55 protein-coding genes, 1 tRNA gene and 1 pseudogene (2 of these 57 running past the window's edge) are annotated in these 56,215 nt (G+C 63.4%); 25 read left to right on the forward strand and 32 right to left on the reverse strand.

Annotated elements, in window-relative coordinates:
• Nucleotides 1-286, forward strand: partial view of a DUF2278 family protein gene (locus BJ6T_RS25245; protein ID WP_014495330.1) — the final stretch only. The gene continues 737 nt to the left of window position 1, outside the view; 286 of the gene's 1,023 nt are visible here — the last part of the coding sequence; the start codon falls outside the window, past its left edge; it ends in the stop codon at nt 284-286.
• A gap of 79 nt (nt 287-365) precedes the next feature.
• On the opposite strand, the gene hflX is transcribed toward BJ6T_RS25245, so the two are convergent.
• From hflX to BJ6T_RS25265, 4 genes are all read right to left on the reverse strand, one after another.
• The gene (gene hflX, locus BJ6T_RS25250) at nt 366-1,745 is read right to left on the reverse strand and encodes a GTPase HflX (protein ID WP_014495331.1); all 1,380 of its coding nucleotides are present in this window, start codon (nt 1,743-1,745) and stop codon (nt 366-368) included.
• Between the two features lie 11 nt (nt 1,746-1,756).
• Nucleotides 1,757-2,005, reverse strand: a complete 249-nt coding sequence (gene hfq / locus BJ6T_RS25255) for an RNA chaperone Hfq (protein ID WP_007591126.1) — start codon at nt 2,003-2,005, stop codon at nt 1,757-1,759.
• Between the two features lie 248 nt (nt 2,006-2,253).
• Nucleotides 2,254-3,624, reverse strand: a complete 1,371-nt coding sequence (gene ntrX / locus BJ6T_RS25260; RefSeq protein WP_014495332.1) for a nitrogen assimilation response regulator NtrX — start codon at nt 3,622-3,624, stop codon at nt 2,254-2,256.
• A 17-nt stretch (nt 3,625-3,641) separates the two neighbouring features.
• The gene (locus tag BJ6T_RS25265) at nt 3,642-6,029 is read right to left on the reverse strand and encodes a sensor histidine kinase (protein WP_028169522.1); all 2,388 of its coding nucleotides are present in this window, start codon (nt 6,027-6,029) and stop codon (nt 3,642-3,644) included.
• 45 nt (nt 6,030-6,074) lie between these two features.
• On the opposite strand from BJ6T_RS25265, the gene BJ6T_RS25270 reads away from it, so the two are divergent.
• On the forward strand, nt 6,075-6,359 hold the full coding sequence (locus tag BJ6T_RS25270) for a hypothetical protein (protein ID WP_014495334.1): 285 nt from the start codon (nt 6,075-6,077) through the stop codon (nt 6,357-6,359).
• Nucleotides 6,360-6,526: 167 nt separating this feature from the next.
• Here the strand turns inward: BJ6T_RS25270 and ntrC are convergent, their stop codons facing one another.
• From ntrC to dusB, 3 genes are read right to left on the reverse strand one after another with little or no spacing between them, the layout of a single operon-like run.
• Nucleotides 6,527-7,969 (reverse strand): nitrogen regulation protein NR(I), encoded by a 1,443-nt coding sequence (gene ntrC, locus BJ6T_RS25275; protein WP_014495335.1) that lies wholly within the window; start codon nt 7,967-7,969, stop codon nt 6,527-6,529.
• A 9-nt stretch (nt 7,970-7,978) separates the two neighbouring features.
• On the reverse strand, nt 7,979-9,154 hold the full coding sequence (locus BJ6T_RS25280; RefSeq protein WP_014495336.1) for a two-component system sensor histidine kinase NtrB: 1,176 nt from the start codon (nt 9,152-9,154) through the stop codon (nt 7,979-7,981).
• Complete coding sequence (dusB, locus tag BJ6T_RS25285) at nt 9,151-10,152, reverse strand: tRNA dihydrouridine synthase DusB (RefSeq protein ID WP_014495337.1); 1,002 nt, start codon at nt 10,150-10,152, stop codon at nt 9,151-9,153. Before dusB ends, BJ6T_RS25280 begins: the two co-directional genes overlap by 4 nt.
• A 282-nt stretch (nt 10,153-10,434) precedes the next feature.
• Here dusB and BJ6T_RS25290 point away from each other — a divergent pair, with 282 nt between their 5' ends.
• Both BJ6T_RS25290 and BJ6T_RS25295 read left to right on the forward strand, forming a co-directional pair.
• Nucleotides 10,435-11,616, forward strand: coding sequence for a bifunctional 2-C-methyl-D-erythritol 4-phosphate cytidylyltransferase/2-C-methyl-D-erythritol 2,4-cyclodiphosphate synthase (locus BJ6T_RS25290; protein WP_014495338.1), 1,182 nt, complete (start codon nt 10,435-10,437; stop codon nt 11,614-11,616).
• 3 nt (nt 11,617-11,619) lie between these two features.
• Nucleotides 11,620-12,231: a CinA family protein gene (locus BJ6T_RS25295; RefSeq protein ID WP_014495339.1), complete on the forward strand. Its 612-nt coding sequence runs from the start codon at nt 11,620-11,622 to the stop codon at nt 12,229-12,231.
• A gap of 109 nt (nt 12,232-12,340) precedes the next feature.
• On the opposite strand, the gene BJ6T_RS25300 is transcribed toward BJ6T_RS25295, so the two are convergent.
• A complete protein-coding gene (locus BJ6T_RS25300; protein ID WP_014495340.1) occupies nt 12,341-12,520 on the reverse strand; it encodes a hypothetical protein in 180 nt (59 codons plus the stop codon).
• A 466-nt stretch (nt 12,521-12,986) separates the two neighbouring features.
• Here BJ6T_RS25300 and BJ6T_RS25305 point away from each other — a divergent pair, with 466 nt between their 5' ends.
• From BJ6T_RS25305 to BJ6T_RS25330, 6 genes are read left to right on the forward strand one after another with little or no spacing between them, the layout of a single operon-like run.
• On the forward strand, nt 12,987-13,694 hold the full coding sequence (locus tag BJ6T_RS25305; RefSeq protein ID WP_014495341.1) for a c-type cytochrome: 708 nt from the start codon (nt 12,987-12,989) through the stop codon (nt 13,692-13,694).
• Between the two features lie 8 nt (nt 13,695-13,702).
• Nucleotides 13,703-14,959, forward strand: a complete 1,257-nt coding sequence (locus tag BJ6T_RS25310) for a cytochrome c (protein WP_141378498.1) — start codon at nt 13,703-13,705, stop codon at nt 14,957-14,959.
• Nucleotides 14,960-14,977: 18 nt separating this feature from the next.
• Nucleotides 14,978-15,154, forward strand: a complete 177-nt coding sequence (locus tag BJ6T_RS47420) for a hypothetical protein (protein ID WP_014495343.1) — start codon at nt 14,978-14,980, stop codon at nt 15,152-15,154.
• On the forward strand, nt 15,151-15,714 hold the full coding sequence (locus BJ6T_RS25320; protein WP_014495344.1) for a cupredoxin domain-containing protein: 564 nt from the start codon (nt 15,151-15,153) through the stop codon (nt 15,712-15,714). The genes BJ6T_RS47420 and BJ6T_RS25320 overlap by 4 nt, the downstream gene beginning before the upstream one ends.
• On the forward strand, nt 15,701-17,323 hold the full coding sequence (locus BJ6T_RS25325; RefSeq protein ID WP_014495345.1) for a b(o/a)3-type cytochrome-c oxidase subunit 1: 1,623 nt from the start codon (nt 15,701-15,703) through the stop codon (nt 17,321-17,323). Before BJ6T_RS25320 ends, BJ6T_RS25325 begins: the two co-directional genes overlap by 14 nt.
• Nucleotides 17,323-18,138, forward strand: coding sequence for a c-type cytochrome (locus BJ6T_RS25330; RefSeq protein ID WP_014495346.1), 816 nt, complete (start codon nt 17,323-17,325; stop codon nt 18,136-18,138). Before BJ6T_RS25325 ends, BJ6T_RS25330 begins: the two co-directional genes overlap by 1 nt.
• Before the next feature lie 111 nt (nt 18,139-18,249).
• On the opposite strand, the gene BJ6T_RS25335 is transcribed toward BJ6T_RS25330, so the two are convergent.
• Nucleotides 18,250-18,720, reverse strand: coding sequence for a type II toxin-antitoxin system RatA family toxin (locus BJ6T_RS25335; RefSeq protein WP_014495347.1), 471 nt, complete (start codon nt 18,718-18,720; stop codon nt 18,250-18,252).
• 6 nt (nt 18,721-18,726) lie between these two features.
• Complete coding sequence (gene lipA, locus BJ6T_RS25340) at nt 18,727-19,683, reverse strand: lipoyl synthase (RefSeq protein WP_014495348.1); 957 nt, start codon at nt 19,681-19,683, stop codon at nt 18,727-18,729.
• A gap of 130 nt (nt 19,684-19,813) precedes the next feature.
• Here lipA and BJ6T_RS25345 point away from each other — a divergent pair, with 130 nt between their 5' ends.
• Entirely contained in the window at nt 19,814-20,416 is a 603-nt protein-coding gene (locus BJ6T_RS25345; protein ID WP_014495349.1) for a DNA-3-methyladenine glycosylase, read from the forward strand.
• 92 nt (nt 20,417-20,508) lie between these two features.
• Here BJ6T_RS25345 and BJ6T_RS25350 read toward each other — a convergent pair whose 3' ends face one another.
• From BJ6T_RS25350 to BJ6T_RS25430, 19 genes and pseudogenes are all read right to left on the reverse strand, one after another.
• Nucleotides 20,509-23,385 (reverse strand): valine--tRNA ligase, encoded by a 2,877-nt coding sequence (locus tag BJ6T_RS25350; RefSeq protein WP_014495350.1) that lies wholly within the window; start codon nt 23,383-23,385, stop codon nt 20,509-20,511.
• Nucleotides 23,386-23,546: 161 nt separating this feature from the next.
• Entirely contained in the window at nt 23,547-24,308 is a 762-nt protein-coding gene (locus BJ6T_RS25355) for a PopZ family protein (protein ID WP_028169523.1), read from the reverse strand.
• Between the two features lie 307 nt (nt 24,309-24,615).
• Nucleotides 24,616-26,007, reverse strand: a complete 1,392-nt coding sequence (locus BJ6T_RS25360; protein ID WP_014495352.1) for a TolC family outer membrane protein — start codon at nt 26,005-26,007, stop codon at nt 24,616-24,618.
• 217 nt (nt 26,008-26,224) lie between these two features.
• Nucleotides 26,225-26,881, reverse strand: a complete 657-nt coding sequence (locus BJ6T_RS25365) for a protein-L-isoaspartate O-methyltransferase family protein (protein ID WP_028169524.1) — start codon at nt 26,879-26,881, stop codon at nt 26,225-26,227.
• 138 nt (nt 26,882-27,019) lie between these two features.
• A complete protein-coding gene (locus BJ6T_RS25370; RefSeq protein WP_014495354.1) occupies nt 27,020-27,199 on the reverse strand; it encodes a hypothetical protein in 180 nt (59 codons plus the stop codon).
• 408 nt (nt 27,200-27,607) lie between these two features.
• Nucleotides 27,608-29,041 carry a DUF1254 domain-containing protein gene (locus BJ6T_RS25375; RefSeq protein ID WP_014495355.1) on the reverse strand — a complete coding sequence of 478 codons (1,434 nt, stop codon included), beginning with the start codon at nt 29,039-29,041 and terminating at the stop codon, nt 27,608-27,610.
• An 18-nt stretch (nt 29,042-29,059) separates the two neighbouring features.
• Nucleotides 29,060-30,079: a DUF1214 domain-containing protein gene (locus BJ6T_RS25380; RefSeq protein WP_014495356.1), complete on the reverse strand. Its 1,020-nt coding sequence runs from the start codon at nt 30,077-30,079 to the stop codon at nt 29,060-29,062.
• Nucleotides 30,080-30,091: 12 nt separating this feature from the next.
• Nucleotides 30,092-31,033, reverse strand: a complete 942-nt coding sequence (locus BJ6T_RS25385; protein ID WP_014495357.1) for an HlyD family secretion protein — start codon at nt 31,031-31,033, stop codon at nt 30,092-30,094.
• Entirely contained in the window at nt 31,033-31,272 is a 240-nt protein-coding gene (locus BJ6T_RS25390; RefSeq protein ID WP_014495358.1) for a DUF3302 domain-containing protein, read from the reverse strand. Before BJ6T_RS25390 ends, BJ6T_RS25385 begins: the two co-directional genes overlap by 1 nt.
• A gap of 33 nt (nt 31,273-31,305) precedes the next feature.
• Nucleotides 31,306-31,776: a hypothetical protein gene (locus BJ6T_RS43890; protein ID WP_225894887.1), complete on the reverse strand. Its 471-nt coding sequence runs from the start codon at nt 31,774-31,776 to the stop codon at nt 31,306-31,308.
• A gap of 211 nt (nt 31,777-31,987) precedes the next feature.
• Nucleotides 31,988-33,672: pseudogene (locus BJ6T_RS25395) on the reverse strand (arylsulfatase).
• A 91-nt stretch (nt 33,673-33,763) separates the two neighbouring features.
• On the reverse strand, nt 33,764-35,131 hold the full coding sequence (locus BJ6T_RS25400; RefSeq protein ID WP_202556977.1) for a BatD family protein: 1,368 nt from the start codon (nt 35,129-35,131) through the stop codon (nt 33,764-33,766).
• Between the two features lie 23 nt (nt 35,132-35,154).
• Nucleotides 35,155-36,168 (reverse strand): tetratricopeptide repeat protein, encoded by a 1,014-nt coding sequence (locus tag BJ6T_RS25405; RefSeq protein WP_014495362.1) that lies wholly within the window; start codon nt 36,166-36,168, stop codon nt 35,155-35,157.
• The gene (locus tag BJ6T_RS43895; RefSeq protein ID WP_052334726.1) at nt 36,168-36,677 is read right to left on the reverse strand and encodes a VWA domain-containing protein; all 510 of its coding nucleotides are present in this window, start codon (nt 36,675-36,677) and stop codon (nt 36,168-36,170) included. The genes BJ6T_RS25405 and BJ6T_RS43895 overlap by 1 nt, the downstream gene beginning before the upstream one ends.
• Nucleotides 36,670-38,151, reverse strand: a complete 1,482-nt coding sequence (locus tag BJ6T_RS43900; RefSeq protein WP_014495364.1) for a DUF4381 family protein — start codon at nt 38,149-38,151, stop codon at nt 36,670-36,672. Before BJ6T_RS43900 ends, BJ6T_RS43895 begins: the two co-directional genes overlap by 8 nt.
• Nucleotides 38,144-39,130, reverse strand: a complete 987-nt coding sequence (locus BJ6T_RS25415) for a DUF58 domain-containing protein (RefSeq protein WP_014495365.1) — start codon at nt 39,128-39,130, stop codon at nt 38,144-38,146. Before BJ6T_RS25415 ends, BJ6T_RS43900 begins: the two co-directional genes overlap by 8 nt.
• 7 nt (nt 39,131-39,137) lie before the next feature.
• Nucleotides 39,138-40,094, reverse strand: a complete 957-nt coding sequence (locus tag BJ6T_RS25420; RefSeq protein WP_014495366.1) for an AAA family ATPase — start codon at nt 40,092-40,094, stop codon at nt 39,138-39,140.
• A gap of 147 nt (nt 40,095-40,241) precedes the next feature.
• Entirely contained in the window at nt 40,242-41,897 is a 1,656-nt protein-coding gene (locus tag BJ6T_RS25425) for an arylsulfatase (RefSeq protein ID WP_014495367.1), read from the reverse strand.
• Between the two features lie 10 nt (nt 41,898-41,907).
• Nucleotides 41,908-42,918: a formylglycine-generating enzyme family protein gene (locus BJ6T_RS25430; RefSeq protein WP_014495368.1), complete on the reverse strand. Its 1,011-nt coding sequence runs from the start codon at nt 42,916-42,918 to the stop codon at nt 41,908-41,910.
• A 509-nt stretch (nt 42,919-43,427) separates the two neighbouring features.
• On the opposite strand from BJ6T_RS25430, the gene BJ6T_RS25435 reads away from it, so the two are divergent.
• Nucleotides 43,428-44,420 (forward strand): helix-turn-helix domain-containing protein, encoded by a 993-nt coding sequence (locus BJ6T_RS25435; RefSeq protein WP_014495369.1) that lies wholly within the window; start codon nt 43,428-43,430, stop codon nt 44,418-44,420.
• Nucleotides 44,421-44,560: 140 nt separating this feature from the next.
• On the opposite strand, the gene BJ6T_RS25440 is transcribed toward BJ6T_RS25435, so the two are convergent.
• Nucleotides 44,561-44,641, reverse strand: a tRNA-Asn gene (locus BJ6T_RS25440).
• A 137-nt stretch (nt 44,642-44,778) separates the two neighbouring features.
• On the opposite strand from BJ6T_RS25440, the gene BJ6T_RS25445 reads away from it, so the two are divergent.
• From BJ6T_RS25445 to BJ6T_RS25470, 6 genes are all read left to right on the forward strand, one after another.
• On the forward strand, nt 44,779-46,020 hold the full coding sequence (locus BJ6T_RS25445; protein ID WP_014495370.1) for a tyrosine-type recombinase/integrase: 1,242 nt from the start codon (nt 44,779-44,781) through the stop codon (nt 46,018-46,020).
• Nucleotides 46,017-46,487: a hypothetical protein gene (locus tag BJ6T_RS25450; RefSeq protein ID WP_014495371.1), complete on the forward strand. Its 471-nt coding sequence runs from the start codon at nt 46,017-46,019 to the stop codon at nt 46,485-46,487. Before BJ6T_RS25445 ends, BJ6T_RS25450 begins: the two co-directional genes overlap by 4 nt.
• A 148-nt stretch (nt 46,488-46,635) precedes the next feature.
• Nucleotides 46,636-46,836: a helix-turn-helix domain-containing protein gene (locus BJ6T_RS25455; protein ID WP_014495372.1), complete on the forward strand. Its 201-nt coding sequence runs from the start codon at nt 46,636-46,638 to the stop codon at nt 46,834-46,836.
• A 194-nt stretch (nt 46,837-47,030) separates the two neighbouring features.
• Nucleotides 47,031-47,531: a RusA family crossover junction endodeoxyribonuclease gene (locus tag BJ6T_RS25460; protein WP_014495374.1), complete on the forward strand. Its 501-nt coding sequence runs from the start codon at nt 47,031-47,033 to the stop codon at nt 47,529-47,531.
• The gene (locus BJ6T_RS25465; RefSeq protein ID WP_014495375.1) at nt 47,528-47,749 is read left to right on the forward strand and encodes a hypothetical protein; all 222 of its coding nucleotides are present in this window, start codon (nt 47,528-47,530) and stop codon (nt 47,747-47,749) included. The genes BJ6T_RS25460 and BJ6T_RS25465 overlap by 4 nt, the downstream gene beginning before the upstream one ends.
• Complete coding sequence (locus tag BJ6T_RS25470) at nt 47,746-48,891, forward strand: AAA family ATPase (RefSeq protein ID WP_014495376.1); 1,146 nt, start codon at nt 47,746-47,748, stop codon at nt 48,889-48,891. The genes BJ6T_RS25465 and BJ6T_RS25470 overlap by 4 nt, the downstream gene beginning before the upstream one ends.
• Nucleotides 48,892-49,788: 897 nt before the next feature.
• Here the strand turns inward: BJ6T_RS25470 and BJ6T_RS25480 are convergent.
• On the reverse strand, nt 49,789-50,163 hold the full coding sequence (locus BJ6T_RS25480) for a hypothetical protein (protein WP_014495378.1): 375 nt from the start codon (nt 50,161-50,163) through the stop codon (nt 49,789-49,791).
• Between the two features lie 441 nt (nt 50,164-50,604).
• Between BJ6T_RS25480 and BJ6T_RS25485 the strand changes: the two genes are divergently transcribed.
• From BJ6T_RS25485 to BJ6T_RS25515, 7 genes are all read left to right on the forward strand, one after another.
• Nucleotides 50,605-50,826, forward strand: a complete 222-nt coding sequence (locus BJ6T_RS25485) for a hypothetical protein (protein ID WP_014495379.1) — start codon at nt 50,605-50,607, stop codon at nt 50,824-50,826.
• Nucleotides 50,826-51,866: a hypothetical protein gene (locus tag BJ6T_RS42670; protein WP_014495380.1), complete on the forward strand. Its 1,041-nt coding sequence runs from the start codon at nt 50,826-50,828 to the stop codon at nt 51,864-51,866. The genes BJ6T_RS25485 and BJ6T_RS42670 overlap by 1 nt, the downstream gene beginning before the upstream one ends.
• A gap of 10 nt (nt 51,867-51,876) precedes the next feature.
• The gene (locus BJ6T_RS25495; protein ID WP_014495381.1) at nt 51,877-52,086 is read left to right on the forward strand and encodes a hypothetical protein; all 210 of its coding nucleotides are present in this window, start codon (nt 51,877-51,879) and stop codon (nt 52,084-52,086) included.
• Nucleotides 52,087-52,108: 22 nt separating this feature from the next.
• Nucleotides 52,109-52,885 (forward strand): hypothetical protein, encoded by a 777-nt coding sequence (locus BJ6T_RS25500; RefSeq protein ID WP_014495382.1) that lies wholly within the window; start codon nt 52,109-52,111, stop codon nt 52,883-52,885.
• On the forward strand, nt 52,885-53,277 hold the full coding sequence (locus tag BJ6T_RS48545) for a hypothetical protein (protein WP_014495383.1): 393 nt from the start codon (nt 52,885-52,887) through the stop codon (nt 53,275-53,277). The genes BJ6T_RS25500 and BJ6T_RS48545 overlap by 1 nt, the downstream gene beginning before the upstream one ends.
• The gene (locus tag BJ6T_RS25510) at nt 53,213-54,649 is read left to right on the forward strand and encodes a terminase large subunit domain-containing protein (protein ID WP_014495384.1); all 1,437 of its coding nucleotides are present in this window, start codon (nt 53,213-53,215) and stop codon (nt 54,647-54,649) included. Before BJ6T_RS48545 ends, BJ6T_RS25510 begins: the two co-directional genes overlap by 65 nt.
• A 126-nt stretch (nt 54,650-54,775) precedes the next feature.
• Nucleotides 54,776-55,660 (forward strand): hypothetical protein, encoded by an 885-nt coding sequence (locus BJ6T_RS25515; protein WP_014495385.1) that lies wholly within the window; start codon nt 54,776-54,778, stop codon nt 55,658-55,660.
• Between the two features lie 339 nt (nt 55,661-55,999).
• On the opposite strand, the gene BJ6T_RS25525 is transcribed toward BJ6T_RS25515, so the two are convergent.
• Nucleotides 56,000-56,215, reverse strand: partial view of a hypothetical protein gene (locus BJ6T_RS25525; protein WP_014495387.1) — the end only. It continues 420 nt past the right edge of the window; only the last 216 of its 636 coding nucleotides appear in the window; its start codon lies off the right edge, out of view; it ends in the stop codon at nt 56,000-56,002.

Here is a 56,215-nt window from a genome sequence, read left to right on the forward strand (position 1 = left end):
CAACGCCTTGAAGACGCCCGAGCGGGAAGTCGTCACGCTGCTCAATACGGCCGATCGCGACATCGATCTCACCGGCTGGATGCTGGCCGACAAGCAGAAGAACAAGATGGTCCTGTCAGGGAAGATCGCGGCCGGGGGCACGCTCGCCGTCGTCGTGCAGAAGCCGATGGAATTGTCGAACCAGGGCGGTATCATTTCGCTGCTGGACGAGCGTGGCATCAAGGTCCACGGCGTCGCCTATACCAAGGCGCAAGCGAAAAATCCGGGCCTGACCATTCCTTTCTAGCGTTACGCGTCTCAACCCGGAAACGCGGATATGGTCGATATCGCACGCAGGCCGGTCGGGGCGCACCGCGCCCTTCGGATCACGCCACGCGCGGCACGGCATCGAACCGGTTCACCACGATATCCCGCTTGGTCTCGTCGACCCGTACGGTCATGTCGAAGCGGCCGTCGTGCAGCTCTTTCGCCAGCACCTCCGCATTTCGATGCAGCCAGCTGATGCCGGCGCCGTCGGCGGCGTCGATGGAGAGATCGAGCGTGGTGCGCTTTGCGGCGAGCCGTTCCTCGATCGCGGCGAGCAGTGCGTCGATCCCCTCGCCTGACACGGCCGAGACCAGCATCGCCGGGTGATCCTCCGGCCGGCGCGCGGCGATATTCAGAAGCTCTTCGCGCTGTTCGGCATCGTAACGGTCGATCTTGTTCCAGACCTCGATGATGCGGCCGGAATCGTCAGGGTTGATGCCGAGCTGGCGCAGCACCGCGTCGACGTCGCTCTGCTGGGCCTCGGCATCCTCGTGCGAGATGTCGCGCACATGCAGGATGACGTTGGCTTCTAGCACCTCTTCCAGCGTGGCGCGGAAGGCCGCGACGAGCTGGGTCGGCAGGTTGGAGATGAAGCCGACGGTGTCGGACAGCATCGCCTTGCCGCCATGCGGCAAGGTGAGCGCGCGCAGGGTCGGATCGAGTGTGGCGAACAGCATGTCGGCGGCCTGAACGTCGGCGCGCGTCAGGCGGTTGAACAGCGTCGACTTGCCGGCATTGGTGTAGCCGACCAGCGCGACGACGCGATACGGCACGCGCTGGCGCCCGGCGCGATGCAGCCGCCGCGTTGCCTGCACCTTCTTCAGCTCGCCCTCGAGTTTCGAGATGCGCTCCTGGATCAGGCGGCGGTCGGCCTCGATCTGCGTCTCGCCGGGACCGCCCATGAAGCCGAAACCGCCGCGCTGGCGTTCCAGATGGGTCCAGGAGCGAACGAGGCGCGAGCGCTGGTAGTTGAGATGCGCAAGCTCGACCTGGAGCGAGCCTTCCCTGGTCTTGGCGCGGCGGCCGAAGATTTCCAGGATGAGGCCGGTGCGGTCGAGCACCTTGGCGTGCAATTCCTTCTCGAGATTGCGCTGCTGGATCGGCGCCAGCGCGCAATCCATGACTACGAGCTCGACGTCGAGGCTCTTGGCCAGCGCGGCGATCTCCTCGACCTTGCCCTTGCCGATATAGGTCGCGGGGCGGATCTGGCTGATCGGCGCGATGATGGCGTCAGCAATGACGAGGTCGATCGCCCGCGCGAGGCCGGCGGCCTCATCGAGCCGGGCCTCCGCGTCACGCTGAACATGGCTTTCCGATTGCGTGTCGGCACCGCCCGCGCGCACACGCAAGTAGGGGCCGATGACAAGCACCCGCCCCGTCTGCTTCGCCCCTGCCGACCGCGGACGGTCGGCCTCCCCGTCGAAATTCCGGGGTTCCAATCAGATCACTCTCAAGCCGGCTGATCCTCGCCGCCTTCGAACAACTGGATCGGAGCGCCCGGCATGATGGTCGAGATCGCATGCTTGTAGACAAGCTGCGAGTGACCGTCGCGCCGAAGCAGCAAACAGAAATTGTCGAACCAGGTCACGATGCCCTGGAGCTTCACTCCGTTGACCAGAAAGATCGTCAGTGGCGTCTTGGTTTTGCGAACGTGATTGAGGAAGGTGTCCTGTAGGTTTTGTGCGCGGTCTGCCGCCATTGTTTTTTTCTCGCTTTGAGTTTCTTTTTATTGCGCCGGTTGTGGCCCTCTTTATGAAATTCGGGGCCTCTTCCGGTTGCTATTCCTCATGAGATCCCCCTCGGAGGAACAGCGGTTCAATTAGAGGACAGGACGGGTTATTAGGCAAGCCGCTTCACGCGGCAGGCCACGCCCAATTGCCCCGAAAAACTACGGAAATCGATGATTTTCCTCGCTAATCCCTGAGGTGCGGCCGCGACGTCGCGGTGTCAGCCGACGCCGAGCGCCTTCAGCTTCCGGTGCAGCGCCGAACGTTCCATGCCAACAAACTCAGCCGTGCGAGAAATATTTCCTGAAAAACGGCTTATCTGTGCAATCAAATAGTCGCGCTCGAACACTTCGCGCGCTTCACGCAGCGGCAGCCCCATGATGTGCTCGCCATTGTTGCTGGTCGGCATCGCCGGCACCATCGAGCCGACATCCTGCGGCAGCATGTCGGCGGTGATGATCACCTCCGGTCCGCCCGCGGCCAGAATCATGACTCTCTCAACGTTGTTGCGGAGCTGGCGCACGTTGCCCGGCCACACATGCGATTGCAGCACCGCCATCGCGTCCTGCCCGATCTGCCGCTTGGGCAGGCCGCTGCCGGCCGAGATCTGCTCCATGAAATAGTCGATCAATTCCGGGATGTCCTCGCGCCGCTCCGAGAGCGCGGGCACGCGGATCGGCACGACCGACAGCCGATGATAGAGGTCTTCGCGGAAATGGCCGGCCGCGATCTCCTCTTCGAGATTTCGCGCGGTGGAGGAGATGATGCGGACGTCGACCTGCACCTTGGCGGTGCCGCCGACGCGCTGGAACGACTGCTCGACCAGCACGCGCAAGATCTTGTTCTGGGTCTCGCGCGGCATGTCCGCGATCTCGTCGATGAACAGCGTGCCGCCATGGGCTTCCTCGAGCGCGCCGGGCTTGCGCGGCTGCTCGCCATTGGACTGTTCTACGCCGAACATCTCGTGCTCCATCCGCTCCGGCGTGATCGCAGCGGCATTGATCACGACGAAGGGACCATCGGCGCGGCCCGAGGCCGTATGCAGCGTGCGCGCGGTCAGCTCCTTGCCGGCGCCGGCCGGGCCGACGATCAGGATGCGGCTGTTGGCCTTGGCCGCGCGGTCGATGGTCTGGCGCAGCTGGTTCATGCTCGGCGAGCGGCCGACGAGCGAGCTTGCGCTCGGCGCGAGCTGCTTCAGCTCCTTGACCTCGCGCTTGAGCCGAGAGTTCTCGAGCGCTCTGTTCGCGACCAGGATCAGCCGGTCGGCCTTGAACGGCTTCTCGATGAAATCGTAGGCGCCGCGCTTGATCGCGGCGACCGCGGTCTCGATGTTGCCGTGGCCGGAGATCATCACGACCGGCAGATCGGCATTGTCCTTCTTGACCTGCTCCAGCAGCTGCAAGCCGTCGAGCTTAGAGCCCTGGAGCCAGATGTCGAGAAACACCAGATGCGGCCTGCGATTGGCGATCTCGGCGAGCGCCGTATCGCTGTCGCGAGCGGTCCGGGTCACGAAGCCCTCGTCTTCGAGAATGCCCGCGACGAGATCGCGAATATCGGCCTCATCATCGACAATCAGAATTTCACTTGCCATGGTTCGCGCCTGTCTTGTCAGATGCCCGTTGAGGCTTCGATCTTCGTTGATTCATTGGTCATTTCAGCCGCCTCTTTGGTTTCGGCGGCCGGCTGTTTTGTTTCGGGGGGCTTGGCGATGTCCGTGACCGCGTTTGCGGCCGACGATGCCTGCACGGTCCCCTCGCTCTTCGCGGGGGCGCCGGAGATCGCAAAACGCATTCGCATCCACGCGCCGCGCTGGCCCTCGCGGAAATCGGAAGCGTCCTTCAGCTCGATACGCCCGCCATGGTCTTCGAGCACGCGGCCGACGATCGCCAGGCCAAGGCCGGTGCCCTTGGCCCGCGTCGTCACATAAGGCTCGAGGAGCCGCGAGCGCGCGACCTTGGGCAGGCCGATGCCGTTGTCGATGACGTCGATCAGCACGTCCTCGCCCTCGCGCGAGACCACGACGTCGATGCGGCCCTTGCCGTAATCCTTGCCGAGTTCCTCCGGCGGGACCTGCTCGATCGCCTCGGTGGCGTTCTTGACGATGTTGGTGACCGCCTGGGAGATCAGCCGCCGGTCGAACTGGGCGCGCAGCGGATCTTCCTTGAATTCGGCCTCGATATCGATCTCGGGATGGGCGACCTTCATCAGGAACACCGCCTGCCGCACGGTGTCGGCGACGTCCTCGCCCTCCATCACCGGCTTCGGCATCCGTGCGAAGCGCGAGAACTCGTCGACCATGCGGCGGATATCGTCGACCTGCCGCACGATGGTGTCGGTGCACTGCTCGAAGATCTGCTTGTCCTTGGTCTCGGTGATGTCCTTGCCGAACTTGCGGCGGATGCGCTCGGCCGAGAGCTGGATCGGCGTCAGAGGATTCTTGATTTCATGCGCGATGCGGCGCGCGACGTCGCCCCAGGCCGAGGTGCGCTGCGCCGAGACCAGCTCGGTGATGTCGTCGAGCGTGATGATGTAGCTGTCGTGCGGCTGGCTGGTCTTCTCGGCGCTGACGCGGACCGACAGGTTGCGCTCGGTGCCGTCGCGCGTGATCGTGATCTGGCCCTGTACCAGGCGCTGGGTCCCTTCCCGCGCCGTCTTCATCATCTCCTCGAGCTCGGGCAGCACGTCGGAGAGCGGATGGCCGAGCGTCTCGGCTTCGGAGTGCCCGATCAGCTTCTCGGCGGAGCGGTTGAGAATGCCGACGCTGCCCGAATTGTCGACGCCGATGATGCCGGCGCTCGCCGAGGACAGCACGGCCTCGATGAAGCGGCGGCGGCTGTCGATGAGATCGCTGGCGTTGACGAGCTCGTCGCGCTGGCTGCGCAATTCCTGCGTCATCTTGTTGAAGGTCTCACCCAGCTGGGCGAGGTCGCCTTCCGACTGATGCACGGGCACCTTCACATGGAGGTCGCCGGTCGAGACCGTGTGGGCCGCGTTCATCAGCCTCCGGATCGGGGCCACCAGCGAGTTGGCGAAGTTGAGGCCGATCAGCACCGAGGCCATCAGGATGGTGAGCGCGATCACCGCGAACATCAGCGCGAAGGCGACCTGGATGCCGAGCCGGCGCGACTCGATCTGGGCGTATTCGGCGACGCTGACCTCGGTCTGCTTGAGCTGGTTGACGACGTTCGGATCGAGCGGCCGCGCGACGTAGAGGAAGGTGTCGCTGAAGGCGCGCAGGCGGATCACGGCGGCGACGAAGCTCGCGTCCGGCAACACCGCGATCTCGGGCTCGGATTCGTTGACGTTGCTGAGGAAGTCCGGCGCCGGCGGCGAATAGGCGAGCCGCATGCCGGTGTCGGCCGATTCCAGGATGTTGGTGTTCTTGTCGATGATCATCGCGCCCGGCAGGTTGCGGGAGCCGGCGCTGGCGGTCAGCAGCTCGCGGAACGAGCGGCGGTCCTGGTCGTAGAGCGGCCGGGCGTGGGCGATGTCATTGGCCATGCCGAGAATGTCGCCGCGGATCAGCTGCGCGTGGTCCTGCATGTAGGCGCGCGCGATCGTCAGCGAATTCTGGATCACCTCCTTGGTCGGGCCGGAGAACAGCCGGTCGAGGCCGCGCTCGATGGTGACGTTGGCGACGACGGCGACCAGCACCGCCGGCAGCACCGCCACGATCGAGAACAGGCTGACGATCTGGACGTGGAGGCGCGCCGCCGCCCGGCCCCGCCGCCGCGCCAGGATCAGCTGCCAGAGCTCGCGGACGATGATGCCGACCAGCAGCAGGATCGTGGCCGCATTGATCAGATAGAACGAGCGGACCACCTCCGGCGTCGTTTCGATCCGCGTGAGACCGGTCAGGACCAGGAAGGTCAGGAGGGCCGATAGCAACGCCATCGCCACGGCAAGGGGCGCCAGCCAGCGCCGCACCGACCAACGTCGGGGCTCCTCCGCTGGAGCCGTGTCGAAGTGTGCGGCCGAGGTGTCTGCGCTGGTCATTCCGGCAATGGTGCTGAAAACGGGGTCCGCGGTGGGCGGATACTGATGTATTCCTACCACATTGTTGCCGAATTGCGACAATTCCGCGGCGCCGCCGCCGCGGCGGACCGGCGCATCCACAGGCCGCTGTTCTGGCAAACCTCGCTTGCGGGAACGGATTCCCGCCCCCGCGGCTTGACCGCCATGGACAGGTTCTTTCTCGCGATGATGGTGTCGGCCGTGCTGCTGCTGATCGTAGCCGCCGACCTCCTGGTCAACGGTCTCGGGGTGCAGCAGCCGCTGGCGAACGTCGCCAGCGCCCAGCCAGCCTCGGCGCGGCTGATCAGATGAGCGCGACGCAGCGCCCTGCGGTTGAATAATAATTCATACGTTCCAACGGAACGTTTCGGCCCGATTCGGACTTTTGCTCACCGCGCCAGCCACAACGGCTAGCGCGATCCGGACAGGCTCAGCTCCGCTTTGGTAGGGGGAGCTGAGCCACCGTCCGGTCGTGAAGACTAGCCCCCGCTCCGATACACCTGGATATCGAGATCCCGGATCTTCTTCCGCAGCGTGTTGCGGTTGAGGCCGAGCAAATCGGCGGCGCGGATCTGGTTGCCGCGGGTGGCGGCGAGCGCGGCCGTGAGCAGCGGCACCTCGATCTCCTTGAGGATGCGATGATAGAGGCCCGGCGGCGGTACGCCGTTCGGGAATCCCTGGAAGTGCGAGGACAGATAGGCCTCCACCGCGCCACCGAGATTGTCGACGCCCTGCTGGACCGCGGCACCGGGGCTGACCGTCGGGGGCGCCAGCTCTCCGTCGATGACGGAGCCCGTGATCACGTCCTGCGGGTAGAGCGCGGCGAGGCGCCGGGCGAGGTTCTCGAGCTCGCGCACGTTGCCGGGCCAGCGGTGCTGCTTCATCCGCTCCAGCGCCAGCGCATCGAGCTTCTTCGGGGGCAAGCCGTCCTTCTCGGCCAGCGAGAAGAAGTGCCGCACGAGGTCCGGCAGGTCTTCGATGCGCTCGCGCAAGGGGGGCAGCCGCAGCGGCACGACGTTGAGGCGGAAGAACAGATCCTCGCGGAACAGGCCCTGCTGGATCAGGACGCGCAGGTCCTTGTTGGACGCCGCGACGATCCGCACGTCGGTCTTGATCGGAGTGCGGCCACCGACGGTAGTGTATTCGCCCTGCTGCAGCACGCGCAGCAGGCGGGTCTGCGCCTCCATGGGCATGTCGCCGATCTCGTCCAGGAACAGCGTGCCGCCCTCGGCCTGCTCGAACCGGCCCGAGGCGCGGGTGTTGGCGCCGGTGAAGGCGCCGCGCTCGTGGCCGAACAGTTCGGACTCGATGAGGTCACGCGGGATCGCCGCCATGTTGACCGCGACGAACGGGCCGTTGCGGCGCTTGCCGTAATCGTGCAGCGCGCGCGCCACCAGCTCCTTGCCGGTACCGGACTCGCCCGTGATCATCACGGTGAGGTCGGTCTGCATCAGACGCGCCAGCACGCGGTAGATTTCCTGCATCGCCGGCGAACGGCCGACCAGCGGGATCGCCTCCATCTCGGCGTCCTCGTCCGGCGTCGAGACCCGTTCCTTCGGCTCGGCCAGCGCGCGGCCGACGATGGCGATCAGCTCCTTCAGGTCGAAGGGCTTTGGCAGATATTCGTACGCCCCGCGTTCGGAGGCGCGGATCGCGGTCATGAACGTGTTCTGCGCGCTCATGACGATGACGGGCAGATTCGGCCGCATCTTCTTGATCCGCGGCAGCAGGTCGAACGCGTTCTCGTCGGGCATCACCACGTCGGTGATGACGAGATCGCCCTCCCCCTGGCTGACCCATCGCCACAGCGTTGCGGCATTGCCGGTGAGCCGGACTTCATAGCCGGCGCGGGATAGTGCCTGATTGAGAACCGTGCGGATGGCGGTGTCGTCATCAGCAACGAGAATGCTACCTGCGGGCATCGTTAATCCTCATTTCGCCCCCTGTGACGCAGACGACGACTTCCCGGCAGAGCCGTCGCGGCTGCTTTGATCGGCATGTTTGACCGATGTGGAATACATCGGCATCAGCACGCGGAAGGTGGTCTTGCGCGGCTGAGACTCGCATTCGATGATGCCCCCGTGATCTCCGATGATCTTTGCGACCAGCGCCAGGCCAAGACCCGAGCCGGTCTGCTTGGTGGTCACGAAGGGATCGAACAGGTTGGGCAGAAGATCGTCCGGCACGCCTGGTCCGTTGTCCTTCACGCAGAACTCAAGCGGCAGCGATACACGGGATTTTTGACCGGGGACTGACAGGCGCACGCCGGGACGGAACGCGGTGGTGAGCTGGATCTCGGCGTCGGGGACGTCGATCAGCGCTTCGGCGGCGTTCTTCACGAGGTTGAGGAACACCTGGACGAGCTGATCCTGGTTCGCCAGGACCGGCGGCAACGAGGGATCATAATCCTCGATGAAGCGGATGTTGCGGGCAAAGCCCGACTGCGCCAGCCGCTTCACATGATCGAGCACGGAATGGATGTTGACGGGACCGCGCACCACGGGACGTTCGTCGCCGAACACCTCCATGCGGTCGACCAGCGTGACGATGCGGTCGGCCTCGTCGCAGATCAGCCGCGTCAGCATGCGGTCCTCGGACGAGGCCTGCTGCTCCAGCAGCTGCGCCGCGCCGCGGATGCCGGAGAGCGGATTCTTGATCTCATGCGCCAGCATGGCGGCCAGCGCGATCACCGAGCGCGCGGCGCTGCGATGGGTGAGCTGGCGGTCCATCTTGTCGGCGATGGATCGCTCCTGGAGCATCACCACGATATGGCCGGGCCGCTCCGTCAGAGGAGCGACATGCAGATCGACCTGGCGGTCGCCGCCCATGCGCGGCGTGCCCAGATCGACCTTGTATTCGTTGACCGGCGAGTTCGACGAACGAACCTGGTCGATCAGCGCCAGCAAGGGGCTGCCGAAAGGCACCAGCTCTTTCAGCGATTGCCGTTTCAGGAACTGCGTCGAGATGTCGAAGAAGGCTTCGGTCGCGATGTTGGCGGCGACGATCTTGCCGTCCGGCCCGATCATGAGCACGGGATTGGGCAGCGCATCTAGGATCGCATCGCTCTCGGACGGAAGCGGCCGGCGATGGTCAGCGGCTGAGCTCATGCAGCAGCGCTCCATGCGAAATCGTCGAAGGCATCTTGCAGCGACTGGTGGACGAGGCGCGGATCCTCGGAGGTGAGGACCTTCTGGCGCCAGGCTTTCAGCTTCTCGGCCGGCGCACGGCTCACATCGGCCGCGACGTCGAGCGCCCAGCCGAGATGCTTGCGTGCGTGCCGGAGGCCGATGCGCAGGCCGTAGAGCGCGCAGACGCCCTCATAGAGCGTGCGGACATAATGCAGCTGGGTCTCGAGCGACGGCGCGGCTTCGACCGCCCCGCCCTTCAGGCGGCGGCCGATCTCGCCGGGTAACCAGGGCTGCCCCTGCGCGCCGCGGCCGATCATCACGGCATCGGCGCCGGAGGCCTCCAACGCCGCGAGCGCCTTCTCGTAAGTGGTGATGTCGCCATTGACGACGAGCGGAACGGAGATCGCTTCGCGCACCGCGCGGATCGCATCCCAATCGGCCTCGCCCTTGTAGAACTGGCAGCGGGTGCGGCCGTGCACGGTGACGAGCTTGATGCCGGCGGCTTCCGCACGCCGCGCCAATTCCGGCGCGTTGCGGGTGTGATCGTCCCAGCCGAGCCGCATCTTCAGGGTCACCGGCACCTTCACCGCGGCGATCGTCGCATCGATCAGGCTGACGGCATGGTCGAGATCGCGCATCAGGGCGGAGCCGGACTGGCCGCCGGTGACGTGCCGGGCCGGACAGCCCATGTTGATGTCGATGATGTCGGCGCCTCCGGCTTCGGCGATCCGGGCCCCCTCGGCCATCCAATGCGCCTCGCAGCCGGCGAGCTGGACCACATGAGGCCCGATCCCGGTCGCTTCGCAGCGCAACCGAGACATCTTGTGGCCGTTCGCGAGCTCATCGCTGGCGGTCATTTCGGACACGACCAGACCAGCCCCAAGCTCGGCGGCAAGCCGGCGGACGGGCGAGTCGGTGACCCCCGACATCGGCGCCAGGAAGACCGGGGTGGCGACCTCGATATCGCCAATTTTCAACGGCTTAGAGCCTGATACTGCCGAGCCGGTCACAGGGGTCTCGTTGCGTAGGCAGGGCCTCATCGCGCCTGCCATGACCTATTTTGCGCACAATTCTTGTGCAGTCAAGCGTCATGCCTACAGTTTAGACAGTTCTGCAAATCTTTCAAGTGCAGTGCAGCAAAATGCTGTTTCCCACAATCCGGGGAAACCCCCTTTTTTTGCGGGCCTGCCGTGCTAGAGGCATGCGGCAATCACCCCTCTCCCCGACTCTCTTCATCACCAACTGAGTATTTGAGTCCTATGGCGAAATCACAGCGCACCGCAGTCGTCCTCGTCGCGGCCGGACGCGGCCTGCGGGCTGGCGCCGGGGGCCCCAAGCAATATCGCGAGATCGGCGGCGTGCCCGTGATCTATCGCGCCATGGAAGCCTTCAGCCGCCACCCCGACGTGTTCGCCGTGCAGCCGGTGGTGAACCCCGACGACAGCGCCATGTTCACGGCAGCGGTCGCAGGTCTCAACCACGAGCCGCCGACCAATGGCGGCGCGACGCGGCAGGCCTCCGTGCTCGCAGGGCTCGAAGCGCTCGCCAAGCATAAGCCCGATATCGTGCTCATCCACGACGCCGCGCGCCCCTTCGTCTCGGCAGGCGTGATCTCGCGCGCAATCGAGGCGGCGAGCCGCACCGGCGCTGCGCTCCCTGTGGTTGCCGTCACCGACACCATCAAGGTCACCGGCGAGAACGGCAATGTCGAGGACACGCCGGACCGCGCAGCCTTGCGAATCGCGCAGACGCCGCAATCCTTTCGTTTCGACGTCATCCTCGAGGCGCATCGTCGCGCGGCGAAGGACGGGCGCAGCGATTTCACCGACGATGCCGCGATTGCCGAATGGGCAGGATTGACGGTCGCAACCTTTGAAGGCGATGTTGCCAATATGAAGCTCACCACTCCCGAGGATTTCGTGCGCGAGGAAGCGCGCCTGGCCAGCCTGCTCGGCGACATCAGGACCGGCACCGGCTATGACGTGCACGCCTTCGGCGAGGGCGACCACGTGATGATCTGTGGCGTGCGGGTGCCGCACACCAAAGGCTTCCTCGCCCATTCCGACGGCGATGTCGGCCTGCATGCGCTGGTCGACGCCATCCTCGGCGCCCTCGCCGACGGCGATATCGGCTCACACTTTCCGCCGAGCGATGCGAAATGGAAGGGGGCTTCCTCCGACCAGTTCCTGAAATACGCCATTGAGCGCGTTGCCCAGCGCGGCGGCCGCGTCGCCAACCTCGAGGTGACGATGATCTGCGAGCGGCCGAAGATCGGCCCCTTGCGCGACACCATGCGCGCCCGCATCGCCGAGATCTCCGGGGTCGACATCTCCCGCGTCGCGGTGAAGGCGACCACCAGCGAGCGGCTTGGCTTCACCGGCCGCGAGGAAGGCATCGCGGCCACCGCGAGCGCCACCATCCGCCTGCCCTGGAGCGTCTAGGTCATGGGCGGCAGCGACGCACGCGCCCTCTCCCGCTCGCTGCTCGATCTGTGCCGGATGCGCAAGCTGACGATTGCCACCGCCGAGTCCTGCACCGGCGGCCTGGTTGCCGGCGCGCTGACCGACATTCCCGGCTCCTCCGACGTGATCGACCGCGGCTTCGTCACTTATTCCAATGACGCCAAGCGCGCGATGTTGGGCGTTGAGGCGAGCACGCTCGCGAATTTCGGCGCCGTCAGCAAGGAGACCGCAACCGCGATGGCGGTCGGCGCGCTGGAGCGGGCCGGCGTCGATCTCGCCGTTGCCATCACCGGTATCGCCGGCCCCGGCGGCGCCACGCCCGGCAAGCCGGTCGGTCTCGTGCATTTTGCGGTTGCCGCGCGCGACGGCCGCATCGTCCACCGCGAGCATCGCTTTGGCGCGATCGGTCGGACCGCCGTGCGCCAGCGCTCGGTGGTCGAGGCATTGCGCATGCTGATGGATCTCGCCCGCGGCCCGAAGGCCCAGCCCAAGCCCCGGCGCGCGACCGCGGCAACCCGCCTGCGGCCTCGCGTGACCCGCTCGCCGCGCCGGCATGCGGTGAAGCGCAGGACGCCGCGGTCACCGCGCGGCTAGAGACACCTCATGCCGCCGCCAGCAGTGCGCTCGCGCGTGGTCGAGCACGCACTGCTGGCGGCGCATGCGCGCCCGGCGCGAGGAGCCGAATCGGTTCCGCGACATCCAATTATTGTTCCTGGCGCTTCGTCCGACAAATGACAGGGAGCTTCTGCTCAATCGCCTTCGCCAGCACCGTGCCGCTGGTCCGGCCGAGCTCTTTCGCTATCAGCGCAATCGGCTTCGTGCCTGCCAGGACCTTCAGCCTGCCAAGGTCTTCTTCGCTCCATGCCTGCTTCCAGCGTGCCATCTCCCCGATCCCGCGACAAAGCGCCCGCGCCCGACTCGGATTGTAGTCGAACCCTTCGCAAAGGGCAGAGCTCGCGGTGCGCCGTTTGCGGCAAGGGGTGTTGCGTCAGCGCGCTGCGTTTTGGCACAAACTGCACTTGTCGCCCGATGTGAAGATGCACTCTGATGGAAGGTCGTCTGCCCGGCCCAAGCGGCAGACCATCCGCGCGCGCGAACGGATTCCACATTGCCGCGCTTCCCGCCTGTGAAGCAAAGCTCGGGCGGAATACGCCGCGAGATCGCAGCGTTTTGTCCAGTTTTTAAAAAGCACGCAATTCTTGTCGAATTCGAGCAGGATCGCAAATGTGCAACCGCGACCAAGCGTCGTCGCTCATGTCCGATCTTGCGCGCGACTGTATTGGCGCAATAATGCGGGCCTACGCTGTGGCCAGGAATCAACCCGGTCCTGCTTTCTGGAGGGCGACGGCGTGTTCGCTCGCGACACTGCACTGGCAATCGCCATTGCTACCTTGGCGGTCATTGATGGTACCGCCGCACAAACGGCCAACCAGCCGCCGGATACGATGGCGGCGCGGGTGGAGGCGTGCACGCCCTGTCACGGCAACAAGGGCGAAGGCACCAGCGACGTCTATTTCCCGCGGCTTGCCGGCAAGCCGGCCGGCTATCTCTACAACCAGCTCCTCGCCTTCCGCAGTGGTCGGCGCAAATACCCGCCGATGAACTATCTGCTGGAGTTTCTGCCTGATCCGTATCTGGAGGCGATGGCCGAATATTTCGCCAGCGAGCATCCGCCGCTGCCGCAGCCCGCGCCGAGCGAAGTCAGCAAGGAAGTCCTGGCGCAGGGCGAGCTGCTGGCGACCAGCGGCGATGCCGGTCGTAACATACCGGCGTGCGTGAGCTGTCACGGCCCGGGCCTCACCGGCATGCAGCCCGGCATTCCCGGTCTGCTGGGCTTGCGCGCCGCTTACGTCAGCGCGCAGCTCGGCGCCTGGCGCTACGGCACGCGAACGGCAAAATCGCCTGACTGCATGCAGCTCGTCGCCGGCCATCTGACGGAAGCAGATGTTACCGCCGTAGCTGCCTGGCTGGCGACGCGGCCGGCGCCCGCCAACCCGGCCCCCGTACCGAAGGGCACCTACGCGCTGCCGTTCGGCTGCGGCAGCCAGCCCAACTGACGAGGCGCATGATGGGCTCAAGACTGTCGATCACGCTGCTATCGATCAAACTCCTGGCCCTCGCCGCGCTCACCACGGCCGCGCAGGCGCAGGACAAGAGCAGCGATGTCATCGCGCGCGGCGAATATCTCGCCCGCGCCGGCGATTGCACGGCCTGCCATACTGCAGCCGAGGGCCGGCTGTTTGCCGGCGGGCGCCCGATGCCGACCCCGTTCGGAACGATCTACACCTCCAACATCACGCCCGATCCGGAGACCGGCATCGGCAAGTGGAGCGCGGACGATTTCTACAGAACAATGCACAACGGCCGCTTCCCGGACGGCGGGCTGATCTATCCGGCGATGCCGTTCGCGTCCTATACGAAGGTCACGCGTGCCGACAGCGACGCGATCTTCGCCTATCTGCGCTCGATTCAGCCGGTCAACCAGAAGAACAAGCCGCACGAGCTGCGCTTTCCCTATGACAACCGCCAGCTCATCCTCGGCTGGCGCACGCTGTTCTTCCGCGAGGGTGAGTTCAAACCCGACCCCACCAAGTCGGCGGAATGGAATCGCGGCGCCTATCTGGTCGAGGGGCTCGGTCATTGCGGCATGTGCCATTCGCCGATCAACGCGCTCGGCGGCACCTCGCAATCGGACGCCTTCAAGGGCGGCCTGATCCCGATGCAGAACTGGTACGCGCCGTCCCTCACCTCCAACCGTGAGGCGGGTCTCGGCGACTGGAGCATCAAGGACATCACCGATCTGCTCCAGACCGGCGTTTCGGCGCGCGGCGTAGTCTATGGCCCGATGGCGGAGGTCGTTCACAACAGCCTGCAATATCTCAACGACGAGGACACCAAGGCGATGGCGGTGTACCTCAAGGGCATCTCAGAGCCCTCGCCGCCACCGCCGCCGAGCTCGGCGCTGCCGACCACCGAGAGCAGCCTGCTGATCAGCCTCGGCAAGACCGTCTACGACAAGAATTGCGCGACCTGTCATGGCACCCAGGGCGAAGGCAAGCCGCCGCACTGGCCGCCGCTCGCCAACAACCAGTCGATCGAGATGCAATCGGCGGTCAATCCGATCCGCATGGTGCTCAATGGCGGCTATCCGCCGGGCACCAAGGGCAATCCGATGCCCTACGGCATGCCGCCTTTCGCCGGCCTGCTCTCGGACAACGAGGTCGCGGCCGTCGTCTCCTACATCCGCACCGCCTGGGGCAATCGCGGTACGCCGGTGTCGGCGCGCGACGCCAACGAGCTGCGCTCGGCACCACTGAACTGAGAGGCGCCAGAGAACATCATGATCAATTCCGATCCGCCGACCAGCCCAGCCGCCGCCGACCAGGCCGTCGAGGAGGTCGTTGCCCGGGGACCGTCAGGGGCGATCGTGCTTGCCGGAATCGCAACAGCCTGCGTGGTCGCGATGTGGCTCGCGTTCTATCTGTTCGTCTTCCTGCCGCGCGGATCACTGCAATGAGCGCAGAGGACACCCATGGCAGCGCCGAAGTCGCCGCCCGCGTCGAGCGGCGCTGGGCCACCGTCGCCGTGATCATCATCGTGATGATGGCGCTGCTGGCGGCGTTCGCCGGCATCCATCGCGCGACCATGCCGCAGCCGCGCGTCGAAACCACCGATCCATCGCGGATTCATCTCTCCGGCGAGTTCGTCGAGAGCAACCTCGGCAGCGTGCTGGAGGCCAATGGCAATGTGACCGTGCGTGCGATCGGCCAGCAATATTCCTTCACGCCGGCCTGCATCGTGGTGCCCGCGGACACGCCGATCACCATGCGCGCCACCAGCGCCGACGTCGTCCACGGCATCCTGATCCAGGGGACCAACATCAACACCATGCTGGTGCCGGGCTATATTTCCGAGCAGCTGATGCGCTTTAGCAGGACCGGCGACTATCTGATGCCCTGCCAGGAGTTTTGCTCCTTCGGCCACGAGGGCATGTGGGGCAAGGTCAAGGTGATCGACAAGACCGAATTCGCCGATCGCGCGAAGGGTGGCGGGAGGCTGAACTGTGTTGGCGAATAGGAAGCTCATCCTCGCCCATTTCTGGCTGGCTTTCGGCGTGTTCGGCATCGCGCTCACGCTCGGCGCCTGGCAGATGTTCATCCGCAGCCCGATCGGCACCTGGCTGTCCAATCCCGAGCTCTATTATCGCTCGCTGACCGCGCACGGCACAGTGATGGGCTACGTCTTTCCCACGCTCGTCGCGATGGGCTTTGGCTATGCCATCAGCGAGTCCGCGCTGGAGCAGCGCCTCGTCGGCGTGCGCTGGGCCTGGACCGGTTTCTGGCTGATCGTCGCGGGCGCGATCATGGCAATGGTCCCGGTCGCGCTCGGCCGCGCCTCGGTGCTCTATACGTTCTATCCGCCGCTGATCGGCAACGTTTTCTACTACCTCGGCGTCGTGCTGGTCGTGGTCGGCTCCTGGATCTGGGTCGCGCTGATGGCGATCAATCTGCGCGTCTGGCGCAAGGCCCATCCCGGCGCACCGGTGCCGCTGGCGATGTTCGCCAATGTCGCGGGCTCCTATCTGTGGGCCTGGACAGCGGTCGGCGCCGCCCTCGAGCTGCTGCTCCAGATCATTCCCGTCGCGGCGGGCCTGAAGGCCACGATCGACGCGGGACTTGCCCGCGTGTTCTTCTCCTGGACGCTGCACGCCATCGTCTATTTCTGGCTGATGCCGACCTACATCGCCTATTACACCATCGTGCCGCGCGCGATCGGCGGCCGGGTCTATTCCGACACCATGGCGCGGATCTCCTTCATCCTGTTCCTGGTGGTGGCGATGCCGATCGGGATGCATCACACCTTCGCCGATCCGATGGTGGGGGCCGGCTTCAAATTCATCCATTCGGCCTTCACGGCGCTGGTCGCGCTCCCGACGCTGTTGACCGTATTCACAATCTGCGCATCGGTCGAGATCGCGGCGCGCCTGCGCGGCGGCCGGGGGATGTTCGGCTGGATGAAGGCCCTGCCCTGGGACAATCCGATGATGCTGGCGCTGGCATTCTCGTTCGTCATGCTCGGCTTCGGCGGCGCCGGCGGCCTCATCAACATGAGCTACCAGCTCGACGCGTCGATCCACAACACGCAATGGATCACCGGCCATTTCCACCTGATCTTCGGCGGCGCCATCGTGATCATGTATTTTGCGATCGCCTATGATCTGTGGCCGCATCTGACCGGGCGCGAACTGATCGACCTCCGCCTGATCCGCACCCAGCTTTGGCTGTGGTTCATCGGCATGATCATCACGACCTTCCCGTGGCACTGGGTCGGCATCCTGGGCATGCCGCGCCGCATGGCCTATTTCGACTTCGGCGATCCCGCGATCGCGCCTCAGGCGCTCTCCGTCACCTTCTCGGCGATCGGCGGCTTCATCCTGCTGGCATCGGGCATCATGTTCATCGTCATCCTGGCACGTGGCATGCGTGCGCCTCGGGCTGACGCCGGTCCCTATCGCTTTGCGCTGGCCGTGCATCAGTCCGCGACCGTGCCGGTCGCGCTCAACACGCACGCGCTGTGGGTGGCGCTGATGATCGTCCTCACCCTCACCAATTACGGCTACCCGATCGTGACGCTGGCGCTGACCGAGGGCACGTCGGTGCCGGCCGTCTATGTGGGAGCGCAGTGATGAGCGCGCGCGACCTCTTCACCTTTCGCAACCGCCATTTCAGGATTGGCGTCGGCGCCACCGCCGCGATCCTGATCGTGACGGCGATCACCGGCTTCATCGTGCTGCCTTTCGCGCAGCCGTGGGTTCAGTTCGCCAATGTCTGGGATGCGATCTGCAGCGCCGCAGGCGTCCCGCAGCGCGCGCCAAGCGTCACGGCGCCCGAACAGCCAAAACGCCTGTCGGAGGTCGTGCTGACCTCGCATACGCTATCGCGTCCGAGCCAGGAAGCGATCGGCCGCGGTGCGACGCTGGCGCAGCGCTGCGCGATCTGCCACGGCCCGACTGGCATCAGCCGCGCGGACTCGCCCAATCTTGCCGGCCAGTACGCTGCCGTCATCTACAAGGAGCTGCACGATTTCCGTTCCGGCGCGCGCACCAATGCCGTGATGTCGCCATTCGCCGTCAATCTGACTGACCAGGAGATCGCCGATCTCTCGAACTATTACGCCTATCTGCCGCGGCCGGCAGCCTATCACCCGACGCCGCAGCTGCCGAAACCCAGCATCGTCATCTACGGCGCGCCGATGCGCGGGATCGCGCCCTGCGGCTCCTGCCATGGCAGCCTCGACAACAAGACCGGCAGTCCGTGGCTCGAAGGCCAGTCCGAAGCTTACATGAAGGCGCAGCTCCAGGCCTTCGCGTCCGGCGAGCGGCGCAACGACATCAGCCAGCAGATGCGCAACATCGCCCGCGCGATGACGCCGCAGGAGATCGAGCAGGCCGCGGCGTATTATGCCTCGCAGCCGCCGGATGTGGTGAAGGCGGTGGATTGAGCCTCGCTGTCATTGCGAGCGCAGCGAAGGAAATCCAGAATCGCTCCGCGCAAAGATCCTGGATTGCTTCGTCGCAAGGGCTCCTCGCAATGACGGCGGAGAGAGTACGCCCTACGACGACGCCAGCTTCGGCCGGCCGTAGATCGCATCCGCCCGTTTCTCGAACGCGATGGAGAAGCGCGCGAATGCGGCATCGAACATCGAGCCCATCAGCATCGCCAGCATGCGGCTCTTGAACTCGTAGGCGAGGAAGAATCCGACGTCGCAGACGCCCTCACCCTTGGGCTCGAACGTCCAGCGGTTCTCGAGGTTGCTGAACGGGCCTTGCAGATATTCGACCAGGATATTCAGATTGGCGCGGTCGAGCGTCACGCGGCTGGTGAAGGACTCCTTGACCAGCTTGAACGACACCGTCATGTCGGCGACCAGCACCTCGGTGCCGTCGGGTTTGGCCATCCGCTGGCGGACCTTGAGCGCGCTGCACAGCGGCACGAACTCCGGGTAGCGCTCGACGTCGGCAACCAGATCAAACATCTCGGACGCGCTGTGATGGACACGGCGCTTGCTCGAAAATTTGGGCATGGCGGTTCAGCGGGCAGTCGCGGCCCGTGCGGCCTTCAGTCTCGCAAAGTCCTCGCCGGCATGATGCGACGAACGGGTGAGCGGGCTCGCCGACACCATCAGGAAACCCTTGGTGTAGGCGACCTTCTCGTAGGACGAAAACTCGTCGGGCGGCACATAGCGCATCACGGCGTGGTGCTTCCGGGTCGGCTGGAGATATTGCCCGATGGTCAGGAAGTCGACGTCGGCGGAGCGCAGATCGTCCATCACCTGCTGCACCTCGTGGCGCTCCTCGCCGAGGCCGACCATGATGCCGGACTTGGTGAAGATGGTGGGATCGAGCTCCTTGACCCGCTGCAACAGCCGGATCGAGTGGAAGTAGCGCGCACCGGGCCGCACCGTGAGGTAACGCGACGGCACGGTCTCGAGATTGTGGTTGAACACGTCGGGCCTCGCCGCGACGACGATCTCTAGCGCCCCCTCCTTGCGCAGGAAGTCCGGCGTCAGGATCTCGATCGTGGTCGAGGGGCACGCGGCCCGGATCGCGCGGATGGTTTCTGCAAAATGCTCGGCGCCGCCATCGGCTAGATCGTCGCGGTCGACGGAGGTGATGACGACGTGGGCCAGCCCCAGCTTGGCGACGGCTTCGGCGACGTTCCCCGGCTCCGCCGCATCCAGCGCATTGGGCATGCCGGTCTTGACATTGCAGAACGCGCAGGCCCGGGTGCAGGTATCCCCCATGATCATGAAGGTCGCGTGCTTCTTGTCCCAGCACTCGCCGATGTTCGGGCAGCCCGCCTCCTCGCACACCGTGTGCAGGCCGTTGGCGCGCACGATGTTGCGGGTGTCGGCATAGCCGCGGGTATTGGGCGCGCGCACGCGGATCCAGTCCGGCTTCGGCGGCGAAGCGGAATCAGGGCGATTCACCTTTTCAGGGTGGCGGGGGCGCAACGGGTTCGAGATGGTGTCGACAATAACGACCATGGGCTGTCCGGTCTGTTCAGGTCCTACCTAGTCGGTCTGGCTGCCTGCCGCAACCCGGCTCGCGCCGCCTCAGGGAACATGGCAGATATGGGCAATATCCTGCTCTGTTCTCTGTCGATTCTCACCTCGAATGGCTCCAACCTCGAAAGCCTCACCACCGCGGCTCGGCAAAGCCCTGAAGCGTGCCTTTTTCGGCCGCAGCGTCCACGAGGTCGCGCCCGATTTGATCGGGGCCACCATGCTGGTCAACGGCGTCGGCGGCCTCATCGTCGAGGTCGAGGCCTATCATCATACCGAGCCGGCGGCGCACTCCTACAATGGCCCGACGCCGCGGAACCAAATCATGTTTGGCCCGCCCGGCTTTGCCTATGTCTACCGCTCCTACGGCATCCACTGGTGCGTGAACTTCGTCTGCGAGGAGGAAGGCTCCGCCAGCGCCGTGCTGATCCGCGCACTGGAACCGACGCATGGCCTGGCGGCGATGCGCCGCCGCCGGCATCTCCAGGAGGTGCACTCGCTGTGCTCGGGCCCCGGCAAGCTGACCGAGGCGCTCGGCATCACCATCGCGCAGAACGCCCTGCCGTTGGACCGGCCGCCGATCGCGCTGCATGCGCGGACAGAGGAGGTCGAGGTGGTGGCCGGCATCCGGATCGGCATCACCAAGGCCGTCGAGCTACCCTGGCGCTATGGCGTCAAGGGCTCGAAGTTTTTGAGCAAGCCGTTCCCGAAGTGATCATCGTCATTCCGGGATGGTCCGAAGGACCAGACCCGGAATCTCGAGATTCCGGGTTCGATGCTCCGCATCGCCCCGGAATGACGATGGGATCACGACGCCTGCTTCAGCCGCTCCAGCGCCTCCAGCAGCTTGGCCTTGCGGGCCAGCGCGGCCTCGCGCTTTTCGCGCTCCTCCTCGACGACCTCTTCGGCCGCGTTGGCGACGAACTTCTCGTTCGCCAGCTTGGACTCGGCGCGCTTGATGTCGGCGTCGGCCTTACCGATCTCCTTGTCGAGGCGCGTGCGCTCGGCGGCGACGTCGATCACGCCCTTCAGCGGCAGCGCGGCCACCTCGCCGCGCACGAGGAGCTGGACCGCACCATCAGGTGCGCGGTCGGCGAAGGAGATGTCGGACAGCCGTGCCATGCGCTTGATGACGTCGGTCCAGCGCGGCGCGCGTTCCTTCGTCTCGGTCGAGGCGCCCGCGAGCACCAGCGCCGTCAGCGTTGCCGGCGGGATGTTCATCTCGGCGCGCACCGAGCGGATCTGCGTGACCAAGTCGATCACCCAGCCGATCTCGGCTTCCGCCTTGGGATCGGTGAAGTCGGCATGGTCGAAGATCGGCATGATCAGGACCGGCGAGATCAACGGATCAGTCGGCCCGGCTGCCGCGGCGAGCATCGCGAGTTGCTCCGGCGTCGGCTCGGACGGCTTCAGCGGCCATTGCGCCAGCGCCAGCAGGCCGTCGCGCTTGGCCGTCACCTCCCACAGCTCTTCGGTGATGAAGGGCATGAAGGGGTGCAGCAGCTTCAGGATCTCGTCGCGCGCCCAGGCGACCATGGCACGGGTTTCGTCCTTGGCGGGGCTGTCCGGACCGAGCAGCACGGGCTTTGCGAGCTCGACATACCAGTCGCAATAGACGTTCCAGACGAAGCGGTAGATCGCACCGGCCGCATCGTTGAAGCGATAGGCTTCGATTGCCTCGGTCACCTCGCGCGTCGTGTGGGCGCTCTCGTGCGCGATCCAGCGGTTCAGCGTCTCCTTGGCCTTCGCCGGCTCGAAACCGTCGGGGACCGCGCAGTGGTTCATCTCCGCGAAGCGCGACGCATTCCAGAGCTTCGTCGCGAAATTCCGGTAACCCTCGACGCGGCTGGTGGCGAGCTTGATGTCGCGTCCCTGCGCCGCCATCGCGGCCAGCGTGAAGCGCAGCGCATCCGCACCGTATTCGTCGATCAGGTTGAGGGGGTCGATGACGTTGCCCTTCGACTTCGACATCTTGGCGCCCTTCTCGTCGCGGACAAGGGCGTGGATGTAGATCGTCGAGAACGGCACTTCCTTCATGAAGTGCTGGCCCATCATCATCATCCGGGCAACCCAGAAGAAGATGATGTCGAAGCCGGTCACCAGCGCGTTGGTGGGGTAATAGCGCTGCACTTCCGGCGCGTCCTCGGGCCAGCCGAGCGTCGAGAACGGCCACAGCGCCGAGGAGAACCAGGTGTCGAGCACGTCCTCGTCACGCGTGATGAAGCCTTCGCGCTTGTTGCGGTCGAGCGCCATCTCACGGCCCTGCTCGGCCGTGATGACCTCCTGCTCGACGTAATAGCCGAGCGCGTGGCTGACGGCCTCCTCCTCGGTCTCGGCGACGAACACCTTGCCATCGGGGCCGTACCAGGCCGGGATCTGATGACCCCACCACAACTGGCGCGAGATGCACCAGGGTTGGATGTTCTCCATCCACTCGAAATAGGTCTTTTCCCAGTTCTTCGGCACGAACGTCGTTTCGCCCGAACGCACCGCCGCGATCGCGGGCTTTGCCAGCGTCTTGGCGTCGACATACCACTGGTCGGTCAGATAGGGCTCGATCACGCTGTTCGAGCGGTCGCCGTGCGGCACCATGTGGGTGTGCGGCTCGATCCGCTCAACGAAGCCGAAGGATTCCAGCCGCTCGACGATGCGCTTGCGCGCCGCGAAGCGGTCGACCTTGTGAAACTCCTCGGCGAATTGCGAAGCGCCTTCCGGCAGGTTACGCAGGTAATCCTCATTGTCGACGAGGTCGAGGCAACCTTCCTTGTCGATGACGCTGATCCGGCCCAGGCCGTGGCGATTGCCGACCTCGAAGTCGTTGAAGTCGTGCGCCGGCGTCACCTTCACCGCGCCCGAGCCCTTGTCCGGATCGGAATATTCGTCGGCGACGATCTTAATCTTGCGACCGACAAGCGGCAGGATCACATTCTTGCCGACCAGCTTCAGATAGCGCTCGTCATCGGGATGCACCGCGACGCCGGTGTCGCCGAGCATGGTCTCGGGCCGCGTGGTGGCGACGACGATGAAGCTCGAGGGATCCTCGGGGCTGAACGTCTTGCCCTCGATCGGATAGCGCAGATACCACAGGCTGCCCTTGACCTCGGTCTGCTGCACTTCGAGGTCGGAGATCGCCGTCAGCAGCTTGGTGTCCCAGTTCACCAGCCGCTTGTCCTTGTAGATCAGGCCGTCGCGATGCAGCTCGACGAACACCTTGATGACGGCCTTCGACAGGCCCTCGTCCATGGTGAAGCGTTCGCGCGACCAGTCGCAGGAGGCGCCGAGGCGCTTGAGCTGGTTGATGATCGTGTCGCCGCTCTCGGCCTTCCACTGCCAGACCCGCTCGAGAAACTTCTCACGGCCCATCTCGCGGCGGCTGGGCTGCTGGCGCTCCATCAGCTGCCGCTCGACCACCATCTGGGTGGCGATGCCGGCGTGGTCGGTGCCGGGCTGCCACAGCACGTCGCGGCCGCGCATGCGCTCGAACCGGCACAGGATGTCCTGAAGGGTGTTGTTGAGGGCGTGGCCCATATGCAGCGAGCCCGTCACGTTCGGCGGCGGGATCACGATGGTAAAGGGCACTGCGTCGCGGCGGTCGGGGCGGCCGGCCCTGAAGGCAAGGCTGTCCTCCCACACGACGGACATGCGGGCTTCGATATCGGCGGGCTGGTAATTTTTCTCGATCATGGGCTGCTAGAAAGCCGCGCGCGGGGGCAAGTCAACGAAAAGGTCCAAAAGAAGGACCAAGAGAAGGTCAATGGAAAGCCCGGCGGCAAAACGGCTTTCCGGCCGGTCGGCAGGTCAAACAGGCGCATAAGCGGGGCTTTATGAGGGCTCGGGAGCCGCCCTCACCTGCCGCCGCGCGAGACCCGCTCGATTTCGGCCTTCACGATGCGTTCAACGAGGCCCGGCAGGTTGTCATCGAGCCAGGATTTCAGCATTGGACGCAGCATCTCCTTGACCAGATCTTCCAGCGTCCGCGCATTGCTGCTGAGCACTGTGTGGGCCAGGGAATTGAAGGCGGATTCGACCGCCGAGACCGTCGATTGCGCCAGGATCGGCTGTTGGGGCGGCAGCGGCGGCGTATCGTAGTCCACCGGCGCATAGGACGATGAGGGCATCGGGCGCAGCGGCGATTCGGCGAATTCCAGATCGTCGCGCGGCTCGACCTTGCGGAAGCTCGGCGGCGGCGGAGGCGGCGTCGGCTCCGGATCCATCGCCATCTCGTCGGTCAATTCGAGTACGTCGGGTTCAGGTTCTGGCTCAGGCGCACGGACCTCCGGCGCAGGCGTAGCCGCATCCAGCCCCGCCAGCAGCGCATCAATATCGTCCTGGTTATTGGATGCGTCCGCCGCAGGTGCGGGTGGCGGCGGCGCTGGAGCCGGCTTCGCAGCCGGCGGCGGCGCGGGTTTCTCGGCAGCAGGTTTTGTGGGTGCGACCTTGGACGGCGGAATGTCGTTCATCGCCTGAGGCTTTGGTGCGGGCGCCGCGGGAGCGGGCTTGGCAGCTTCTGCCGGCGGCGGCTTGGCCTCATCGTCGGCAATGATGCGCCGGATCGAGGCCAGAATCTCCTCCATCGAGGGTTCCGTGACCTTTGCAGGCTGCGTCATCTCCGACTCCACATCATCAACGCCCTCGCATGCGTTGTTTTACACCAAGCACGACAGGATTGGCCGGTTCCGCTACGGACGCCCCGACATTTTCGTCGCGGCAGCCCGACTTGTCCCCAGTTCACGGCTCAACGTGCGGCGGTGCGCCCCTGCCCTCAGTACTCAAGCCTTTACGCACACGACATCAGGTGTCGGGCGAATCGACCCGCATCTTCTTGGCAAGGCTATGTCAGGGATTTTGATGATTGCAAGCAAAGCACCAGTCAGCCTCGGCTGTTTGCGAGGCCGACCGGATGACTACGGGACTTTAGCGTCCGTCAGGCGTGCGCACGCCGGCCCAGCTGTCGCGGACCTGATGGTAGTGAACGCTCGGATCGTAAACCGTGGTCGCGAGGCCGAGAACCTGCGGCGACAGACGGCCGATCGCGGCAAGGACGTTGTACGATGCCACGACGCGGTCGTGCTGTGCGGTCACCAGCGCGACGCGCGCATTGACCAGCGCCTGCTGCGCGTTGAGCACGTCGAGCGTGGTGCGCTGACCGGCCTTGGCTTCCTCGCGCACACCGTTGAGTGCGATCTCGGACGCCGTCACCTGCGCCTGCGCAGACTGCACCTGCGCCTTGCCGGCCTGCAACGTCCCCCAGAACTGCACCACGTTCGCACGAGTCTGGTCGCGGGTCGTCTCGAGGTTGAGACGCTGCTGCGCCAGATTTTCCTTGGACTGACGGATCAGCGAATATGAATTGCCGCCGTCGTAGAGCTGCCAATTGGCCTGCGCGATGGCGGACGCATTGAACGACCTGTATTGAATCAAGGATTGTTCGTTCCCCTGCGTGGCCGCAACCTGCAACGCGATCGTCGGCAGCAGCGCACCTTCGGCGACCTTGACCTGCAGATAATTGACGTCGATGCCGAACATTGCGGCCGTGACGTTGGGATGCTCGATCAGGCCGAGCTCGACCGCCGCGGCGAGGGTTGCGGGCAGGAAACGATCGACCGGCGAGCCGGGCGCGAGGTTCGTCGGCTCGTTGCCGATGATGCGGCGGAAGTTCGCGCGCGTCGTGGTGAGATTCGCTTCGGCCGTGAGGGCCTGCGTCTTGCCGGCCGCCAGTTGCGCTTCCGACTGCGCAACGTCGGTGCGCGTCACTTCGCCGACGTTGAAGCGATCACGCGTCTGCTTCAGGGTCTGCTCGAGCACGCGCACGTTGCTGCGCTGGACTTCGAGCGTAGCCGCATCGCGCAGATAGTCCATGTAGATCGTGGCGCCCTGAAGCAGCACGCTCTGATCCAGGCTGCGCAGCGCTTCGCGGGAGCCGGAAACCTGGCTCTCGGCGGCGCGCGTCCTGTTGCCGGTGATGTTGCCGTTATAGACCGTCTGCGTGACGGTCACACCCACGCTGCGCGGCACGCTGGGCCCGTTGATTGGTGAGTTGCCCGGCGCCGGCGAACTCAGCGTGTCCTGATATTGATAGCCGCCATTCGCCGACAGCGCGACCCTGGGGCGATAGCCCGACAACGCCTGAGGCACGTTCTCGTCGGTCGAGCGCACCTGGGCGCGCTGTGCGTTGAGCTGCGGATTGTTCTGATAGGCCCGCACCAAGGCGGCCTCGATCGTGTCCGCCAAGGCAGGCGTCGGCCCGGCAAGCGCCAGCAGCAGGACCGAAACCGCAGCTCCGGTGAAGAGCTTCACCCCATGCATCCCTTAAATTCCGTTCATTCTAACGCCCCGCTCGTGCCCGCGAGCCAGGATACCGTCTACCGAGTGGAGTCGTTGCCCCTCAGCAACATAGGCCGCCAATTGGCGCAACGGAACCACCTCAAGGTAGTTCCCGGTGGAAACTCTTCACGTGCAGCATCCGGGCCACACTTCTGATTCAGAACGGGATTTTAACGGGCCAAAGCCCTCAATCGGGCCTTCAGAAGACGAAAGCGGCGGCCCGTTCCAACCCGGGAAGGACCGGAGCCGCGGCATCGAACAGCGCCCGATGGCCGAATTCACCGTGGGTATGGGTCACGATCATGGCCCGGGGGGGCGTGGATTGGGCCGACACCCCCACGAGGCGCCCGCCCTCCTTCAGCTGCCCGAGCAGCGCCTCAGGCGTCACCTCGAAGGCGCCGTTGAGGATAATGACGTCATAGGGAGCGGCAGAAGGATCCCCTTCGGTACAGGCCGCGGCCTTGCACGTGACGTTGGCGAGGCTGGCACAAGCATCCTTGGCCTTCGCGGCCAGGGCCGAATCACATTCCGTCGCGGTGACCTGACGGGCGAGCTTGGCCACCAGTGCAGCGAGGTAGCCCGTGGCGCAGCCGACCACCAGCACGTTGTCACCCTCGCCGATTTCGGCGGCCTGGAGCAGCTTGCCGGTGAGCTGCGGCTTGATCAGGAACCGCTTGGCCCCGCCTTCGCTCACGTCGAGATCGAGGTCGAGGTAGGCCAATGCCTGCCTGGCAACCGGCACGAACGCCTCGCGCGGAACCGTGAGCATGGCGTCGAGAATACGGCGATCGGTGACGTCATTGGTGCGCACCTGGCCATCGACCATTTTTAGGCGCGCGGTCGAGAAACCGGACATTTGCGGACCCTGCAATGCGGACGATGCCGCGGACGAAATTTGGCGGCATCTTTGGAACAGGCTCCGCGAAAACGCAACACGTCCGTTGGCCCGGGCTGACCGGGCTACGCACCCCGCGGCGTCAAGCTGGTCGGTGAGCTATTCGATCGTGACCGCAAGGCGGCCGATCAACGCGGCGACTTCGTCGAGCCGGGCCGAATCGTGCGCCTCGACGGCGCGCGCGAGACGGGCCACGCATTCATCATCGCTGAGCTCGGGAACGTCCGCCGGCAGAATCGAGGGGGCCATTTCGGAACGGTCGACCTGGACGTCTTGCATGGGAATCAGCTCCGTAAAAATCCGGCAGTAACAAGCTCGACTTAAATTGGGTCGAATTGGCGTCCCCCTCATGACGCGACCGCGTCCGCACACACAACTGCTTGAGTGCGATTCTGCGCCGGATTTGGGGTGGATCATTGTTGAAATGTCGCCTGAAGTGGTGCGGCAGCGACATTAGAATGTGGACGCAGCGCATTGAAAGTACATTGAAATATGCTCCGAGCGCTCCGCAGGTTACAGCGCCCAGAAGCTGACGCCGGCGGAGTCGGCGAGCGCGGGTTGGCGGTGAACTCGCCGCCGCCAATGTAGTTGCGAGCTCGGCTTTTCGAAGGTGGCCCCGTCATGTCGCGTCTCCCATCCCAGTCACGTCAGCCAGCCGAATGGGTCATGCCCCGACCAATGATAGTGCTATTTCGTGGCGCCTCCGACCGTCGTGGCCACGCGCTCGACGTCGGGTAGTTTCCAGGCCTTGTCGAACAGTTCCTTCTTCGGCCCGTAGAGGCGGAACATCATCTCGAACTTGCGGGCGGGATCGGTCGGGATCCAATTCGCCTCCTGGCCGGCGGGCGGCTTGGGCCCGAGATAGAGATCGACCGAGCCGTCGGCATTCTTCTTCACGTCGGCGTTGTTCGATGCACGGCTGGCGCGGTCGACATTCTTGATCAGCGCGTGCGTGTCGCGGTCATAGGCCGTCAATGACCAGTACTGCTCGACCGGCACGTTCGGCGGAACGTGAAGGCGATAGGTCGCCGCACCGTCGTAGCTCTGGCCGTCTCTGTCCTTGATGTTGATGAGGTAGAACTGGCCGGCGCCGAGCCGCTTGATGCCGACATAGGCATAGGTATAGGTGATCCCCCGCCAGTCGACCGGATAGGCGGTTGGATCGTCGAAGTTGTCGGCGGCGGCCTTGAGCAGGTCGGGATGCGCTGGATATGTCCAATGCGTTCCCTCGAAGAACGGGGGCAGACCGGCGTCGTATCTTGCCGCCGTCAGTGCCTGCGCTTCGCGAATGCCGTCCGCCAGCGCCTGCTTCATTTTCGCGTCCGGCGCGAATGCCTTGCCCTTCTCGATGCCGATTGAACGCAACTGGTCGATCATTGCGCGATCGCGCGTGAGCCATGGCTCGCTCTGCACGGCGCGATCGAGATTGACGAAGAAGCTGTCGTCGTAGCGGATCGTCGAGTCGAACAGGATGTCCTTGACGTCGGTGAAGACGGTCGCCGGCGGATTCGATGCCTGCGAAATGGGATAGATCTTGATCTGCTTGCCGTAGGTGATCGAGTTGGCCACGTCTGCGTCGCCGTGGCTCTTCATGTTGGAGCGGAACAGCACGTAGCTGCCGAACGTGTTGGGCTGAAGCGGCTCGAACCCCGTTGGCACCTGCCCGCCGTACCCGGGCGGCAGCATCAGAAGCTTGACGCCAGCCCCCTTGTCCACTCCGAGCAACCCAGCGTCTTCCAGCGGCTGCTGCCAGGCATTGACGATGTTGGCGTTGAGAGAGCCGCCTGGACCGGCTGGTGGAATTTCGATGGCGATCGGACCGACATCCTTCGTGTTGAGGAACGCCATCAAATAGAGCGTGTCGGGGTTGGGCGTCAGCGTCTGGTTCTTCCAGTCCAGCGGCTTGCCCCAGTAGATCACCTGGTTCACCCTGCCCGGCGTCTTGGTCAGCATCTCCTGGAGCATGAGATCGTAATTGACGATCGGCATGCCCCAGATCACGGCCTCGACGGCGCGGCGCTGGACCTGGCGCGCAGCGAGCTCGTCCAGAGAGCCGGTCTGCGCGTATGTCCCCGTGGCCATCAGCAAGGTGGCAACAAGTCCGGAAAACAGCTGCTTCATGACAGCCTCCATCCGCTCTCAGCTCACCGGCTTCGGCTCGGGGAATTTCCATTTGCCGTTCAGGATTTCGGGGCGTGGCCGGTAGAGCCGGACCGTGTAATTCCATCCCTTCATGATCGGCAGGCAGTTCGGGATCTTGCCGTCGCAGCCGCCGAACTGGACCGTCGTGGAGCCATCGGCCGATTTCGTCGCCGTCAGATTGTTAAGGGAGTAGGCATTGTACGGATTCTTCTCGAAATAGCCCTCCGCGTTGTAGAGGCTGATCGACCAGAAGCCGTCGACCGGCACATTGCCGGGAACGGTGAGCTTGTAGACTGTGTTGCCGTCGCTCTTCTCGGGAGTAACGCTGAGATAGGTAGCGTCCTTGTCGGGATTACCGCCCCATCCCGCGGCGGTTGCGATCAAATGCCTGATCGGATCGACCTGTCCCTTCGCGCCAAATGCATTCTTGAAGCCGGCTGTCGTTGACGACAGCACGAGAAGAGCATCCCGCACTTTCTTCTGGCTGGCCGCATCCCAGTTCGGGATCTCGAATTTGCCAGGGGCCTTCTGGCTCACCTTGATGGCATCCTGAAGGGCGTGAACCTTCTCGACATCCTTGGGATCGTTGGGATCGACCAGGGTCCGCAGCGCCACCAGCACGTAACGGGTGCCGGCCTTGTTCCTGTCCAGCGTATAGCTGCCCGCGCCGTATTCGACCTTACCGACGACATAGTGATCCTCGTTGATCACCTGCATCGACCGGAAACGCTTTCCCGCATCCGGCAATGTGATCGTTGCCGGGCCTGCATCGAGATCAAGGACAAGGGCTGAGTAGAGTGTGTCCCGATTGGACCGGATCACCGCCTGCTTGTCGACCTGTATCGGCTCACGATGGTGAGACAGTCTTCCAGTGCCGCCGGCATCCTTGACGCTGTTGCCGAGATAGAGATCGGACTCCGCCCGCGCAAAATTGTCGACTGTCACCGGTAGCGGTGACTGGGCCTGTGCCGTCGATGTGAGAAGGAGGAACGAAGCCGTCAGCACTGCCCTCTTCATGAATTTCCTCGCCTAGAACGGATTGACGTAATTCAGGATCGCGACCTGCCGCAGGATCACGCGGCGCACGATATGGGTCGGCTTGACGTGGTCGGTGTAAATCGCCGCCGTGCCGGCGCTGCCTGCCGGCAGGCGCTTGACGAAATCGGCATCGTCGAGCCTGACGCGGACGACGAACGGGGCGGCTTCGATCGCACGCGGCGCGACGGCGGTGCCCGATGTCTGCGCCTGCCCGGTGGCAATCGCCTGGAGCACGCTTTCGACCTTGCCGGAAAAGATCCGCCCGGGCGCGAACTTGAAGGTCGCCTCGACCTCCTGCCCCGGAGCAACATAGCGCGCGTCGTTCTGGTTGATCGCGACACCGATGATCGTGTCGGAGGTATCGATGAACGCCATCACCGGCGACAGCGGCAGGTTGGCCACCCGCGCACCCTTGCGCAGCGCGAGGTTGGTGACATAGCCGTCCGCCGGCGCACGCACGACGGTCTTGTCGAGATTCCATTGCGCGGCCTCGAGCTGGCCCGCGAGCTGGTCAACCTCGGACTGCCGTTGCTCGACGTCGAAGCCGCGGCCGGCGTCGCGCTCGAAGAGCTGCGTCATCTGGCCGAGACGCGTCTTGGCGAGCTTGAACTGCGCGTCGATCGCCTTGACCTGCGCGGCATAGGGCGTCGGGTCGATCTTGAACAGCACGTCACCGGACCTCAGTGGCCTGTTGGCGATAACCGGGACATCTGTCACCTCGCCCGCCACGTCAGGCACGATCGAGACCGCGTTGCGCACGACCAGCGCGTCACCCTGTGGCGCGCCCCATCCCATCGGGATCAGCAGCCCGAACAACAGGAGCACCAGAACGATCGCGGGCGAGGCCTTCCAGAACAGGTTGAAGCGCACGATCCCGAAATGCACCAGCAGGAACAGCAGCACGAGATAGATATTGAAGATCGCGACGCCCATCACGCATCTCCCGCCTTGCGCGCGGGCACGTCGAGATAGGCCCAGATCAACGCGATCGGCCACAGCGCGAAGCCGAAGAACAGCGTGATCCAGCCGGCCACAGTCACCGCCTGCGCGTGAGGGTGATTGCGCGACTTTGCGATGTGCCCGGGCAGCCAGCCGGCAATGCAGACAACGCCGATCGCGCTGGCGAGCAGGATCACCAGCACGATCCAGGCGAAGATGTCGTAACCGCTCATGACGGTCGCCTCATCGCTTCAGCAATACACCCCTCATTGGCAATAATCCCAGAAACCCTGCGTGCGGGAGGGATCGGTGTAGTACCAGCACATGCCGGGCGCGGGCGCCGCGCCTGCCCAGGCAGCAGCCGTTGCTGCTGTTACGACACCGATGGCCGCACCGGCCGCGATCGCACCGCCTCTCGGCCAGCCATACCAGCCGGGCCGTGCCCACCCGCCGCGGCCCGCGACCGCGGTGGTGTGGCGAACCGCAACGTTGCCTCGTGGTCCCCTAACGGCCGTGGTGCCGCGATAGGCGCCGCCACGCGGCCCGACCGCGGCTCCGCCGCGGTGAACAACGGCGCCGCCACGCGGGCCAACCGCTGCACCACCACGACGGCCGGCGGCGCGGACTTCGATGAGATCAGGTGATCCAATTGCGTCCAGATGGATTGCCGCGGGTTGAAGCGGCGCCGCCGACACTACTCCAGCTGGCAGAGAAACGCCGGTTACCAGTGTCAGCAAGCAGCTCGTCAACCGAACAGTGCGCATATGCCCAAACATCTCGAACCTCCTGATATTCTTCCTTGTTGATCAAGTTTCTCGTCGCGATCGTTTTCGTCGTTGCGATGCCCCCGTCCTCTCGCGGTCGAACCCGAACCCGCACCACGTTGTGACATGCGCGACGAAGTCGGTGCTTGCTGTCTTCGTCGCGCAGTCGTTCGTGGCGCTCCCGTTACTGTGGCTTCAGGCGCTCGATCTCACCAAGTCGCTTCAAAGCCGCCTGCTGTCGGAGCAAGCCGTAATTGATACCGCTCGCATTCAGCGAGCTGCCTTCCTGGAAGGGGAAGTCGTTGAAGTCGGCGAAGAACTCCTTGATCTTCCCTTGTACGGGCACGATCAGCCACATGTTCTGAGCCAGGAACTGGATGGCTCCTCCGCCTTCCTCCATGCCTCGCTCGTAAGGATCCATGCGCAAGTTTGCGATTAGCGCCCACGAGGGCACCTCGCGGGTTGCGGTCGCAATGTTTCCCTTGGAAGCTATTGCAAAGCTCAACTTCCAATCGTTCCACCTGATGGCATTGAGATTGCCGCCCTGGTCGAAGTAGTAGAGCGCGTCCCGCGGCGGCGTGGTTGTCTCACCCTTGAAAAAGGGCAGGAAGTTATAGCCGTCGAGATGGACCTTGAAGTTCTTCCCGTTGGCGGTGAAACCCGCCTTCATCTTCTCCTTGATGTCCGGAATTCCGGCCGCGGCACACAGCGTCGGGAACCAGTCGATCAGCGAGATAATCTCATTGTATTGCGTGCCCGGCTTAACCACGCCCGGCCAGCGCACCATCATCGGGATGCGCATGCCGCCCTCCCACGTCGTGCCTTTCTCGCCGTGGAAGGGAGTTTGCGCGCCGTCGGGCCACAGTGCCAGTTCGGCGCCGTTATCCGTGGTGTAGAGAACGATGGTGTTGTCGGCGATGCCGAGGTCGTCGAGCTGCTTCAGCAACTCACCGACCATTCCATCGTGCTCCACCATGCCGTCAGCATGGATGCCCTTACCGGTCTTGCCGAGCGATTCCTTCTTCAGGTGCGTGAAGACGTGCATGCGCGTGGAGTTGAACCAGACGAAGAACGGCCGGTTCGCCTTCGCCTGCCGGTCAATGAAGTCCTTCGCGCCGCCGAGGAACTCCTCGTCCACGGTCGGCATGCGCGCGGTGTTGAGCGGGCCCGTGTCCTCGATCTTTCCGTCCGCGGTCGATTTGATCACGCCCCGCGGCCCGAACTGCTTCCGGAAATTGGGATCCTTCGGATAGAAATAGCCTTCCGGCTCCTCTTCCGCATTGAGGTGATAGAGATTGCCGAAGAATTCGTCGAAGCCATGCTTGGTTGGCAGATGTTCGTCGCGGTCGCCGAGATGGTTCTTGCCGAACTGGCCAGTGGCGTAGCCCTGCGTCTTCATCACGTCGGCGATCGTCGGCATCCAATCCTGGATGCCATGGGGATCGCCGGGCATGCCGATGGTGAGGAGGCCGGTCCGGAACGGCTCCTGGCCCAGGATGAACGAGGCGCGGCCGGCCGTGCAGCTTTGCTGGCCGTAGGAGTCGGTGAAGATGGCTCCTTCGCGCGCGATGCGGTCGATGTTGGGCGTGCGATAGCCCATCATACCCATGGTATAGGCGCTGATCTGGGGAATGCCGATGTCGTCGCCGAAGATGACGAGAATGTTGGGCTTGCGGCCTGCCGCGGGCGCTGCAGCCGGCGCCCCGAAGGGGCCGCCTTCTGAGCCTGCGCCAGTGCCTGCGATGTCAGCGCCGCTGTAGCGACGATCGACGATGTACCAAGCAGCACGGCGCGGCGATGAATCGCCGATTGGTCGCCACAGGTGGAATCGGCAACGGCATTATTCTGCTTCTTCGTCTCGTTGGTCATTCGACGCTCCCTGATTTATTCGATCTTGGTTGTCGTGGATGAGGGCGAATCTAGATCGTCCGTTCCGTCTGAGTGACCTCCTGTGTTTTGCTTATCTCGCTGGCTTTCGATACGCGGCGACCTTCGGGGTCCCGAGCGGGTTCAAAGACGGGGGCAGACCTGTCGTGGCCCGGCTTCCGGCGCGTGGGCGCAGCCTGCGGCGGGCGGCGGCCACGCGGTGCAGCAGCCGGCGTGGAGACCAACGAGCCGGATTGTGCCGATTTCCGAACAACTCGCTCTCGATCGCATCAAGCTGGCGGTCGAGTTCCGGATCGCGTGCGACGGCCTTGAAAGCTCCAGCCGTGATTGGAGGCTGCGTCGCGTTGAGATGTGACAGCCATTCAAGCAGCGCGAAATAAGACGCCTTTGCGTCGCGATGGCGGATCGCACGGCGCAGCCGGCTGAAAGCAAACGCCTCCGACTGAAGATAGGCCTGGTGCCGACGATGAAGACTGGCCGAAGCGCGACGTGCCACACGAGGCGCAAACCAAGCGATCCCGGCCGTGGCGGCTACCACAAGCAGGGCCGTCAGCCAGTGGTCGAAGATAAAGTCGACGATGCCATCCCACGTCCACCGTCGAGCTGATTGGTTCGAAGCAGCTGGACCTGCCGCCACCGAGGTCGCAATGCCCTTAAGAGGCACAGCCTCGAGATGAACCTGCTCGACCTTGCCGCTACCGACGTTCCACCAGCCGATATCGATGGACGGCAGCGCATAATCACCTGCCCGCTCCACCATATAAGTTGCGGAATCGACGCGGGTCGACGTCATGACGTCGGAGGGCCCGTCGATCCTGTCCTCGAGCGTCGGCTGCGCCGGATAAAGCTTCAAGCCATCGACGGGAGGGAATTGCTGCGGCGGCAGCAGCATCGCCGGCGTGCCTTCCGCCCGGATCGTGATGGTACGCGTGACGGCATCGCCAGGCTTGAGCGGATCGGACGAACGCTTGATGTCCTGCACGACGGTCAGGCTGTTGGCCGATACGAACGGGTGAAGCGAGCCTGCCGCCTCCGGGATGAAGGCTTCGAACGACACACGTGGCAGCGCGACGGCCACCTCGCGCGTGGCTGGCGGCTCGGCCGCATATTTGATCCTGACGCTCTGGCCGGCGACGGCGTAGGAGCCCGGCTCCTGCGGCGAGATCGCATATTCGAAGCGCACGCCGGCATAAGGCAGGCCATCCCGCTGCTCGCTGGTATTGACGCTCTGCAATTGCCGCGTCACCGCGTTGCGTACCTGAAATTCCGGTAGTTCGGGCGGCGACGTCATGTAGTTCGGCGCGAGGACCAGGACACTCAGCGTGGTCTTCTGCCCGACCACGACCCGCGACGGGTCGATCGTGACCTGCACGATCGGCTCGAGGGCCACCGATTGCTGCGCATACACATCCGGCGACGGGAGCGCGCCGCCAAGCAGCAAGGCGATGAAGCCGATCCAAACTCTCACTGCGGCGCCCTCCCCTGTGTCGGAGCGGTCGCCTGGATCGCAAATTTCAGTTTGAGGAAATCCGCCGGCGAGGTCTGGACCTGACGCATCCAGGCCTCGGCTGCGCCGGCAGTGGTGACGTCCTGCGGCGTGACAGTGATCTTCTTGCCGCCTTTCTGATTGGGATCGACGCGCATCTCGTCGGCCTTCTCATCCGGCGGTGCAGGGTCATCCTGCTCCTGCTTGCGTCGCTTGGCTTCACGCGCATCCAGCGCCGCCTGAACGATGGCACGGTTCGTCTTCGCGGCGGCGTTGCCCGGCTGCGCCTTGAGCACCTCATCATAGGTCTTGAGCGCTTTCTCATAAGCGTGGTTCTGCGCCTGCGCGTTGCCGAGCGCGAATTTTCCCTCGATCGTGTCAACGCGCGAAAATTCCTCAGCAGCGGCGAGAAAATCGTACGCGCGGTATGCCGAGATGCCGCGCCACATCGGATCGGCGAATTTCGTTTTCGCGGCGGCATAGTCGCCACGGTCAAATGCGAGTCGTCCCTGCTGATCCGGCGTCAGCCAAAGATTAGTAAAGCGCGATGGCTCTTCGGCCCTCGAGGCGCTGGCGTGCGTCACGATGAAGAGAGCCAGGATCCACGCCACTGTCGTACCGCGCCGGAACCAGAGCAGACTCAGCAGCGCCAGCGGCGGCAGCAGCCAATAGCCTTCATCCCGCCATTGCGTGCCGAACGCATCGCCCTGGGCGGCCTGGAAGCGCGTCTCGATCCGACGCTCCAGTCGTACGATGTCCGAGCCGTCGATACTGACCCGGATGACGTCCGCGCCGACCGGCAGCGCCGTTGTGTCCGGGCTGACCGCGAGTATGACGAGACCATTGCGGCCGGCCGCTTGCCGGACCGTGGCCGCATCCGCGGTCCCGAGATCGTCCGCGACCAGCAGGACCGTTCCGGGGACTGGTTCGGCCGCCAGCGCGTCGGCCGCCAGTGTGACGGCACTCGCAACGTTCTTGCCGTCCGCCGGCATCACCCCGGCCCAAGCGCGGCCAGAAATGGCTCGATCACGGAGCGGTCGTCGGTCGGCGGCATCACCAGATGCGCGGTTCCCGCAAAGGCCACGAGCCCGGTCCTGGCGCCCGCGCGGGCCGCAAGCAGGTCCCGGATCTTCTGCTTGGCGCGCTCGAGGCGCGAGGGCGCCACATCGGTCTCGTTCATCGACGATCCGACTGCGAGCGCAATCATCAACGGCGCCTTGTCTTCGACGAAGGGCGGAAGCTCGCGGCGCCAGGTCGGACCGGACAGACCGATGATGCCGAGCATCATGCCGGCCGCTACGAGATAGACCGGGTTGACGTAACGTCCTTGTTCCGGCCGCACGATGAGATGCGTCAACAGATGCGGCGCGATCACGCCACCCCATTGCGCGCGCACGTCCTGCCGGCGAAGCAGCACCGCAAACACGACAGCGAGCGGGATCAGCGCGAGCAGCCAGAGCGGGCGCAAGAGATGGAAGGACATCGTTGCCGCGTCACGCATGGCTGACGCTCCGCATCCGGCGCCACTCGCTGCCGAGCAGGAGCCAAAGCCACAACAGCAGACCGATCGCGATGGCCAGGCCGAACGGCCATTGAAACAGCGGCAGCTTCGGCCGCCATGACAGGGTCTGAAGCTTGGCCGGCGCGAGGCGGTCGATGTCGGCATAGATCGCCTGCAGCTGCGCGCCATCCTCGGCGCGGAAGAAGTGCCCACCGGTGGTGTCCGCGACATGCTGCAAGACGGCGAGGTCGACGCGGTTCTCGCCTGAGGCTGCGGGATCGCCGACCCCGATGGTGTAGACCGTGACATCGTTCTGGCGAGCGATGTCGGCGGCGTGCTCGGGCGGCACCCGGCTCGCCGTATCGTTGCCGTCGGTCAGCAGGATCAGGAGCTTCTGCTTCGCAGTGCTGGCTGCAAATGTCTTGATGGCAAGCCCGATTGTATCGCCGATCGCCGTCTGCTGGCCGGCCATGCCGACCCCTGCCTGATCGAGCAATTGCTGCGCCGTCTGGAGGTCTTGCGTGAAGGGCACCTGCACATAGGCCCTGGTGCCGAACAGGATCAGAGCGACACGGTCGCCCTTGCGGCGGGCGATGAAGTCTCTGACCACGCGCTTGACGCCGTCGAGACGGGTGAGCGTCGTGCCGTCCGAGGCCTTGAAATCGCGCTGGTCCATCGATCCCGAGATGTCGATCGCCAGGATCAGATCGCGCGCGGACACCTCGCGCGTCACCGCGTCGCCGACCCATTGCGGCCGGGCCAGCGCCACAACCAGCAGCGTCCAGATGGCCGCAGCCGCGATCATCTGGACGGCGCGGCGTTCGAGCACAACCGCGCCGCGCTGCGGCGTCTGCCCGGTTGCCGCCGCCAACCTGTCGAAGAACGGCACCTGGATCGAGGCCTGCCGCGCCCGGTATGGCGGCAGCAGCCACCACGCCAGGACCGGCAGCGGCAACAGCAGGAGCAGCCATGGCCAGGCGAACTCAAGCATGATGCCCCCGATCCAGCGGCGCACGAGACGAACCAGCGATTGCAGCTCGGCGCCATCAGGCGGAATTTGCTGGTAAGGCCCGCTCGCGAGTAGGCGCCCCACGCCGTGAGAAAACTCCTCGCCGCCATAGCTGCGATCGAGGAAGGCCAGCCATGCCGTACCGACCAGTGGTGCCACTTGCTCGCGCGGAAAGGCCGCGAGCGCCGTTCGCCGCACCAGCAAGGTCAACTTCGACAACAGCTCCGACGGCATCGGGTTGCGCGCCTGCTCGATGCTATGAAGCTCCGCGAGCGCTTCGCGGCGATAGCGGTTGACACGGCGCTGATGCGCCACGCGCCACACGGTAGCGCAGATGGCCGTGAGCAGCAGGGCGATCGCAAGCCTCGCCTCCCAGGTCTGTGGCCAGAGGCTGACCTCGCGCGGCAGCGGAACGTCGATCAGACCGGCCACGGGGTCGGCAGTCACGGATGGAGCCTCAGCCAAGGGCCGCCTCCGCCAGGTTATGCGGGGCCGCGCGGCCACGACCGGCCGGCAGACCACCAAGAAGACGCCGAAGCTGAGCAGCGGTGTCCTCCGCCGCGCTCAGCGGCAGCACGGGAATTCCGAGCTCGCGCGTCCAGTCGAAGATGCTCTTCAGGCGGTCCCGGGTGAGCTGCGATACGCTCTTGCGGACGCTGTCGCGGCCGACATCGAGCCGGATCTGCAACTCGCCATCGGTCACGGTCATGCTGGCCGACGGTGGCAGATCGCTTTGCAGGGGATCATGGACCATCGCAGCGACAACGTCATTGTGCCGCGCCAGCGCGGCGACCATATCGCGCGTTGCAGCGTCCGCGCCGTCGAAATCGCTGATGATGATCACGGCGGCATCGTGCGGTGCCCGCCGCCTTGCATGATCGAGCGCTGTGTTGAGCATCGTCGGCGCGGATACCAGACCGCGCCCGACGCCGAGCGCCTGGTTCTGCGTGACGACGGCCGCGAGGATCTGGAGCACGGTTGCCCGGCTACGACGCGCCCTCACCTCGATAAAGTCTCGATCGTTGAACACGACGGCGCCGACGCGATCGCCGGCGCCGAGCACCCGCCACGCCCCGATCGCTGCGGCCTCGGCCGCCGTCACCGATTTCATCGCATGCCGGCTGCCGAAGAACATCGACAGGCGCTGATCGACCACCAGGATCGTCTGCCGGTCGCGCTCCTCGTTGAAGACCCGGATATGCGGCTTGCGCAGGCGCGCCGTCTCCTTCCAGTCGATCGAGCGGACGTCGTCGCCGGGACGATAATCCCTGATCTCTTCGAAGTTCAGGCCGCGGCCCCGCATGCGGGAGGCAAAGCGGCCGGACAAAAGGCTATGCACGGGCTGGCGCGGCAGGAACGAAACCTTGCGTCCGCGATATTCGAGCGCGATCAGATCGTGAAGACCGACATAGACACCTGGCATATTGGCTGATGTCTCGGTCATGTCGGCCTCAGGCTGCTGCAACCAGCTCGGTGATCTTGTCGATCACCTGATCGGGCGTAACGCCCTGCGACACCGCCTCGTAGCTGAGGATGATCCGGTGGCGCAGGCAGTCGTGGATCACCGCGCGCACGTGGTCGGGCGTCACGAAATCATACTCATCGAACCAGGCACGAGTTCGCGCGCAACGGTCCAGCGCCAGACTGCCGCGCGGGCTGGCGCCGACCTGGATCCATTTGCTCAAGGGCTCGCCATAGCGCCCGGGAAAGCGCGTCGCGTAGATCACGTCGACCATGTACTTCTGAACGAGGTCGGAGACGAAGATGCCGTCGATTTCGCCACGTGCATCCAGGATCGCCTGCTGCGGGATCGGGGGCGGCTCCGAGGTGTGGTCCTTCGGTGCCTGCGCGTTCTCGGCACGATTGAGCCGGATGATCTCGCCTTCGGATGCCTCGTCGGGATAGGTGATGACGACATGCATCAGGAAGCGGTCGAGCTGCGCTTCGGGAAGCGCATAGGTGCCTTCCTGCTCGATCGGGTTCTCGGTCGCGAGCACCATGAACAGATCCGGCATCTTGTAAGTCTTGCCCGCAACCGTGACCTGGCGCTCCTCCATGGCCTCGAGCAGCGCGGACTGCACCTTGGCCGGAGCGCGGTTGATCTCGTCGGCGAGCACAAGATTGGCGAAGATCGGCCCTTTCTGAAACTCAAACTGTCCACCATTGTCGGTCTGGACGTAGATCTCGGCGCCAGTCACGTCCGACGGCAGGAGATCCGGGGTGAATTGCACGCGCGACAAATCGGCGGCGAGATGCTTTGCCAGCGTCTTGACTGCCCGCGTCTTGGCGAGACCGGGCAGGCTCTCGATCAGAAGATTACCGTTGGCAAGGAGGCCAATCAGCATGCTCTCGACCAGATGATCCTGCCCCAGGACGGACTTTCCGATCCGCGACTTCAGTTCAAGCACCGCGTCAAGCGCTGACGAACGCTTCGAACTCTCCGGGCCCGCGGGCCCCCTACTCGTCGTCTCTATCGCCTGCAACTTTCGACACTCCATCGGACGTAGTGCAATCGCGCGGGCCATGATGCACGGCCCGCGGTGACGATCCGGCGATCAGTTCTTGTTTGGGCCCGCCGCGGTGATCTTTTCCATGACATCGCTAACCGTGAAGCTCGCCGCCTTGGCCCGTGGCGGGAAGTCCTTGAAGCTTTCGATGTAGCGCGCGACGATGGCTTGGGCCGGCACGAACATGAAGGCGCGATGGGCTTGCCAATCCCCGTAAGCGATACTATCGGGCCCGCGCTCGAATGGGTCTGCCCGCAAATTGTAGAGATTTGGTCCACGTAGCTTGGTGAAATTCCCTTGCCAGACCCCGAGCGGAGTCTTGGGATTGACCTCGGTGTGCTGCTCCATGAACACGACCTTCCAATCCTTGATGCGGAGTGCCATCAAGTCGCCGTCATCACTCCAGTAAAGAAACTCTTCGCGCGGCGATTTCGGTGCATCGCCCTTCAGGAACGGGAGTAGGTTCATGCCGTCGAGGTGAACCTTGAAGCTCTTGCCGTTGAGCGTGGAGCCCTTCTTCAGGTTTTCGACGAGAGCACCGTCGCCATTCGCGGCCGCGAAAGTCGGAATGAAATCCTCGTGCGAGCAAATATCGTTGACGATGGTGCCAGGCTTGATCACGCCCGGCCAGCGAATGAGGCATGGCACCCGGAAGCCGCCCTCCCAATTCGTCGCCTTCTCGCCTTTAAACGGAGTCGCGCCGCCATCCGGCCATGTGAAGACCTCGGCGCCATTGTCCGTGGTGTAAACCACGATCGTATTGTCGGCGACACCGAGGTCATCGACGAGCTTCAACAACTCACCCACATGTCCATCGTGCTCGACCATGCCGTCCGGGTAGACACCGAGACCCGTCTTGCCTTCTGACTCCTTCTTGAGGTGCGTGAAAATGTGCATTCGTGTCGAGTTGAAGTAGCAGAACCACGGCCTGTTGGCGCGGTGCTGACGGTTGATGAAATCCTTCGCACCCGCCAGGAACTCCTCGTCCACTGTCTCCATGCGTTTGGAGGTGAGCGGCCCGGTGTTCTCGATCTTGCCGTCGCTCGTCGCCTTGAGGACGCCGCGCGGCCCGAACTTCTTCCGGAATTCCGGATCCTTGGGATAGTCGGGGTTCTCCGGCTCCTCTTCCGCATTCAGGTGATAGAGATTGCCGAAGAACTCGTCGAAGCCGTGCGCAGTTGGCAGGTGCTCGTCGCGATCGCCAAGATGGTTCTTGCCGAACTGACCTGTGGCGTAGCCGTAGGTTTTCAGCACGTCCGCCACGCTGGGATCGAGTGGTCCGAGGCCAAGCTCCGCGCCGGGAAGGCCGACCTTCGTAAGTCCGGTTCGGATCGGCGATTGCCCGGTGATGAAGGCGGCCCGTCCCGCGGTACAGCTCTGCTGACCGTACCAATCGGTGAAGACGGCGCCTTCCTTGCCGATGCGGTCGATGTTGGGGGTGCGGTAACCCATGACCCCCATGTTGTAGGCGCTAACATTAAACCAGCCGATATCGTCACCCATGATGAAGAGAATATTCGGCTTGCGCGAGCCGCCTGCGGGCGATGCGGCCGGCGCGGGTGTCGCCTTCTGTGCCTGGGCCAACGCCTCCGAGGTCAGTGCCGCTGCCGCCACGATCGATGAGGTTCCGAGAAGCAGGTTTCGACGATCTATCTTTTTTTGAGCCCCGGACTGGTTGTTCTTGTTTTCGAAGTCGCTACTCATTCGATACTCCCTACGTTGCGGCGCTTCCTTCTTTTTCTCGAGTGTCGATAGGTCCGCGCACCACGCACCTGAAGCCGACGTGGCTGGTCGAGGTATCGACCGGCTCGGCGTGGCGGGCGGCGGGGCGGTAGCGGCGGCAATAGTTCGGCGCGCAGAGATGCGAGCCGCCCTTCAAGACTCTCCGCGGGATGCGGATGTCGGGTTGACATGGATCAAAGCTTGCCTCCTCGCGGCCGCCGCGGGGATTTCTGGGAATGCAGCAAGGCTTTGCGGCATCGGCGGTATGCTTTGACGACCACCAGTCCGAGGTCCACTCCCAGACATTGCCGATCATGTCGTGGAGGCCGTAGCCGTTCGGCGGGAAAGCCATGACCGGCGAGGTACGCTCGAACCCATCCTCGCGGAGATTCTGGACGGGGAAATTGCCCTGCCACGTGTTGGCCATGTGCTTGCCGCCGGGCATCAGGGCATCGCCCCAGGCGAACTCCTCGCCGTCGAGGCCGCCGCGCGCGGCGAATTCCCATTCCGCTTCCGTCGGCAGCTCCTTGCCGGCCCAGCGGGCATAAGCGGCTGCATCGCTATAGGAGACGTGTACGACCGGATGGTCGTCGAGGCCCTTGATGTTGCTGCCAGGGCCGTAAGGATGACGCCAGTTGGCGCCGCGCATGAAGCTCCACCACTGGCTCCAGTCGGCAAGATCGGTAATGCGCGGCAGTGGCGAGAACACCAGCGAGCCGGCGTAGAGCATTTCCTTGAGCGCGCCGGGATAATCCTTGGGATTGGGGACGATCTGCGCTTCGGTGACGTGGCCGGTGGCGTTGACGAATTGCTTGAACTGCCGGTTGGTTACCGGCGTACGGTCAATCCAGAAACCGTCGACGGAGACGCGGTGGCTCGGCGCCTCCTCGGGATAATGATGGTCGGATCCCATACGGAAGGTCCCGCCGGGAATGTAGACCATCTCGCCGGTCTTCACGTCGTCCGGCAACCACTCGCAATGATCCGGATCCGCCCGCAGCATCGTGGAAACTCCGATACGAGTATTCCACCCGGTACTACGGCGCGGACTTCAGCAGGCGTCGACGAAAGCACATTGCCCGGCATTCTGGACGCATTGTCTGGTCCCCTCTTCTTGGCGCCAAGGGGGCGAGATGGGTGTCGTAGACTTGCGTCAGCATCTCTCCCTCTTTTGCGCACATCCTTCGAGCCCGCGGCAACACCATACCGCCATCCCCGCCCCGCGGTCCGCAGAGCTGTCGTCGCCGATATCGCCTAGGTTGAAAATGGTATCCGAAGATTGGATGCCCGTGATGTGCAGTTTGTGCCAAGACGTCGCGCCTATCGGTGAGGCTTAACGACACATGTCGCGAACTCCTCAATCCACAGCGGTATCTGCGCACAGATCGCGTCAAATTCGGCGATGATTTACCTCAAAGCGCGAACTCGGCTTGTCGCACCCACTTCGCGTTGTGGTGGTATTCCGCCGCCGCCTGCCGCAGAATTGTCGCGCTTGAGTAACAGGGTGGAACCATGGGCCAATTGCTTCTGGTTGATTCGCGTAAGCTCGACGGCTTCGAAGGTCTTCACCAGGCCGTTCACGGCTCGCACGTCGATGTCATGCAGCTGGGGCGCGGGCGATTGCGCGGATCGCTGTCCCATGTCGGAATCGGCGATTTCTCGCTCAGCATCGGCACCTTCAGCGTCGGCATGCGTACGCAGCGTGTCTCCAGCGACGACAAGCTGATCATCGGGATGCTGCTCGCGGCCGAAGAGCGGGTCACCCACTGGTCCTTCGACATGCGCCTCAACGACGTGCTCGTGATTCCGCCGCTGCTCGAGCATGACGGAATCTTTCACGGTGCATCCGCTTACGCCGCCCTGCGCTTCGACATCAACGAGGTCGCATCGCTATTCGGCGGCGAAGCGAGGCTGAGCAATCCCGAAACCTGGCGCAGGCGCGACCATTTCCGGGCGGACCCCGATAGCGGCGCGATCGCCGCACATCGTCTGGTCCGGATCATGTCACATCTGCGCACCTACAGGAGCGGCCTGACGCCCTCGACCGCCGATTTCTGGAAGCGATCGATCGTCGAATGCATGGCGGCCAACGTGATGTCGTCGTTACCGCCCGACGACACCGGCTGGTTGCCTTCGGCAAGGCGGCTGATCCGCCGGGTCGAGGAGTATCTCGACGAGGCCGGCACGCGCCCAGTGCATGTCTCGGAGATCTGCGCCGCTCTCGGGGTGTCGCGCCGCACCCTCCATCGCGCGTTCCAGGAGGTGTTCGGCTTGGGCCCGGTCAGCTTCCTCAGACACAAGCGGCTGTGTGCCGTTCATTCCATTCTGCATGAGAGCGTTCCCGGCTCGACGACCGTGGCCGCTGTCGCCATGCAGCAGGGCTTCTACGAGCTTGGGCGGTTCTCGCAGTATTACCATGCGATGTTCGGGGAACGCCCGTCGCAGACCCTGGGAGGACGAACTGTCCCTCGCCTGAGGGTTCAGCCCTCTGGGTATGAATTATAGGCGCCTGCTTCGGCCGCGCTGGGGGACAGCTATGGTCCAACTGATTCCCCATCGACTGGTCGACAGATCAGCTGGGCGCGGCGGTCTTGCGCGATGTTGCGCAATTGCAACACAAGCAAGGCTTTGAATTTGCTGGATTTTGGCTCCCCGGGCTGGATTCGAACCAGCGACCATCCGATTAACAGTCGGATGCGTTCTCCCCTCCCAAGTTGTTGAGCTGACTCGGATTTACCGAGAAACGCAGCAAAAATACTACAATACGAGGCTCAATTGCTACCCACCGCAAACCACCGAACTTCACTTGAATTCACTCCGCTGTGTGTGCATGGTCGTGTGCACGGGATTTGGAGGGCTCAACGTGAAGCAATTGATCAGCAAAACCACCGTGGATGCTCTGCCGGCCGGCGCTCTGCTGGTCGATACCAAGATTGACGGCTTCGTTGCCCGTAAGCTGCCGAGCGGAAAGGTCTCCTACGGCTTCCGGTATCGAAAGAACGGCAAGCAATGGTGGTTGGGGCTGGGTGTTCACGGCCAGAGCGGCACCACGGCCGACACAGCCCGGGCCCAGGCCAAGGTTTTCCAGGGCCAGGTCGCTGGCGGCAAGGATCCTGGCGCCGCCAAGCTGGCCGAGCGAGAGAAGGCCCTTCAGGCGAAGCAGGCCGCTCGGAACACTGTCGACGCGGTGCTTGACCAATTCGTCAAGCGGCACGTCGAAGGCCTTCGGAGCGCCGCCACGGTCAAGCAATGCCTCGATGACTACGTGCGCCCGAAGATCGGCAGCAAATCGATCTACGACCTTAAGCGCCGCGACATCGTGGATATGCTGGACGCAATCGAAGGCAAGGACGGCGAGCTGGCCGTGACCGCGGATCGCGTTCTCGCCTACGTCCGGAAGGCCTTCAACTGGCAGATGGCTCGAGATGATGAATTCACCTCCCCCATCGTCAAAGGAATGGCCCGCACGAAGCCCGCCGAGCGCGCGCGCGATCGCATCTTGGCCGACGATGAAATCCGCAGCCTGTGGAAAGCGCTGGGCAGCACCGAGGCCGGCCCCGAGCCGTTCCGCAAGCTGGTCCGCGTGTTGCTGCTGACGGCGCAGCGTCGGGACGAAATCGGGCTCATGCAGGCGGAGGAAATCGACGGCGACGTGTTTGTCATTCCCGGCGACCGCTACAAAACGGGTGAAATCAATGCCGTGCCATTAACGACCGCCGCCCGCCAATGGATTGGCGACCGCAAGTCCGGTTACATGTTCTCGGCCACTGAGGGCAAAAGGCCCTTCAGCGGGTATAGCAAGGCCAAGAACCAGCTCGATGCCGTGATTGCCAAGCAGCGCAAGGCGGACGAACTGAAGCCAATGGCTGGTTGGCGACTGCATGACCTGCGGCGCACCGCGCGGAGCCTCATGTCCCGCGCCGGCATCAACAGCGACATTGCGGAGCTCGTTCTCGGCCACAAGCTGCCCGGCATCCGCCGCGTCTATGACCGATACAGTTACGCCGCGGAGAAGCGCGACGCGCTGGAGAAGCTTGCGGGACTGATTTCGATCATCCTTAACCCACCGGCGGACAACGTTGTGCAGATGGGGGCGCGGGCATGAGCGATCCGCAGTTAGATTTGATCCGCTACCTGGGTCGTGTTTGTGTCCTGCTCGCCACGCCGACAACTCTGAAAAAAAAGCAACTCGAGTCTGCCCAATCGTACGCCAAGCGTTTGGGCAGCATGTGCGACTACTTTGCAACGCACAACGATGGAAAGGGTGCGCACGGCATGGCCGGTACTATCCGGGCCGAGCTCACGATCCTCATTCACATTTTGGAGGCAGCAAGCAAGCCTGGACGTTTAGGGCGCCCTCCGAAAGGTGCCCCCTCTGTTGACGACCTTCTGGCGCTAGCCGAGTACAACAGTTTCGAGGGGACGCACAAAGAGAAGCTAAGGCATCTGCATGCGAAGGGCCTGATCATTCTCAAGGATGAAGATGAGGATGGTAAGTGGCGACAACATTTCGCTCGCCTCAACGAGAGGGCCGAACGCTTCGCCAATCATGAAAATGGGGTGGACAAATAAGCGGCCGGACTTTCTGTACGAAGACAAAAACTCGGGCTGAATTGTTGTACTAGGTTCAAGATTCACTAGGCGAAATCACGCCGACATATTCGCACCCATCCGAAGCAACGCCGGCCCACACACGGCCGGCCAACTCGATGGGTGAAAGATGGCACCACTTAACGACAGCAAGGCAGCAGCCAAGCGCTTGTGCGTGGCTGAGGGCACGTTGGCGAACTGGCGTATCCAGGGCAAAGGCCCGCGCTTCGTTCGAATCGGCGGCAAGATCTGCTACCGCGACGAAGATATTGACGCCTTCATTGCCGGCGGCCTCCGCCAGTCGACCTCCGAAACCAAGGAGGTTGCATAGATCATGGCTTCTAAAATGGAAAACCCCGCGCAGGCGGCACGGGGTGTTCCGGTAATTGTTCAGGCTGGCGGCTCGAACACTCCGGAATCTAAATCGTCCCTTCGTGAACTGCAAGCGTGCCACCTAACGCGGCGCTGCGCCATCAGCTTCGCCATGGCCTCGATCGTGGCTCCCCTCATCCATGGAGAGCCAGCATGAGCGAGCCAATCACCATCACTCTCGCCGGCGCTCCCCAGGGAAAGGGCCGAGCTCGAGCATTCCTTCGTGGGCGCCACATCAGGCACTACACGCCTGAGAGAACCCGCAGTTATGAGGGTATGATCCGTACCGCGGCCATGGAAGCGCTCGCAGACCGAGAGGCATTTGACGAGCCGATTGAGCTGATCCTGCGGGCGATCTTCCCGGTGCCGGGCTCGTGGTCCAATCGAAAGCGGGCGCAGGCATACACCGGCAGCATCAAGCCCGGCAAAAAGCCGGATCTCGACAACATCGCCAAAGCCTGGAACGACGCGCTCAACGGCGTCGTGTATCGCGATGACAGTTTGATTTGCCGGATGGCGCTGGAGAAGCGTTACGGGCCTCGGGCCCTCGTGGTCGTCACGGTGCAGCCGATGACGACCGTTCCGCATCGAAACGTTCCAGTGCAGAGCGTGCCTTTCAGTGTTCTGGGCGAGAGCAACGGGAGCGGTGAATGAGCCATCCCCTCATGGTCTCGGATCCGAACATCCGAAAGCAACTCCAACTAGCCGGCCTGCGCTACATGTGCACCCGCGCGCGGTGGCTGGAAAGCGAAGCCAAGATCCTGGGCGTTCGCCTGAAAAATGGCACCCTCTCCTCTCGCGAAGTCGACGCCAAGCTAGAGGAATGGGGTGCCCTTGACTTAGTCTATCCAGAACTCATGGGGCGCGAATGAATCTGCACGCCTTCGATCGAGAGTTTGGGCCGACGCCGGATACCTACCCCGAAAGCGCGGATGGGGAGCCTGTCGTGGAGCCGAGCCCGGCGAAGCCTGTCTATGCGGCCATCACTCCCGCCGCGTGGAAAGGCACTGAGCCTGAGCAGCAGAGATGGGTTGCGTCCGCGCGCATCCCAAGCGGTGATTTGACCATCGTGTCTGGCAATGGAGGCAGCGGCAAGACCGAGATATTGGTCCAGTTGCTCGTCTACGTCGCCGCTGGCCTCGGTGATTGGCTCGGCTGCACCGTCGAGACCGGCACCGCGCTGTTTCTGAGCTGCGAGGAGCCGGAACACAATATCCGCGATCGCGTCGAGCGCATCTGTGCGCACAGGTGCATTGACCCGTACAATCTGCCGGACTTGCACATGGTATTCCCCGATCTGGAGAGCACTTGGCTGGTCCACTCCAACAAGGACGGCCGTCTCTCGCGCGCTCCACTGCTTGACTTTCTGGAAGAATGGATAGTCGCGCACCAGCCCCGCTTGGTGGTTGTCGACAACGTGGCCGCGGTGTTCGACGGCGAAGCCATCGCACGCCGGCAGGTCCGCGCATTCCTCGCGATGCTGCGCAAGATCGCCCGGAAGCATGACACCGCCATCGTGCTGCTCGATCACCCCTCAGTGCGCGGCATGGCGGATGGCAGCGGTACGGCCAACTCGGTGGACTGGCGCAACTCGGTGCGTTCGATGCTGCACCTGTCCGATCCTGAGAAGGACGATCCGGACGCTCGCACCCTCACCGTGACCAAATCCAACCGTGGCCGCACCGGTGAGAAGGTGACGCTCCGCTGGGAAGGGCTCACCTTCACCACGGCTTTGGCTGGCGAAAGTTCCTCGTATCGAGCAGCCGCAGACCGCGACGTCGAGGATCTGTTCCTGCGTCTCCTCGACAAGCGCAACGCCCAGGGTCGCCCCGTGCATGCCAAGAATGCCAAGGGCAGCGCGCCGACCGAATTTGCCGACGATCCGGAGGCCGCTGGCGTCAAGGTCAACGCATTCAGGGGGGCCATGGAGCGCCTGCTGTCCGCCGGCAACATCTGTGTTGTCGAAACCGGTTCGGCATCTCGGCGCCGCACTCACCTCGAAAGGAGGGCATGAAGTGGCCTTCCAACCCCCCTACCAACCCAACTTTGACCCTTCCAACCCCCCTACCAACGTGGCTGCCAACAGCCCACCAACAGCTTCCAACCCCCCTACCAACCGCGTGTTTCCAACCCCCCATACCCCCAGTGCGTTGGAAACGCCCACGCTTGGTGGCGCGGGCGACCAACGAAGAGAGACAGTGCCGCTGGCACGATGGCTCGACCAGAAGCGGCAGCTGAGAGAGACGCGCTCAAGACGACGCTCGGTCAGGTCTTGCAAGGGATTAGGCATGACGGAAAGTAGGCCACCAGCGGCCGGGGGAAGCGGCACGGCGGTGTCGGCTGTCTCCCTTCGCGGCGCTGGTCGAATTCAACGCCGCATCTGGAGGGCCTTTGTCGCCCAGCCAGGCGTCGAGCTATCGACGGCTGATCTTGTGAGTTGGTGTTATCCCAGGCTGACCAGCAGGCCGAATCGCACACAATGGCGGGCCATCAGGCGAGCTGCTGAGCGCGTGGCAAGTCGTGTCCGTCGCACGAGGCCTGGAGGCGTCTATTTTCGAGCTTTGGAAGGTGCAACCGATAATCTATCGGATGCTCATCGTTGATTTTTCGACAGAATTTCTCGTCAAAGCGCCATGCACACGCGAGTGCACAAATCGGAGGTTCAAATGCGGTGGTTTTGTCTTTCGCTCGCCTTGCTCCCGGCCGGAGCCGTTGCTCAGCAGCAGCCTAAGGGGGACGTCTTCCCGCCCGTCGTGAATGGCATTGAGTATCGTCTGAAGTACGGACAGCATCCCCGCGAGGGCTGGCAGGACGGCATGCGGTTTGATTTCTCGCGGGAGGAATGCCGGCGGCGCTTACAGGGCGCTCCCGAGCCATCTGTCTGCATGATCCGGCCGGAGCCGACCGCGCTTTAGCTCTTCGGCCGGTGAGCGACCAGAAGCTCCTCAAATGTCATGGTGTTCGGCTCAAGGCTCTTGCCTACAATTGCCTTGGTGAGGGCTCGGCACATTGGGTAGCTCTCCGAGCCTAAGGCGCGAAATTCTTCCACCTCGGCAAACGCCCTCAATACGCGCTCCAGTTCATAGCCCTGCATTGCAAGGTCGATCGCGGTCTCGAGCATAAGCTGTACTCGGCCCTTATCATCCAAGCCCTGCCACTCGCCGTAGTGGGCTCCGATGGGATCGCCCCAGCCTGGGCTTCGAACGATGCCGGAATTGACCTCGGACACTCGCACTTCTCGCTTTTCGTGGTTCGTCCAGATCACAGCTTTTGCGGCGCTTATCATTGTCCCTCCCAAAGATGCCCGTCGGTAGTGGGCTGGATGAAGTTAGAATCCGTTGAGGCGGCGCACCAGCGACCATTCAACAAAAAGGTGGATTCCTCTCGTTCTTCAAAATCATCTTCGCCACTCAGTTTCCGTTTCTAATCACGCGAGATAATCGTAAGCCATTGACAGGACGTATCTTTTTCTTTGTTCGGATTCTCCTTAGGCTTACACTGTTCGCACCAAATCACTCGATGGTGCGAACCAAGATGTCCGAACAAACGTCCGACCACTTCACTGAGCGAGCAGTGTTCAAGTGCTCGCCTGAGCTGCTCGAGGTCATCGACCGCTCGGCGGCAGCCAGCTTCACCACGCGATCGAACTTCCTCCGCGACACGGTCGTAGAGCGACTGCGGAGAGAGGGCGTCATCCCCTCCCCGCGCGCAACCGTGGGGCTGCCTGATGAAGATCATTCACAACAGGCTGTACGACGAGCTCTGCCGTGAGATCGATAGCGGCACCCCCGAGGAGCGGATTGCCCTGCTGCTGCGTGGCATCGCTGACCGCATCCAGGCGGCCAATGCCAACCCGGTGAAGCTGTCCGACGTGTGCTCAATCCTTCGGGAGAACCCGGACAAGCTCGCGCGAACGGTTCTCCGCAAAAATCTGACGGTGGTGCAGTGATGCGGAAAATCTCACGATTGTTCCTCACGGCACTTTTCGCCGCGACACTCAGCGGGCCCACCCTCGCGGCCGGCACTGTTCCGGGCTTCTCGCTCTCCCCTCAATTCGATCTCAGCGGCAAGATTGCTCCCGGCTGCAAGCTTTTCATCATTCAGGCCGGCACTACCAGCACGCCGCAAAATGCCTACCAAGACAGCGGGCTTACTCAGGTTTTGCCGAACCCGTTAACCTGTGATGCTGCGGGCCGGCTCGGGCAGTTCTTTGTTGCTGATGGACTGATCAAAGTCCGCCTTCAGACTGCGGCCGGCGTTCAGATCACCACGCTCGATAATATCCTTGTCATTGGTCCATCGGGTGGCGGCGGTGGAGGCGGCGGCACGATCGATCCGACGACTATCTTTCAGACCGGCGCCTTCATGCAGTTCTATGGCACCGGAACACTAACCGGGTGGGTACGGGCGAACGGCAGAACGATCGGTTCTGCAACCTCTGGCGCGACGGAGCGGGCGAACGCTGACACGCAGGCGCTGTTTGTCTATCTCTGGGGGGCTGACGCCAACCTTGCGGTAAGCGGCGGTCGTGGCGCAAGTGCAGCAGCGGACTATGCCGCAAACAAAACCATTACGTTGCCTGATCTCCGTGGCCGTGCCATCGCGGGCCTCGACGACATGGGCAGCAGCGCGGCAGGGCGGCTGACATCGACGTATTTTGGTGCGAGCGGAACGTGCTTGGGGTGTGCCGGCGGTGCAGAGAGCAGGACGCTGACCCTTGCTCAATTGCCGGCCGGCATCACGTCGAGTGGGAGCAACAGCATTACTGTTGGGGTCGGCGGCACTATCGCCTTTACGCCCAATACCATTCAGAACGGCACTGCTGGTGGTGGTGCGAATGGGGTCTTCCCGTTCTCCAGTAGTAACTGGACCGGCATATCATCGATATCAGGGACCAACAGCATTTCTGTTACGTCGAGCAACACTAGCGGCGCGGCTCATGCCACGGCATCGCCGATGATGCTCGCCACTATCTTCATCAAATTGTGAGGCCACGCCCATGATCACGCTCACCATCACATCCGAGAACGACGAGCCGTTCACAGTTCGGTTTCAAACTAAACCAGCGGCCGGGCAAGATGGCTCGGTGACATGGCAAGATAGCGAGGTTGTCACCGAAGCCGGCAAGTCGCAGGTCTATGGCATCGATGAAAACTTCAGGCTCATCGTCGAAAGCTGCAAGCCCGATCAGCCTGCAGGGCATCAGTAATTCAACGAAAGGATCTGCCTCAATGGCCAGCCGAGAACTTCTGAAACGGACCGCGTTCGCCAAACGTAATCCCGAATGGGACGATAACCTCCGCGGCGCCAATATCGCGATTGCTCATGCGCACAGCATGCTCTCAGCGGGCAAGCTGACGCAGAAGGAATACAAAGATTACGAGGCGCACCTCTGGCACGAGATGCTGGAAAAAGTGCCGATGGATGTTTTCTCCGAGATGCAGGCCGATGGCTCGCTTGAGGACCTGGAGGCGCTAGCCCGCGGTTACGATGACGACCGCGACTCCCATAGCGTCATGGAAAGTCGGAAGGCCGCTGAGCGAAAGGTCAAGGCCGATGCGCTCGAGCTTAAATGGCTTGACGGCACCATTGATGACAAGACCTACGCGCAGCTTTCCCGCGATCACGTGGGGAAGAGCGAGCGCTTGGATGATTTGATCGCTCACGATCACCATGACAGAGCGGCGCACGAGGCCTTCGGCAGAAACTATGACGAAGAGCCCGACCATGAAAACGGGCTTGCGCGCTACCTGAACGAAAAGTACGGCGGCGGAAAGAAGCCGGACGGCAGCAAGGTCGAGCCGCTCACGTTTAAGCGGGACGAACGCACAAGTTGGGAAAAGGCCACCGACAAAGACGGCATCACCGATCTCGACGCGCTGGAGGCGTTCGAGCGCGACGATTCCGATTCCGCAGGCGCTCATCCTGGCGGATACGTCGAGCATGAAACTGTGCTCGATCTCGGATCCTCGTTCACCAACAATCCCAACCGAGACGACGACTCCTGATGGCTGAGCAAGACCCCAAGACCGGCCGCTTTCTGCCCGGCAACAGCGGCAACGGTGGCCGCCATAAGGGCGCGCGCAACAAGCTGCACGCCGATTTCATCCAGGCGCTGTTGGACCACTTCCACATGCGGGGCACGGCGGAAAATGCCGCCAGCCTTCCGCGCGGTCAGGCAGCCATCGAGATCGTCTACCGGGAAAATCCCCGCGATTACCTGAAGCTGATCGCGAGCGTGCTGCCGAAGGAATACACCATCGAGGACAATCGGTATGACGACGTCGGCGACGAAGAGCTCCGGGAAATCATCGACGACTTCCGCCGAAAAGCATTTGAGCGAGAAGGAAGCCAAAGCGCTGGCGAGGGCGCAGGCGGAGCTAAACCGGCGCTTAACTGAGAACCGGCTCAAATACTATCGGCCCTACCCCAAGCAGCGTTCGTTCCACGAGGCCGGGCTTGTCTATCGCGAGCGGCTGTTTCGAGCGGCCAACCAGGTCGGCAAGACCATTGCCGGCGGCTTTGAAGCTGCAATGCATGCGACCGGCCGTTACCCTGACGATTGGAGGGGCAAGGTTTTCGATGAGCCCACCTTCGCCTGGGTTGGCAGTCCGACCGGGGAGACGCTGCGGGACAATCCACAGCGCATCCTGCTTGGTCGTGTCGGACAGCACGGTACGGGCTCGATCCCCAAGGACGCCATCGTGGAGACTGTGCCGGGCGCTGGTGTGTCCGACCTCGTGGGGACGATCATCGTTCGCTGGGGTGGCGGTGGTGACGTCCAGGCCGGCCAGAGCTCGATCGGCTTGAAATCCTATGTCCAAGGTCGCGAGAAGTGGCAGGGCGAAACCCTGCACTGGCTTTGGTTCGACGAAGAGCCCCCGGAGGACATCTATTCGGAAGGTCTGACGCGAACCAACGTCACAGGCGGCCCCGTGTGGCTGACGTTCACCCCTCTGCTTGGCATGTCGGAGGTGGTGCGGCGCTTCCTGCTCGAGAAGTCTCCGGACCGCCACGATACCTCGATGACGATTGAGGAGGCCGAGCACTTCACGCCAGAGCAGCGGCAGAAGATCATCACCAGCTATCCGGTCCATGAACGCGACGCCCGAACCAAGGGTATCCCGATCCTGGGCTCTGGCCGCATCTTCCCGGTGACGGAGGAATCGATCACGGTCGCACCGTTCGAGATCCCGACCCACTGGCACCGGATCGGCGGAATGGACTTCGGCTGGGACCACCCCTTTGCCGCGGTCGAACTCGCCTGGGATGCTGATCAGGACATCGCCTATGTGATCAAGGCGCACCGGCTACGGGAAGCCACTCCCGTGGTGCACGCGGGCGCCATCAGGTCTTGGGGCCCCCTGCCCTGGGCATGGCCCCGAGACGGCCGCCGGGAGACGCTGGAGGGCGCCGGCGTGGCGTTGGCTGAGCAGTACCGCGCGCAGCAACTCAACATGCTGGACGTCCACGCGCAGTTTGAGGACGGCTCTGTCAGCGTCGAGGCCGGCCTAATGGACATGCTGACCCGGATGGAGACCGGCAAGCTGAAAGTCTTCAGCACCCTGCTCGACTGGTTCGAGGAGTTTCGGCTGTACCACCGCAAGGACGGCAAGGTGGTGAAGCTGGGAGACGACCTCCTCTCAGCCACGCGCTACGGGATGATGATGCTTCGCTTTGCCGAGCAGATCTATCGGCGAGACAAGCCGCGGCGCCGGCGTGGCTTCTTCTGGGGCGGCGGGCACGACACGGGCGCCTGGATGAGCGGCTAGAGGGCCTCATGATCTTAGGCGAAAGTACTGGCCGAACTTTCGAGTGAACGCTTTGAATTGGCGTTAATTTCTATTAACCAACGCACTCACCGAATCTGCTATTCTCGGTTGTGTTGGAGATCTGCATTGACCATTGCCGCCTGCTATCTTTCAAGCGAAGGGATTGTACTGGGTGCGGATAGCACCTCGACTTACGTGCTTCCTTCGGGAAATCATTACTTCAATCACGGCCAAAAGATTTTCGAGATTGGCGAGAATTCGACGCTGGCGATCGTTACGTGGGGCTTAGGAGGTTTGTCTGTTGGAAGCCATCGCACGTTGGTCGCTTTGCTCGCTGATGACCTCAAGAAGGCAAAGCCAAAAAGCGTTCGCGAGGTGGCAGACCGCTGGTGCACGCACTTTTGGAAGGCATACAGCACCTCGCTGGATGCAGAGATCAAGGTTTACGACCAACTCTCTAAGTTGCTGCCATTCGATCCCTTCGCACAGCCTCCAGCTCCGAACTCTCGAACGAAAGAGCAGGAAGCACAACTAAAGGGACTGAGAAACAACCTTGCGGTAGGTTTTTGCATTGCCGGGTATGTTGTTCCCGGTCGTAAACCAGAGGCCTTTGAGATGGTCTTTGATCTCGCTGGACAGCCGACGCCTAAAGACATTCCCGCCAATGGGCAGCGATTTTGGGGTGCGCCCAATATGATTGCCCGTCTGCTTCACGGGTATGATCCTGGGCTGAGACAAGCGCTCCTAAGTTCGGGAAAATGGAACGGAACAGAGGCCGAGTTGGACGGTTTGCTAAGAAAGCAGGCGTTAACTCACCTTCCGGCCCCAATGCGGGATGCCATCGATTTTACCTATGCGTGTGTTTTAAGCACCATCAAGGCGCTTAAGTTCTCGAGTTTCGCACAAACCTGTGGCGGCCCGATCGAGATTGCGGTAATCACCGCCGACCGGCCGTTCCGGTGGGTGCGTCACAAGGCTTGGGATGCAGCTATCACGGAGGGAGAACCATAATGCCGGACCAGAGGAAGGTAGATCAGGTGGATCCTCACTATTCAAGCGATATCCGAGCAGAGGCGGTCGCATCTTCCCCTAGCGACCGTAGCGACATTTACGTCGTGCTGGGCGATCAGCATGCCCATGTGGAAGTCCGCGTTGAAAATGAATACTCGTTGGCTGCGTACATGCCGCCGAGCGACTAATTGTCGCTCTCATAGAGTAATGCAATTAAGCCGCCTGGACCGCCCCGGCGGTTTTTTTGTGCACTAGTGTGTCGAAAAACGGAACACTCTACTCGGAGGTGTTCCGATTGAAGAACACCATGGCGCGTGTTTTTCGCGTCGCAGTTCTGCATCAAGACTTCTCAAGAGCATGAAGGCCGTACTCGCGCCATTCTTTCACCAACGACGCAATAGGCGGGACCGACGAGCGGCAAAGCTCTGTCAGCTTGTCACTGAGGCGCCCTACCAACAGGATTAGATCCCGCATCTCGCCGTATTCGATCGATTTCCAGTTCTTGCGATCGAGAAGATGAACCACTCCGAAGTTGCGGAAGTGAATGAGCCTGGA

The organism is Bradyrhizobium japonicum USDA 6 (genome assembly GCF_000284375.1).
Taxonomy (GTDB): Bacteria; Pseudomonadota; Alphaproteobacteria; order Rhizobiales; family Xanthobacteraceae; genus Bradyrhizobium; species Bradyrhizobium japonicum.

Bases quoted from the DNA above. Each gene is read 5' to 3' on its own strand.
- hfq (WP_007591126.1), bottom strand. From the start codon at position 2,005: ATGGCGGCAGACCGCGCACAAAACCTACAGGACACCTTCCTCAATCAC.
- ntrX (WP_014495332.1), bottom strand. From the start codon at position 3,624: ATGGCAAGTGAAATTCTGATTGTCGATGATGAGGCCGATATTCGCGAT.
- BJ6T_RS25265 (WP_028169522.1), bottom strand. From the start codon at position 6,029: ATGACCAGCGCAGACACCTCGGCCGCACACTTCGACACGGCTCCAGCG.
- BJ6T_RS25270 (WP_014495334.1), top strand. From the start codon at position 6,075: ATGTATTCCTACCACATTGTTGCCGAATTGCGACAATTCCGCGGCGCC.
- ntrC (WP_014495335.1), bottom strand. From the start codon at position 7,969: ATGCCCGCAGGTAGCATTCTCGTTGCTGATGACGACACCGCCATCCGC.
- BJ6T_RS25280 (WP_014495336.1), bottom strand. From the start codon at position 9,154: ATGAGCTCAGCCGCTGACCATCGCCGGCCGCTTCCGTCCGAGAGCGAT.
- BJ6T_RS25290 (WP_014495338.1), top strand. From the start codon at position 10,435: ATGGCGAAATCACAGCGCACCGCAGTCGTCCTCGTCGCGGCCGGACGC.
- BJ6T_RS25295 (WP_014495339.1), top strand. From the start codon at position 11,620: ATGGGCGGCAGCGACGCACGCGCCCTCTCCCGCTCGCTGCTCGATCTG.
- BJ6T_RS25300 (WP_014495340.1), bottom strand. From the start codon at position 12,520: ATGGCACGCTGGAAGCAGGCATGGAGCGAAGAAGACCTTGGCAGGCTG.
- BJ6T_RS25310 (WP_141378498.1), top strand. From the start codon at position 13,703: ATGATGGGCTCAAGACTGTCGATCACGCTGCTATCGATCAAACTCCTG.
- BJ6T_RS47420 (WP_014495343.1), top strand. From the start codon at position 14,978: ATGATCAATTCCGATCCGCCGACCAGCCCAGCCGCCGCCGACCAGGCC.
- BJ6T_RS25320 (WP_014495344.1), top strand. From the start codon at position 15,151: ATGAGCGCAGAGGACACCCATGGCAGCGCCGAAGTCGCCGCCCGCGTC.
- BJ6T_RS25330 (WP_014495346.1), top strand. From the start codon at position 17,323: ATGAGCGCGCGCGACCTCTTCACCTTTCGCAACCGCCATTTCAGGATT.
- BJ6T_RS25335 (WP_014495347.1), bottom strand. From the start codon at position 18,720: ATGCCCAAATTTTCGAGCAAGCGCCGTGTCCATCACAGCGCGTCCGAG.
- lipA (WP_014495348.1), bottom strand. From the start codon at position 19,683: ATGGTCGTTATTGTCGACACCATCTCGAACCCGTTGCGCCCCCGCCAC.
- BJ6T_RS25345 (WP_014495349.1), top strand. From the start codon at position 19,814: ATGGCTCCAACCTCGAAAGCCTCACCACCGCGGCTCGGCAAAGCCCTG.
- BJ6T_RS25350 (WP_014495350.1), bottom strand. From the start codon at position 23,385: ATGATCGAGAAAAATTACCAGCCCGCCGATATCGAAGCCCGCATGTCC.
- BJ6T_RS25355 (WP_028169523.1), bottom strand. From the start codon at position 24,308: ATGACGCAGCCTGCAAAGGTCACGGAACCCTCGATGGAGGAGATTCTG.
- BJ6T_RS25360 (WP_014495352.1), bottom strand. From the start codon at position 26,007: ATGCATGGGGTGAAGCTCTTCACCGGAGCTGCGGTTTCGGTCCTGCTG.
- BJ6T_RS25365 (WP_028169524.1), bottom strand. From the start codon at position 26,881: ATGTCCGGTTTCTCGACCGCGCGCCTAAAAATGGTCGATGGCCAGGTG.
- BJ6T_RS25370 (WP_014495354.1), bottom strand. From the start codon at position 27,199: ATGCAAGACGTCCAGGTCGACCGTTCCGAAATGGCCCCCTCGATTCTG.
- BJ6T_RS25375 (WP_014495355.1), bottom strand. From the start codon at position 29,041: ATGAAGCAGCTGTTTTCCGGACTTGTTGCCACCTTGCTGATGGCCACG.
- BJ6T_RS25380 (WP_014495356.1), bottom strand. From the start codon at position 30,079: ATGAAGAGGGCAGTGCTGACGGCTTCGTTCCTCCTTCTCACATCGACG.
- BJ6T_RS25385 (WP_014495357.1), bottom strand. From the start codon at position 31,033: ATGGGCGTCGCGATCTTCAATATCTATCTCGTGCTGCTGTTCCTGCTG.
- BJ6T_RS25390 (WP_014495358.1), bottom strand. From the start codon at position 31,272: ATGAGCGGTTACGACATCTTCGCCTGGATCGTGCTGGTGATCCTGCTC.
- BJ6T_RS25405 (WP_014495362.1), bottom strand. From the start codon at position 36,168: ATGCCGGCGGACGGCAAGAACGTTGCGAGTGCCGTCACACTGGCGGCC.
- BJ6T_RS43895 (WP_052334726.1), bottom strand. From the start codon at position 36,677: ATGCGTGACGCGGCAACGATGTCCTTCCATCTCTTGCGCCCGCTCTGG.
- BJ6T_RS25415 (WP_014495365.1), bottom strand. From the start codon at position 39,130: ATGACCGAGACATCAGCCAATATGCCAGGTGTCTATGTCGGTCTTCAC.
- BJ6T_RS25425 (WP_014495367.1), bottom strand. From the start codon at position 41,897: ATGAGTAGCGACTTCGAAAACAAGAACAACCAGTCCGGGGCTCAAAAA.
- BJ6T_RS25430 (WP_014495368.1), bottom strand. From the start codon at position 42,918: ATGCTGCGGGCGGATCCGGATCATTGCGAGTGGTTGCCGGACGACGTG.
- BJ6T_RS25435 (WP_014495369.1), top strand. From the start codon at position 43,428: ATGGGCCAATTGCTTCTGGTTGATTCGCGTAAGCTCGACGGCTTCGAA.
- BJ6T_RS25450 (WP_014495371.1), top strand. From the start codon at position 46,017: ATGAGCGATCCGCAGTTAGATTTGATCCGCTACCTGGGTCGTGTTTGT.
- BJ6T_RS25455 (WP_014495372.1), top strand. From the start codon at position 46,636: ATGGCACCACTTAACGACAGCAAGGCAGCAGCCAAGCGCTTGTGCGTG.
- BJ6T_RS25460 (WP_014495374.1), top strand. From the start codon at position 47,031: ATGAGCGAGCCAATCACCATCACTCTCGCCGGCGCTCCCCAGGGAAAG.
- BJ6T_RS25465 (WP_014495375.1), top strand. From the start codon at position 47,528: ATGAGCCATCCCCTCATGGTCTCGGATCCGAACATCCGAAAGCAACTC.
- BJ6T_RS25470 (WP_014495376.1), top strand. From the start codon at position 47,746: ATGAATCTGCACGCCTTCGATCGAGAGTTTGGGCCGACGCCGGATACC.
- BJ6T_RS25480 (WP_014495378.1), bottom strand. From the start codon at position 50,163: ATGATAAGCGCCGCAAAAGCTGTGATCTGGACGAACCACGAAAAGCGA.
- BJ6T_RS25485 (WP_014495379.1), top strand. From the start codon at position 50,605: ATGAAGATCATTCACAACAGGCTGTACGACGAGCTCTGCCGTGAGATC.
- BJ6T_RS42670 (WP_014495380.1), top strand. From the start codon at position 50,826: ATGCGGAAAATCTCACGATTGTTCCTCACGGCACTTTTCGCCGCGACA.
- BJ6T_RS25495 (WP_014495381.1), top strand. From the start codon at position 51,877: ATGATCACGCTCACCATCACATCCGAGAACGACGAGCCGTTCACAGTT.
- BJ6T_RS25500 (WP_014495382.1), top strand. From the start codon at position 52,109: ATGGCCAGCCGAGAACTTCTGAAACGGACCGCGTTCGCCAAACGTAAT.
- BJ6T_RS48545 (WP_014495383.1), top strand. From the start codon at position 52,885: ATGGCTGAGCAAGACCCCAAGACCGGCCGCTTTCTGCCCGGCAACAGC.